53 protein-coding genes (1 of these 53 running past the window's edge) are annotated in these 57,671 nt (G+C 67.3%); 23 read left to right on the top strand and 30 right to left on the bottom strand.

Going from position 1 to position 57,671, the window contains the following annotated elements:
• From NV2_RS03655 to NV2_RS03670, 4 genes are all read left to right on the top strand, one after another.
• Positions 1-3,495: multifunctional oxoglutarate decarboxylase/oxoglutarate dehydrogenase thiamine pyrophosphate-binding subunit/dihydrolipoyllysine-residue succinyltransferase subunit (locus NV2_RS03655; protein WP_067869376.1), on the top strand; the 3,495-nt coding region annotated here is incomplete at its 5' end.
• Between the two features lie 245 nt (positions 3,496-3,740).
• Positions 3,741-4,451 carry a PadR family transcriptional regulator gene (locus NV2_RS03660; protein WP_067869378.1) on the top strand — a complete coding sequence of 237 codons (711 nt, stop codon included), beginning with the start codon at positions 3,741-3,743 and terminating at the stop codon, positions 4,449-4,451.
• A gap of 79 nt (positions 4,452-4,530) precedes the next feature.
• Entirely contained in the window at positions 4,531-6,012 is a 1,482-nt protein-coding gene (locus NV2_RS03665) for a DHA2 family efflux MFS transporter permease subunit (protein WP_067869381.1), read from the top strand.
• A 189-nt stretch (positions 6,013-6,201) separates the two neighbouring features.
• Positions 6,202-7,758, top strand: a complete 1,557-nt coding sequence (locus NV2_RS03670) for a S1C family serine protease (protein ID WP_245662427.1) — start codon at positions 6,202-6,204, stop codon at positions 7,756-7,758.
• Between the two features lie 18 nt (positions 7,759-7,776).
• On the opposite strand, the gene NV2_RS03675 is transcribed toward NV2_RS03670, so the two are convergent.
• From NV2_RS03675 to NV2_RS03695, 5 genes are all read right to left on the bottom strand, one after another.
• Positions 7,777-8,199 carry a VOC family protein gene (locus tag NV2_RS03675; protein WP_067869385.1) on the bottom strand — a complete coding sequence of 141 codons (423 nt, stop codon included), beginning with the start codon at positions 8,197-8,199 and terminating at the stop codon, positions 7,777-7,779.
• Between the two features lie 200 nt (positions 8,200-8,399).
• Entirely contained in the window at positions 8,400-10,190 is a 1,791-nt protein-coding gene (locus tag NV2_RS03680; RefSeq protein WP_067869388.1) for an AMP-dependent synthetase/ligase, read from the bottom strand.
• Between the two features lie 123 nt (positions 10,191-10,313).
• Positions 10,314-11,246 (bottom strand): alpha/beta hydrolase fold domain-containing protein, encoded by a 933-nt coding sequence (locus NV2_RS03685; protein WP_067870262.1) that lies wholly within the window; start codon positions 11,244-11,246, stop codon positions 10,314-10,316.
• Between the two features lie 22 nt (positions 11,247-11,268).
• Complete coding sequence (locus NV2_RS03690; protein WP_067869392.1) at positions 11,269-12,099, bottom strand: SDR family NAD(P)-dependent oxidoreductase; 831 nt, start codon at positions 12,097-12,099, stop codon at positions 11,269-11,271.
• Entirely contained in the window at positions 12,096-13,673 is a 1,578-nt protein-coding gene (locus tag NV2_RS03695) for a flavin-containing monooxygenase (protein WP_084473828.1), read from the bottom strand. Before NV2_RS03695 ends, NV2_RS03690 begins: the two co-directional genes overlap by 4 nt.
• 60 nt (positions 13,674-13,733) lie before the next feature.
• Here NV2_RS03695 and NV2_RS03700 point away from each other — a divergent pair, with 60 nt between their 5' ends.
• Positions 13,734-14,435, top strand: a complete 702-nt coding sequence (locus NV2_RS03700) for a TetR/AcrR family transcriptional regulator (RefSeq protein ID WP_067869398.1) — start codon at positions 13,734-13,736, stop codon at positions 14,433-14,435.
• Positions 14,436-14,485: 50 nt separating this feature from the next.
• Here the strand turns inward: NV2_RS03700 and NV2_RS03705 are convergent, their stop codons facing one another.
• The 6 genes from NV2_RS03705 to NV2_RS03730 form a co-directional block, all read right to left on the bottom strand.
• Complete coding sequence (locus NV2_RS03705) at positions 14,486-16,060, bottom strand: MFS transporter (protein WP_067869401.1); 1,575 nt, start codon at positions 16,058-16,060, stop codon at positions 14,486-14,488.
• A 12-nt stretch (positions 16,061-16,072) separates the two neighbouring features.
• Positions 16,073-16,741, bottom strand: a complete 669-nt coding sequence (locus NV2_RS03710) for an MTB12 C-terminal domain-containing protein (protein ID WP_067869404.1) — start codon at positions 16,739-16,741, stop codon at positions 16,073-16,075.
• 69 nt (positions 16,742-16,810) lie between these two features.
• Positions 16,811-18,817: a bifunctional phosphatase PAP2/O-acyltransferase family protein gene (locus NV2_RS03715; protein WP_168436060.1), complete on the bottom strand. Its 2,007-nt coding sequence runs from the start codon at positions 18,815-18,817 to the stop codon at positions 16,811-16,813.
• Between the two features lie 31 nt (positions 18,818-18,848).
• Positions 18,849-19,766 (bottom strand): DMT family transporter, encoded by a 918-nt coding sequence (locus NV2_RS03720; protein WP_157102731.1) that lies wholly within the window; start codon positions 19,764-19,766, stop codon positions 18,849-18,851.
• Between the two features lie 100 nt (positions 19,767-19,866).
• Positions 19,867-20,886 carry a glycine betaine ABC transporter substrate-binding protein gene (locus tag NV2_RS03725; protein WP_067869412.1) on the bottom strand — a complete coding sequence of 340 codons (1,020 nt, stop codon included), beginning with the start codon at positions 20,884-20,886 and terminating at the stop codon, positions 19,867-19,869.
• A gap of 204 nt (positions 20,887-21,090) precedes the next feature.
• A complete protein-coding gene (locus NV2_RS03730; protein ID WP_373863530.1) occupies positions 21,091-22,311 on the bottom strand; it encodes an NAD(P)-dependent malic enzyme in 1,221 nt (406 codons plus the stop codon).
• Positions 22,312-22,428: 117 nt separating this feature from the next.
• Here NV2_RS03730 and NV2_RS03735 point away from each other — a divergent pair, with 117 nt between their 5' ends.
• On the top strand, positions 22,429-22,707 hold the full coding sequence (locus NV2_RS03735) for a hypothetical protein (protein ID WP_067869415.1): 279 nt from the start codon (positions 22,429-22,431) through the stop codon (positions 22,705-22,707).
• 574 nt (positions 22,708-23,281) lie between these two features.
• On the opposite strand, the gene NV2_RS03740 is transcribed toward NV2_RS03735, so the two are convergent.
• Positions 23,282-24,136, bottom strand: coding sequence for a PHP domain-containing protein (locus NV2_RS03740; protein WP_067870266.1), 855 nt, complete (start codon positions 24,134-24,136; stop codon positions 23,282-23,284).
• A 144-nt stretch (positions 24,137-24,280) separates the two neighbouring features.
• Between NV2_RS03740 and corA the strand changes: the two genes are divergently transcribed.
• Positions 24,281-25,363: a magnesium/cobalt transporter CorA gene (corA, locus tag NV2_RS03745; protein ID WP_067870268.1), complete on the top strand. Its 1,083-nt coding sequence runs from the start codon at positions 24,281-24,283 to the stop codon at positions 25,361-25,363.
• An 8-nt stretch (positions 25,364-25,371) separates the two neighbouring features.
• Here corA and NV2_RS03750 read toward each other — a convergent pair whose 3' ends face one another.
• From NV2_RS03750 to NV2_RS03760, 3 genes are all read right to left on the bottom strand, one after another.
• Complete coding sequence (locus tag NV2_RS03750) at positions 25,372-25,971, bottom strand: suppressor of fused domain protein (RefSeq protein WP_084473838.1); 600 nt, start codon at positions 25,969-25,971, stop codon at positions 25,372-25,374.
• 71 nt (positions 25,972-26,042) lie between these two features.
• Positions 26,043-26,534, bottom strand: coding sequence for a YflT domain-containing protein (locus NV2_RS03755; protein ID WP_067869418.1), 492 nt, complete (start codon positions 26,532-26,534; stop codon positions 26,043-26,045).
• A 112-nt stretch (positions 26,535-26,646) separates the two neighbouring features.
• The gene (locus NV2_RS03760) at positions 26,647-27,594 is read right to left on the bottom strand and encodes an HpcH/HpaI aldolase/citrate lyase family protein (protein WP_067869421.1); all 948 of its coding nucleotides are present in this window, start codon (positions 27,592-27,594) and stop codon (positions 26,647-26,649) included.
• A gap of 58 nt (positions 27,595-27,652) precedes the next feature.
• Here NV2_RS03760 and NV2_RS03765 point away from each other — a divergent pair, with 58 nt between their 5' ends.
• From NV2_RS03765 to NV2_RS03785, 5 genes are all read left to right on the top strand, one after another.
• Positions 27,653-28,969: a magnesium transporter MgtE N-terminal domain-containing protein gene (locus NV2_RS03765; protein ID WP_067869424.1), complete on the top strand. Its 1,317-nt coding sequence runs from the start codon at positions 27,653-27,655 to the stop codon at positions 28,967-28,969.
• The gene (locus tag NV2_RS03770; RefSeq protein ID WP_067869427.1) at positions 28,966-29,571 is read left to right on the top strand and encodes a DUF1003 domain-containing protein; all 606 of its coding nucleotides are present in this window, start codon (positions 28,966-28,968) and stop codon (positions 29,569-29,571) included. The genes NV2_RS03765 and NV2_RS03770 overlap by 4 nt, the downstream gene beginning before the upstream one ends.
• A gap of 159 nt (positions 29,572-29,730) precedes the next feature.
• Positions 29,731-31,152, top strand: coding sequence for a lytic murein transglycosylase (locus tag NV2_RS03775; RefSeq protein WP_373863531.1), 1,422 nt, complete (start codon positions 29,731-29,733; stop codon positions 31,150-31,152).
• 159 nt (positions 31,153-31,311) lie between these two features.
• Positions 31,312-32,151 (top strand): lytic transglycosylase domain-containing protein, encoded by an 840-nt coding sequence (locus tag NV2_RS03780; RefSeq protein ID WP_067869432.1) that lies wholly within the window; start codon positions 31,312-31,314, stop codon positions 32,149-32,151.
• A 164-nt stretch (positions 32,152-32,315) separates the two neighbouring features.
• Positions 32,316-33,452 (top strand): Mrp/NBP35 family ATP-binding protein, encoded by a 1,137-nt coding sequence (locus tag NV2_RS03785; protein ID WP_067869434.1) that lies wholly within the window; start codon positions 32,316-32,318, stop codon positions 33,450-33,452.
• Positions 33,453-33,550: 98 nt separating this feature from the next.
• On the opposite strand, the gene NV2_RS32615 is transcribed toward NV2_RS03785, so the two are convergent.
• Positions 33,551-33,682 (bottom strand): hypothetical protein, encoded by a 132-nt coding sequence (locus NV2_RS32615; RefSeq protein ID WP_281198518.1) that lies wholly within the window; start codon positions 33,680-33,682, stop codon positions 33,551-33,553.
• A gap of 63 nt (positions 33,683-33,745) precedes the next feature.
• On the opposite strand from NV2_RS32615, the gene NV2_RS32935 reads away from it, so the two are divergent.
• The 4 genes from NV2_RS32935 (at position 33,746) to NV2_RS03805 (ending at position 36,940) form a co-directional block, all read left to right on the top strand.
• Positions 33,746-35,029 (top strand): DivIVA domain-containing protein, encoded by a 1,284-nt coding sequence (locus NV2_RS32935; protein ID WP_373863532.1) that lies wholly within the window; start codon positions 33,746-33,748, stop codon positions 35,027-35,029.
• Positions 35,026-35,601, top strand: coding sequence for a DNA-3-methyladenine glycosylase I (locus NV2_RS03795; protein WP_281198519.1), 576 nt, complete (start codon positions 35,026-35,028; stop codon positions 35,599-35,601). The genes NV2_RS32935 and NV2_RS03795 overlap by 4 nt, the downstream gene beginning before the upstream one ends.
• A gap of 179 nt (positions 35,602-35,780) precedes the next feature.
• Positions 35,781-35,948 (top strand): DUF3117 domain-containing protein, encoded by a 168-nt coding sequence (locus NV2_RS30630; RefSeq protein ID WP_084473937.1) that lies wholly within the window; start codon positions 35,781-35,783, stop codon positions 35,946-35,948.
• Positions 35,949-36,088: 140 nt separating this feature from the next.
• Positions 36,089-36,940 carry a putative RNA methyltransferase gene (locus NV2_RS03805; RefSeq protein ID WP_067869439.1) on the top strand — a complete coding sequence of 284 codons (852 nt, stop codon included), beginning with the start codon at positions 36,089-36,091 and terminating at the stop codon, positions 36,938-36,940.
• 10 nt (positions 36,941-36,950) lie between these two features.
• On the opposite strand, the gene glgA is transcribed toward NV2_RS03805, so the two are convergent.
• The gene (gene glgA / locus NV2_RS03810) at positions 36,951-38,108 is read right to left on the bottom strand and encodes a glycogen synthase (RefSeq protein WP_067869442.1); all 1,158 of its coding nucleotides are present in this window, start codon (positions 38,106-38,108) and stop codon (positions 36,951-36,953) included.
• A 176-nt stretch (positions 38,109-38,284) separates the two neighbouring features.
• Between glgA and glgC the strand changes: the two genes are divergently transcribed.
• The gene (gene glgC, locus NV2_RS03815; RefSeq protein ID WP_067869446.1) at positions 38,285-39,499 is read left to right on the top strand and encodes a glucose-1-phosphate adenylyltransferase; all 1,215 of its coding nucleotides are present in this window, start codon (positions 38,285-38,287) and stop codon (positions 39,497-39,499) included.
• Positions 39,500-39,519: 20 nt separating this feature from the next.
• Here glgC and NV2_RS03820 read toward each other — a convergent pair whose 3' ends face one another.
• From NV2_RS03820 to NV2_RS03840, 5 genes are all read right to left on the bottom strand, one after another.
• Entirely contained in the window at positions 39,520-39,768 is a 249-nt protein-coding gene (locus tag NV2_RS03820) for a hypothetical protein (protein WP_067869449.1), read from the bottom strand.
• 148 nt (positions 39,769-39,916) lie between these two features.
• Entirely contained in the window at positions 39,917-41,575 is a 1,659-nt protein-coding gene (locus NV2_RS03825) for an ABC transporter permease (RefSeq protein WP_067869452.1), read from the bottom strand.
• Positions 41,572-42,516 carry an ABC transporter ATP-binding protein gene (locus NV2_RS03830; protein WP_067869455.1) on the bottom strand — a complete coding sequence of 315 codons (945 nt, stop codon included), beginning with the start codon at positions 42,514-42,516 and terminating at the stop codon, positions 41,572-41,574. Before NV2_RS03830 ends, NV2_RS03825 begins: the two co-directional genes overlap by 4 nt.
• A gap of 25 nt (positions 42,517-42,541) precedes the next feature.
• Complete coding sequence (locus NV2_RS03835; protein ID WP_373863535.1) at positions 42,542-43,195, bottom strand: TetR/AcrR family transcriptional regulator; 654 nt, start codon at positions 43,193-43,195, stop codon at positions 42,542-42,544.
• Positions 43,196-43,304: 109 nt separating this feature from the next.
• Positions 43,305-43,943, bottom strand: a complete 639-nt coding sequence (locus NV2_RS03840; RefSeq protein WP_245662458.1) for an O-methyltransferase — start codon at positions 43,941-43,943, stop codon at positions 43,305-43,307.
• 383 nt (positions 43,944-44,326) lie between these two features.
• On the opposite strand from NV2_RS03840, the gene sigE reads away from it, so the two are divergent.
• From sigE to NV2_RS03865, 5 genes are all read left to right on the top strand, one after another.
• Entirely contained in the window at positions 44,327-44,950 is a 624-nt protein-coding gene (gene sigE, locus NV2_RS03845; RefSeq protein WP_067870276.1) for an RNA polymerase sigma factor SigE, read from the top strand.
• 66 nt (positions 44,951-45,016) lie between these two features.
• Positions 45,017-45,361, top strand: a complete 345-nt coding sequence (locus tag NV2_RS03850) for an anti-sigma factor (protein WP_067869461.1) — start codon at positions 45,017-45,019, stop codon at positions 45,359-45,361.
• A gap of 10 nt (positions 45,362-45,371) precedes the next feature.
• Positions 45,372-46,925 (top strand): S1C family serine protease, encoded by a 1,554-nt coding sequence (locus NV2_RS03855; protein WP_067869464.1) that lies wholly within the window; start codon positions 45,372-45,374, stop codon positions 46,923-46,925.
• Between the two features lie 9 nt (positions 46,926-46,934).
• Entirely contained in the window at positions 46,935-47,375 is a 441-nt protein-coding gene (gene tatB / locus NV2_RS03860) for a Sec-independent protein translocase protein TatB (RefSeq protein WP_067869467.1), read from the top strand.
• 139 nt (positions 47,376-47,514) lie between these two features.
• Positions 47,515-48,345, top strand: coding sequence for a hypothetical protein (locus tag NV2_RS03865; RefSeq protein ID WP_067869470.1), 831 nt, complete (start codon positions 47,515-47,517; stop codon positions 48,343-48,345).
• A 269-nt stretch (positions 48,346-48,614) separates the two neighbouring features.
• Here NV2_RS03865 and NV2_RS03870 read toward each other — a convergent pair whose 3' ends face one another.
• Genes NV2_RS03870 through dapE form a run of 6 tightly spaced genes read right to left on the bottom strand, consistent with a single transcriptional unit; the run spans position 48,615 to position 54,733 of the window.
• Positions 48,615-49,538, bottom strand: a complete 924-nt coding sequence (locus tag NV2_RS03870; RefSeq protein ID WP_067869473.1) for a glucosyl-3-phosphoglycerate synthase — start codon at positions 49,536-49,538, stop codon at positions 48,615-48,617.
• Entirely contained in the window at positions 49,535-50,410 is an 876-nt protein-coding gene (folP, locus tag NV2_RS32110; protein ID WP_067869476.1) for a dihydropteroate synthase, read from the bottom strand. Before folP ends, NV2_RS03870 begins: the two co-directional genes overlap by 4 nt.
• Positions 50,411-50,424: 14 nt before the next feature.
• Positions 50,425-52,194, bottom strand: a complete 1,770-nt coding sequence (locus NV2_RS03880; RefSeq protein ID WP_067869479.1) for a long-chain-acyl-CoA synthetase — start codon at positions 52,192-52,194, stop codon at positions 50,425-50,427.
• 59 nt (positions 52,195-52,253) lie between these two features.
• Positions 52,254-52,823 (bottom strand): LOG family protein, encoded by a 570-nt coding sequence (locus NV2_RS03885; RefSeq protein WP_067870277.1) that lies wholly within the window; start codon positions 52,821-52,823, stop codon positions 52,254-52,256.
• Positions 52,817-53,614, bottom strand: coding sequence for an LOG family protein (locus tag NV2_RS03890; protein WP_067869482.1), 798 nt, complete (start codon positions 53,612-53,614; stop codon positions 52,817-52,819). Before NV2_RS03890 ends, NV2_RS03885 begins: the two co-directional genes overlap by 7 nt.
• Positions 53,615-53,632: 18 nt before the next feature.
• The gene (gene dapE / locus NV2_RS03895; RefSeq protein WP_067869485.1) at positions 53,633-54,733 is read right to left on the bottom strand and encodes a succinyl-diaminopimelate desuccinylase; all 1,101 of its coding nucleotides are present in this window, start codon (positions 54,731-54,733) and stop codon (positions 53,633-53,635) included.
• A gap of 142 nt (positions 54,734-54,875) precedes the next feature.
• Between dapE and dapD the strand changes: the two genes are divergently transcribed.
• The gene (gene dapD / locus NV2_RS03900) at positions 54,876-55,829 is read left to right on the top strand and encodes a 2,3,4,5-tetrahydropyridine-2,6-dicarboxylate N-succinyltransferase (protein WP_067869488.1); all 954 of its coding nucleotides are present in this window, start codon (positions 54,876-54,878) and stop codon (positions 55,827-55,829) included.
• Positions 55,830-55,887: 58 nt separating this feature from the next.
• Here dapD and NV2_RS03905 read toward each other — a convergent pair whose 3' ends face one another.
• Both NV2_RS03905 and NV2_RS03910 read right to left on the bottom strand, forming a co-directional pair.
• The gene (locus tag NV2_RS03905; protein ID WP_067869491.1) at positions 55,888-56,259 is read right to left on the bottom strand and encodes a PPOX class F420-dependent oxidoreductase; all 372 of its coding nucleotides are present in this window, start codon (positions 56,257-56,259) and stop codon (positions 55,888-55,890) included.
• A 50-nt stretch (positions 56,260-56,309) separates the two neighbouring features.
• Positions 56,310-57,671, bottom strand: the 3' portion of a protein-coding gene (locus NV2_RS03910) for an acyl-CoA synthetase (protein ID WP_067869493.1). The gene runs 63 nt beyond the window's last position; only the last 1,362 of its 1,425 coding nucleotides appear in the window; its start codon lies beyond the right edge, outside the window; it ends in the stop codon at positions 56,310-56,312.

Here is a 57,671-nt window from a genome sequence, read left to right on the forward strand (position 1 = left end):
GCCGCGCCGCCGCAGGCGCGCACCGCCAAGCCTCAGGCCAGCACCACCCCCGCCCCCGCCTCCAACGCCGCACCCGCCAAGGGCGCGCCCGCCGAGCCGTCCGCCGACGAGAAGAAGGTGCTGCGCGGGCCCGCTGCCGCCATCGTCCGGAACATGTCGTCGTCGCTGACCATCCCGACCGCCACCAGCGTGCGGGCCATCCCGGCGAAACTGATGATCGACAACCGTCTGGTCATCAACAACCACCTCGCCCGCACCCGGGGCGGCAAGATCTCGTTCACCCATCTGCTGGGTTACGCGATCGTCCAGGCGATCGGGTCGTTCCCGAACATGAACCGCCACTTCGCCGAGATCGACGGCAAGCCGAACTCGGTCACCCCCGCGCACACCAACCTCGGCCTGGCCATCGACCTCAAGGGCAAGGACGGCAGCCGCACCCTGGTGGTCGCGGCGATCAAGAACACCGAGACCATGTCCTTCGCGCAGTTCCACAGCGCCTACGAGGACATCGTGCGCCGCGCCCGCGACGGCAAACTCGGTGCCGACGACTTCTCCGGCGTCACCATCTCGCTGACCAACCCCGGCACGATCGGTACCAACCACTCGGTGCCGCGCCTGATGCCGGGCCAGGGTGCGATCATCGGTGCGGGCGCCATGGAGTACCCGGCCGAATTCCAGGGCATGAGCGATCAGCAGCTCGCCGAGATCGGTGTCGGCAAGCTGATGACGCTGACCTCCACCTACGATCACCGCATCATCCAGGGCGCGGAATCGGGCGACTTCCTGCGCACCATCCACAACCTGCTGATCTCCGACGAGTTCTACGACGAGATCTTCCACGGCATGGGTGTCCCCTACGAGCCGGTGCGCTGGCGCAAGGACATCAAGGAACGCGGCGTCGACAAGAGCGTGCGCGTGCAGGAACTGATCGGCGCCTACCGTGCCCGCGGCCACCTGATGGCCGACACCGATCCGCTGCGCCTGGTCAAGGACAAGTTCCGCAGCCACCCCGACCTCGATGTCACTTCGCACGGGCTGACGCTGTGGGATCTGGACCGCGAGTTCAACGTCGCCGGCTTCCACGGCCAGGAGCGCATGAAGCTGCGCGATGTGCTGTCGGTGCTGCGTGATGCGTACTGCCGTCACGTCGGTGTGGAGTACACGCACATCCTCGACACCGAGCAGCTGCAGTGGATCCGGGACCGGGTCGAGCAGCAGCACGCGAAGCCGACCGTAGCCCAGCAGAAGTACATTCTGAGCAGGCTGAACGCCGCGGAGGCGTTCGAGACCTTCCTGCAGACCAAGTACGTCGGCCAGAAGCGGTTCTCGCTCGAGGGCGCCGAAACCGTCATCCCGATGATGGACGCGGTGATCGACCAGTGCGCCGAGCACGCACTCGACGAGGTCGTCATCGGTATGCCGCACCGCGGCCGGTTGAATGTGCTGGCCAATATCGTCGGCAAGCCGTACTCGCAGATCTTCACCGAGTTCGAGGGCAATATGAACCCGGCCGCCACCCACGGCTCGGGCGATGTGAAGTACCACCTCGGCGCGCAGGGCACCTACATCCAGATGTTCGGCGACAACGACATCGAGGTCTCGCTGACGGCCAACCCGTCCCACCTCGAGGCCGTCGACCCGGTGCTGGAGGGCCTGGTCCGCGCGAAGCAGGATCTGCTCACCAAGGAAGATCTGGTCACCAAGGGCGAGGAGGCGCGCACCTTCTCGGTCGTGCCGCTGATGCTGCACGGTGACGCGGCCTTCGCCGGCCAGGGTGTGGTCGCCGAGACGCTGAACATGTCCGACCTGCGCGGTTATCGGGTCGGCGGCACGGTGCACATCGTGGTCAACAACCAGATCGGGTTCACCACCGCCCCCGAGAACAGCCGCTCCACCGAGTACTCGACGGATATCGCGAAGTTCATCGGTGCGCCGATCTTCCACGTCAACGGCGACGATCCCGAGGCCTGCACCTGGGTTTCGCGACTGGCGACCGACTATCGCGAGCGGTTCCACAAGGACGTGGTCATCGACCTGATCTGCTACCGCCGCCGCGGCCACAACGAGGGTGACGACCCCTCGATGACCCAGCCGTACATGTACGACGTCATCGACACCAAGCGCAGCGTCCGCAAGTCCTACACCGAAGCCCTGATCGGCCGCGGTGACATCTCCATGAAGGAGGCCGAGGACGCCCTGCGCGATTACCAGGGCCAGCTGGAGCGGGTGTTCAACGAGGTCCGGGAGTTGGAGAAGTATCCGCCGGAGCCGAGCGAATCGGTCGAGCTGGAGCAGACCGTCGGCACGGTGGTCACCGCCGTCGACAAGTCGGTACTGCAGCGCATCGGCGACGCCTTCCTCGGCACGCCGGACGGTTTCAGCGTGCACCCGCGCGTGAAGCCGGTGCTGGAGCGGCGCCGGGAGATGGCCTACGAGGGCAAGATCGACTGGGCCTTCGCGGAACTGCTGGCGTTCGGCACGCTCATAGATCAGGGCCGGGCGGTCCGCCTGACCGGTCAGGACTCGCGTCGCGGCACCTTCACGCAGCGGCATTCGGTGATCATCGATCGCAAGTCCGGTGCGGAGTACACCCCGCTGCACAACATCGGCAGCGAGAACCCGGGGTGGTTCGCGGTCCACGACTCGGCGCTGAGCGAGTTCGCCGCGGTCGGATTCGAGTACGGCTATTCGCTGGGTAACCCGGATGCGCTGGTGCTCTGGGAGGCGCAGTTCGGCGACTTCGTCAACGGTGCGCAGTCGATCATCGACGAGTTCATCTCCTCCGGCGAGGCCAAGTGGGGTCAGCTGTCGGAGGTCGTACTGCTGCTGCCGCACGGCCACGAAGGCCAGGGCCCCGACCACACCTCGGGCCGCATCGAGCGGTTCCTGCAGTTGTGCGCCGAGGGCTCGATGACGGTGGCGGTTCCGTCGACTCCGTCGAACTACTTCCACCTGCTGCGCCGCCACGTGCTCGACGGCATTCGCCGGCCGCTGATCGTCTTCACCCCGAAGTCGATGCTGCGCAACAAGGCCGTGGTCTCCAATATCGAGGACTTCACCGACGCGAAGTTCCGCTCGGTGCTCGAGGAGCCGACCTACGAGAGCGGCGACGGCGATCGCAGCAAGGTCAAGCGGGTGCTGCTGACCAGCGGCAAGCTCTACTACGAGCTGGCCGCGGAGAAGGCCAAGAAGAACCGCGACGATATCGCGATCGTCCGGGTGGAGCAGCTGTACCCGATCCCGACCTACCGGCTCAACGAGAAGCTGGCCACCTACCCCAACGCCACCGATGTGGCCTGGGTGCAGGAGGAGCCGGCCAACCAGGGTGCCTGGCCGTTCTTCGGCCTGAACCTGCCGGATATCCTGCCGGATCGGTTCGGCAAGCTGCGCCGCATCTCCCGCCGCGTCATGTCGGCCCCGTCCTCGGGTTCGTCGAAGGTGCATGCGGTGGAACAGCAGGAGATCGTCGACGAGGCGTTCGCACCGACCGCCTAGTCGCCAGAGTTGTGCGGGTCGTCCGATCCGCACCGCCTGACCTCACGCCGGGCCGGGACCCACTCCACGAGAGTGAGTCCCGGCCCGGCGTTCGTCACATTCGGGCTCCTTCGCTCGTCGAAGTGGTGGTACACACTTGCCGCCATCTACTTCCACGCCGTATATTCGGCGTGGAATATTTGATGAGGACTATGTCGGCGCGCGCGAGTAGCGTCCCCGGCATTCGATGAAGGGAGCCGAAGTCGATGGGAAAGCAGCCGGGTGCCACGTTGACGCCGATGGCGATCGCGGTACTGGCGCTGCTGGAGGAAGCGCCGATGCATCCGTACGAGATGTATCAACTGACGCTCAAACGCCGGGAAGACGCGCTGATCAAGATCCGTCCCGGCTCGCTCTATCACACGGTGACGCGACTGGCCGAACAAGACCTGGTCCGTCCCGAGAGCACCGAGCGCGCGGGTAACCGGCCCGAGCGCACCACCTACCGCATCACCGAGGCGGGTACCGCAGCGTTGCGGCACCGCATCTCCGAGATCATCCGCCGGCCGATCCGCGAGTATCCGATCTTCCCCGTCGCCCTGGCAGAAGCGCACAATCTGCCCGCCGACGAGGTGGTCGCACTGCTCACCGAACGCATCGCCCTGCTGGACGAAGACATCGCCGAGTTCGACGCCATCCGTCAATGGACCAGTTCGCACGGTGTGCCGCGCCGCTACTGGATGGTCGTCGAATTCCTGCACGCCCAGACGACCGGTGAAGCCGACTGGCTGCGCGGTCTCGTCGACGAACTCCGCGACGGTTCGCTGCCGTGGGGGGAATTCGACGAGGAGGGATCCCGTTGCCCCACGAGGGACGGTGATCTCGGTCACGACTGGGGCGCGGCACTCCCCGACGAGGTCCTCGCCGACATACGCAACGGCGGTGTGCGGACCGCCGACCATCGGCCGAGCACGTGAACTCGGGCCGCTCGCAGCGTTTCACAGACATCACCCCTCGGTCGCACCCGTCGGCCGAGGCCCGGAACAGGAACGATTTATGACAACCCAAAGAAATCCGTGGCTGGCGCTCACCGCGCTGGTGGTCGGGTTCTTCATGATCCTGCTGGATATGACCATCGTCGCGGTGGCCAATCCGGCGATCCTGCAGGACTTGCACACCGATATGAACAAGGTCATCTGGGTCACCAGCGCCTATCTGCTCACCTATGCGGTGCCATTGCTGGTCACCGGCCGCCTCGGTGACCGGTTCGGCCCCAAGAACGTCTATCTCGCCGGTCTGGCCGTGTTCACCGCCGCCTCGCTGTGGTGCGCGATGTCGGGCACGGTCGAGATGCTGATCGCCGCCCGCGCCGTCCAGGGCCTGGGCGCGGCACTGATGACGCCGCAGACCATGGCCGTCATCACCCGCACCTTCCCGCCGGACAAGCGTGGCGCGGCCATGGGCCTGTGGGGCGGTGTGGCCGGTCTGGCCACACTGGTCGGCCCGATTCTCGGCGGTGTACTGGTCGACTGGCAGGGCTGGAACTGGATCTTCTACATCAACGTGCCCGTCGGCATCGTGGCCTTCGTACTCGCCGTATGGCTGGTGCCGAATCTGGAAACCCATCAGCACAAGTTCGACATCGTGGGCGTGATCCTCAGCGGCGCCGGCATGTTCCTGCTGGTGTTCGGCATTCAGGAAGGCAACACGCGTGATTGGGACGGCTGGATCTGGGCGATGATCATCGCCGGCATCGTGGTGCTCGGCCTGTTCGTGGTCAACCAGGCACGCAACACCGAAGAACCGCTGGTGCCGATGAGCCTGTTCCGCGACCGCAACTTCTCCATGTCGAGTGTCGCGATCGCCGCCATGGGCGCGGCAGTCACCGCCCTGATGGTGCCGATGTACTTCTACCTGGAGGCGGTGCGCGAATACTCGCCGACTCGTGCCGCGTTGGTGCTGGCCCCGATGGCAATCGTCACCGGCTTCACCGCACCGATCATCGGCAAGATCTCCGATCGGATGCCGCCGCGGGTGCTGCCGACACTGGGCTTCGCGGGCTTCGCGATCACCGTGTTCGGCTTCGGCGCGCTGATGAAACCGGACAGCCCGATCGTGGTGATCCTGATCATCGCCGGAGTCGCCGGCCTGTCCAACTCCTGCATCTGGGCGCCGCTGGCCACGACCGCGACACACAATCTGCCTGTGCATCAGGCCGGTGCGGGCGCGGGCGTGTACAACACCATGCGCCAGGTCGGCTCGGTCCTGGGTAGTGCGACGATCGCGGCCCTGGTGTCGTCCCGGATGTCGGCCCAGGGTTTGGCCGGTGGCCAGTTCGGTGAGGGCGGTGGCGCCGGGATGGGCCCCATTCCGGAACAGATCATCGACAAGTTCAGTACCGCGCTGGGCCAGTCGATGATTCTGCCCGGTGCGATCCTGCTGATCGGCGTGGTTGCCTCGGCGCTGTTCATCTCCCATGCGAAGCAGCCGGGCGCCGAGCCGGATGCGGAGAAGGCGAAAGCCGACGTCGCCGGCTGATCCGATCGTTATCTGCCGCATAGGCCCGCCCGAACTGCCTGTTCGGGCGGGCCTTTCGCCATTTCCCGGCGCCGTGATCCGGCGCACGTGGGCAGTTCCACGGCCGGCACCCAGGCGGTTCTCAGGAATCGCGCGCTTAATTGATACAGGATCCGAATCACCGCAGCCGGGTCCGTCGACACACAGGATGTGAACGAACAGGACGTGATGCTCGTGAATCCGAACCAGGACGATGCACAGGAGCGCGAACCGTACGAACCTCGGTCGGGGGCATACGGTCCACAATCCGGAGCGCAGGACTCCCAGGCCGGCACGGACGAGCCACGGCCGTACGGTGACGGATCCGCCGCCGAGGCATACGGGCGGCAGCAGGACGCGCAGGGGCCGGGGACCGGCGGGTACAGCCCGCAGCCCGGTGCATATGGCTCGGGTGCGGATGGGTACAGCCCGGGCCCGGGCGCGTACGGCTCGGGTCCGGGCGGCTACGGCTCAGGCCCTGGCGGCTACGGCCCGTACTCGGGCACCTACGGCGCATACGGACCACAGCCCGGTGGGTACGGCCCACACCCGGGCGGACACGAGTCACAGTTCGGCGGTTCACACCCGGGCACATACGGTGCGCGCCCCGGCGGTTCCGGCCGCGGCACCTCCCCTGCCCACCGCCTGACCTTCGGCTTGGTGGCTGCGGTGGTCGCGGTGATCGCGCTGACCATCGGGCTGGTCGGATCGCGCATCGACGGGCACGGCCCGAGTTCGCTCTCCCCACTGGGCCAAGGGCACGCGCCGGCTACCCAGCCGATCGACGCCCAGGCCTCCTCGACAGCCCTGGAGCAGGCGGCCAATGCGGTCGTTCCCGGCCTCGTCGTGGTGAATACCGAGATGGGTATGCAGGGCAGCTCGGGCGCCGGAACCGGCATCGTGATCGGCTCCGACGGCACGGTCCTCACCAACAATCACGTGGTCGAAGGTGCCACCGACATCTCGGTCACCGATCTCGGCAACGGGCGCACCTACAGCGGCGCGGTCGCCGGCTTCGACCGGCAGGACGATCTCGCCGTCGTGAAACTGCAGGGCGCCTCCGACCTGGAGACCGCACCGCTCGGCGATTCGGACACCGTGAAGGTCGGCGACGATATCGTCGGCGTCGGCAATGCGGGTGGCACCGGAACACCCACCGGCGCAGCCGGAAAGGTGACCGCCCTCGACCGGTCCATCACCGCCAGCGACGAGTCGGCCGGCGCCTCCGAACAGCTGACCGGCCTGATCCAGGTGGCAGCCAATATCCAGCCCGGCGATTCCGGCGGTCCACTGATCAACAGCTCGGGTGAGGTGATCGGCGTGAACACCGCGGCCTCCCAAGGCTTCCGGCTCGGTACCGGCGGCGGACAGGGCTTCGCCATCCCGATCAACAAGGCGATCTCGGTGGCCGAGCAGATCCAGTCCGGAACCGGCTCCGACCGCGTCCACATCGGCGATGCCGCATTCCTCGGCATCACCATGAGCGACGCCGACGGCACCGGGGCCCTGATCCGCGGTGTGGTCACCGGCGGCCCCGCCGAAGCGGCCGGCCTCACCCCCGGCGACGTGATCACCAAGCTCGACGACACCGCCATCGACTCCGCCACCACCCTCACCCACGCCATGGACCAACACCATCCAGGCGACACCATCACCCTCACCTGGACCACCCCCACCGGCCAGACCCAGTCAGCGCCGACCCCCCTGACCGAAGGCCCCGTCGGCTGACTCCTCGACCAGCCGTGTTTATTCGCCGCCGTACAGGTTGATCATCCACGGGATGGAGAATTTGTCGGTGACCATGCCGAATGCGGCGGCCCATTCGGTCTTGTCCAATGGCATCGTCACCTGGCCGCCGTCGGACAGGGCTGTGAACATGCGGTCGGCTTCGGCGCGGTCGTCGACATCCAGGCACACGCTGTAGGCGGGGTTGGTGTGGTCGACCGTCTGGTCGGGTGGGCAATCCGAGCCCATGATCATCTGGTCTTCTCGCCAGGTCAGGGCGGCATTGGCGACGCGCTGTGCGACGTCGGCGGGCAGGTCACCGCTGCCGCCGCCCATATCGCCGTAGCGGACCAGCTGCAGTTCGCCGCCGAGCGCGGACCGATAGAAGGTGAATGCCTCCTCGGCGTTGCCGTCGAAGGTCAGATACGCGGTTGCTGATTTCACGGTTGCCTCCTGCGGAATCGATGAGGCCCGCGGCCGGCGGCCACGGCACCCACATATGGGACGGGAACCGCGACGGAAAATCATCGGGCCCGGATCGGTAATGCCCGGCGCCGCCTCGCCTACACCCGCATCCGTCCACCACGGACACTGCGGGCCCGTCCTCCACTGGGGAAGACGGGCCCGCAGACCGTGTGCGTGGCTCAGCCGTAGATCGCTTCGACCTCGTCGGCGTAGTTCTTCATGACCACGTTGCGCTTGAGCGACATCTTGGGGGTCAGCTCCCCGGTCTCCTCGGTCCAGTCGACCGACAGGATGCGGATCTTCTTGATCGCCTCCGCATGCGAGACCAGCTTGTTGGTCTCCTTGACCGCCTTGTCGATATCGGCGACCAGTTCGGGCAGCTCGATGAGCTTCTCGATCGGGGTGTCCTCGGGCACGTTGTTGCGCGACTTCCAGCCCGGAACCGCCTCCGGATCCAGCGTCACCAGTGCGCCGACGAACGGGCGGCTGTCGCCGACCACCATGACCTGGCTGATCAGCGGGTGTGCGCGCAGTGAATCCTCGAGCATCCCGGGTGAGACGTTCTTACCACCGGCGGTGACGATGATTTCCTTCTTGCGGCCGGTGATGGTGATGAAGCCCTGCTCGTCGATGGAGCCCAGATCACCGGTCTTGAACCAGCCGTCGGCGAAGGCTTCCTCGGTGGCGGCCGGATTGTTCCAGTAGCCGCTGAACAGCACCGGGCCGCGCAGCAGCAATTCGCCGTCGTCGGCCACCTTGGCGGCATGGCCGCCGAGCGGACGGCCCACCGAGCCGACCTTCAGGTGCTCGGGAGTGTTCACCGACACCGCGGCGGTGGACTCGGTCAGGCCGTAGCCCTCGTAGATGGTGACGCCGATACCGCGGAAGAAGTGGCCGAGCCGCTCCCCCAGCGGACCACCGCCGGAGACCGCGGACTTACAGCGCCCGCCCATCGCCTCGCGCAGCTTGCTGTACACCAGCTTGTCGAAGACGGTGTGCTTGAGCTTCAGCACCAGATTCGGGCCGCCCGAGTCCAGCGCCCGGCTGTACTCCACCGCGGTGTCCGCGGCGAGATCGAAGATCTTGCCCTTGCCGCCGTCGTGCGCCTTCTGCTTGGCACCGTTGAACACCTTCTCGAATACCCGCGGCACCGAGAGGATGAAGTCGGGCTTGTACTCGCCGAACTGATCGACCAGCGTCGACCAGTCCGCGGTGTGAGCCACGGTGACCCCGGCGTCGAACGCGGCCAGCGCGACGGCGCGGGCGAAGACGTGCGCCAGTGGCAGGAACAGCAGCGAGCGATGCCCGGCCTTCAGGAACTGCGGCATGGCGGCGCGGTCGGCAGCCGACTCGGCGTAGAGATTGGCATGCGAGAGCATGACGCCCTTGGGCCGGCCGGTAGTGCCGGAGGTGTAGATCAACGATGCCGGGGAGGCGGCCTTGACCTGCTTGCGGCGCTCGTGCACCGCGGCATCCTCCAGGCCGGCGCCGCGCTCGACGAGGGTGGCGATGGCGCCGTCGTCGATCACCAGTGGCTCGCCCAGCTCCGGCAGGCCGTCCTCGATCTCGGCGATGGTGGCGCGGTGCTTGGCGTTCTCGACGATGATCAGCTTGGTGCCGGAGTCGGAGAGAATCCAGCGTGCCTGCTCGGCGGAGGAACTGTCGAAGATCGCGACCGTGCAACCGCCGGCAGCCCAGATGGCGAAGTCGAGCACGACCCACTCGTAGCGGGTGGCGGCCAGGATCGCGACCCGGTCCCCGAGTTCGATGCCGGACGCGATCAGCCCCTTGGCCACCGCGGTGACGTCGGTCGCGAACTCTGCCGCGGTGACGTCTGTCCAGCCGCCCTTGCCGTCCGGCTTGTTGAACACCACCAGGCCGGGCGTGCGCTCGGCATGCCGGAAGGCGCCGTCAGACATATTGGCGTCTTCGGGGATGGTGTAGGTAGCCGGGACTTCGAACTCTCGCATCGGTGCCCTTCCACGTGGTCTACTCGCCAGTAATTTACGCCAGCCGCAGCGGCGCGTTCCGTCCACCCGTCCGGTCGGCGCCCCGACCCGGGTACGGAGCGTCGAAACACGCCCGCCCGGCTTCTATCCTATGGACCCGGTTTGCGCTGGTTGCAGCGATTCGCCGAGGAACCGTCCGAGTTCGCGTGCGGCGGCCCCGGCCGGGCGCACCAGCGACGCCTGCGCCTGCGCAACATGCCACAGGCCATCGGTCACCGAGAAGTGGACCGGCACCTCGGCGGTGCGCAGCGCGGCGGCCAGACGCACGCACTGGGCGTGCAGCAGTTCACCGGAGTCCGCTTGAATATAGGTGGTGGGCAGCCCGCGCAGATCGCCGAGCAGCGGCGCGTAGCCGACGTCCAGCGGATCAGCGCCACCGAGGTAGGCGGCCGCGCACGACCGCGACCACGCCGCATTGATCACCAGATCGCGGTCGCGTTCCGCGAGTTCGTTCGGATCGGCCCACGGCGCGATCAGGCCGAGTGCCGCGGGCACGATGCCGTGGCGATCACGCAACCGCAACGCCAGCGCGAGCGCGAGCCCACCCCCGGCCGAATCTCCCGCCACCGCGATCTCCCGCGGCAACAGTCCGGTGGAAACCAGTTCCAGGAATGCCGCCTCGGCATCGTCGAGAGCAGCCGGATAAGGATGTTCGGGCGCCAGCCGGTAATCGGGCACATAGATCGGGCAGCCGGTCTCGCGCGCCAGCCATCCCGCGAGCGACCGATGGGTCGCCGGGGATCCGATGGTGTATCCGCCACCGTGCAGGTACAACACTGCTCCGGGGCCCGCTGCCGTCCCCGCGCTCACCCGCTCGGCGGGCCGCCCGGCCAACCGCATCCGGTGCACTCGGGTCCCGGCCGGCACCGCCTGCAGCACCGCACCGGAATCGAGCAACTTCCGCTGGAGCGCCCAGGGGAGCCGGCTGTTCATCGAATACCGGAACATCGGGTGCAGTACGGCCCGAGCCAGCGGCAGCGGTAGCGAGGGCAGCCACGAGGCTGGAAAATCAGGCATCACAGACAGATTCACGCGCGACTCACGGCAGGAAGCGACTGTTGACGATGTTCGCGATGCGCTGATAATAGGAACCGGTGGTGCGGACGAACAGATCCAGCGCCTTCGCCTCCCAGCCGATCAGCACCCGGGCGTGCCCCTTGCCCACCCCTTCGGTGATGGTCTGCGCCGCCATCTCCGGCGTGTGCAGGGCGAGCTGCTTGTCGAAGAACGACGACAACTTGTTCGCGTCGAGCCCCTCGGCGTAGGTGGCGTTGCGGGCTACGGCGGTCTTGATACCACCCGGATGGACACAGGTGACCTTGACCGGCTGCTTGCGGCCGAGCATTTCCTGGCGCAGCGATTCGGTGAAGCCGCGTACCGCGAACTTCGCCGCGTTGTACGCGCTCTGCCCCGGCACCGCGATCAGACCGAACAGACTCGACACGTTGATCACGTGGCCGTCGCCGGATTCGATGAGGAACGGAAGGAATGCCTTGGTGCCGTTGACGACTCCCCAGAAATCGACATCCATGATGCGCTCGAAGTCCTTGAACCGGGACTCGTTCACCTCACCGTGGAAGGCGATTCCGGCATTGTTGTAGATCTGGTGGACGACACCGAAATGCTTGTGCACCGCATCGGCATAGAGCAGCACCGTCTCCCGTTCGGCCACATTCAGCCGATCCGATTTGACCTGCGCGCCCAGCGCCTCGACCCGGCGGACGGTTTCGGCCAGGCCGTCGGTATCAATATCGGAGAGTGCGAGTTTGGCACCGCGGCGGGCCAGATTCTCGGCCAGCGCCCGGCCGATACCCGACCCGGCGCCCGTGATCACACAGACCTTGCCCGTGAAGTACGCGTCATTGCTCACTGTGCTGCCACCGCTTTCGATTCGGGCCGTGCGGCCCCGTCTGTCGTTCGAGTCGTCTCATACGCCGCCACGTCGAATTTCTCCAGCAACTTCCGGAAGCGGAAGGTGAAATCGGGCCACAGCGTGGTGTTGTTTCCGTGCTTGTCCAGATACCAGCTGGCGCAGCCGCCGTTGAGCCACACCGAATTCGCCATCTTGTCCTGGAGCTCGCGGTTGTATTTCTCCTGCACATCTTTTCGTACCTCGACGGTACGTAGTCCACGCCGCCCGACGGTGTCGATCGCGTCGGCGATGTAATTGATCTGCGATTCGATCATGTACACCATCGAAGTATGGCCCAGGCCTACATTGGGGCCGAGCAGGAAGAACATATTCGGGAAGTTGCGGATCGCCGCACCCTTGTACCCCTGCTGCCCGACCTCGTCGAAGAGTTCGGTGAGGGTGCGCCCGTCCCGGCCGGTGACGGTGTCGTACACCGGCGAATCGGTGACGTGGAATCCGGTCGCCACGACCAGCGCATCGATCTCGCGTTCGGTGCCGTCGGCGGTGACGATGGAATTCGGGCGGATTTCACGAATTCCGTCGGTGACCACATCGACATTGTCGCGACCGAGGGCAGGGTAGTACTCGTTGGAGATCAACATCCGCTTGCAGCCGATACGGAAATTCGGGGTGACCTTCGCGCGTAGTTCCGCGTCCGGCACCTCGCTGCGGAGCTTGAGCCGGGCCAGTCCCTCGAATGCGAGCATCGCCGGCGGGAACTTCGCCAGGCCGACGACCTGGGTCTCGCGCGCGGCGTAGATGGCCGCACGCGACAGCTTCTGTACGCCCGGAACGTATTTGAACGCCAGCCGCTCGGGCAGCGTGTATTCGCGGTCGAATCGGGGCAGCAACCAGGGCGCGGTGCGCTGGTAGACATCGAGGTGGGCGACCTTCGGCGCGATCGAGGGCACGATCTGAATTGCCGAGGCACCGGTACCGATCACCGCCACCCGCTTACCGGCCAGGTCCGACTCGTGATCCCAACGGGCGGAGTGGAACAGCTGCCCCTGAAAATCGTTGATGCCCTTGATATCCGGCAGATTCGGCTCACACAACGCACCGACGGCGGAAACCAGAATGTCGGCGGTGAACGCGCCGCGGCTGGTCTGCACCTGCCAGCGCGCCTGCGCGTCGTCCCACCGCGCGGAGGTCATCTCACAGTCGAAGACATGCTTGTCGCGCACACCGTAGCGATCTGCCACCCCCTGGATGTAGGACTGGATCTCGGGCTGCTTGGAGAACGACCGCGACCAGCCGGGATTCAGGGCGAACGAGTACGAGTAGAGCTGAGAGGGCACATCACAGGCCGCACCCGGATAGGTGTTGTCGCGCCAGGTGCCACCGACATCGCCGCCCCGCTCCAGCACCAGATAGTCGTCGCGACCCTGCTGACTCAGCCGGATCGCGAGCCCGAGCCCGGAGAAGCCACTGCCGACGATCAACGTGTGGACATGGCGAGCGGCCTCGTCGCCGCGAGCGCTGTCGCCACGGTTTCCACCACCGCGGCTAGTGTCTGTAACCCTACGACTCATGTAATAGAGCCTACGGTCCTATTGAGCGTGAGTCAACAGTATTGACTGACGTTCAGTAGTATGGGCTACGTGAGTGCGAACGGTTCCGGCACCAAAAGGGTGCGGCTGAGTCCGGCAGAACGCCGTGAACAGCTGATATCCCTCGGTGTGACGATGCTGCGCGATCGCACTCTCGAGGACGTCTCCATCGGCGACATCGCCCGGCAAGCCGGTATCTCACGGGGACTGCTGTTCCACTACTTCGCTTCCAAGCAGGACTTCCAGCGGGCGATCGTGCGCCGCGCGAACGAGGAACTACTGGCCCGCACCCTCCCCGATCGCAGCCTCGGGCTGCTCGAGATGCTGCGTGATTCGGTCGAGCGCTATGTCGACTACGTCAGCGAGAACCGCATCTCCTATCAGGGCCTGCTGCGCGGCCCCGCGAGCGGCAGCCCGGAACTACTCGGCCTCGCCGACGCGACCCGCGACGCCATCGTCGACCGGATCCTCACCGAAACCCCGCTGGCCGGCGACGATCCGGAATTGCCCCGGCTGCGCCTGGTCTTTCGCGGCTGGATCGCCTTCGTGGAGGAGACGACGCTGATCTGGTTGCGCGAGGAGGCGATCGGCCGCGAGGCGCTGATCGACACCCTTGTCGGCGCCCTCCCCGCGCTGGCGATGCACCCGGGCCTCACCCAGTGGTTGTCCGACGCGGTCGCCACCGGCGATGCCGGGGCCGCTGCAGCGGATGACGCCGGGGCGGAAACGGCACTGCCGACCTGAGCCGGTTCGACCGCACTGCCGGCCCGGACCGGTTCGGCAGGTCGGCCGGATCAGGCGGTTCGCTCCTCGTGCACATACCCCGCGCGATCCCCGCCCCGCGGCAACCACAGCACCGTCACCACGGCGGCGACCAGAATCAGAATCGCCGACACCAGCAGGGCGACCCCGAGCCCACGCTGGAAGGCCTCGTAGGTGGCGTGGATGACCCGATCGACGATGGGCCCGTAAGCGGCCGAGGCAGCAGCATCCCCACCGGTAGGCACGCTGCCGGTTTCGATCGCGTCGATCACGATCGCCTGGAAGTTGGCGGGAACCCCGATCTGCTGCAGGCGATCCCGCAGATCGGAGTTGAGGTAGGAATTGACCAGCGACCCCAGCGCCGCCACCCCGACCACCGCGCCGACCTGCCGCATGGTGTTGGTGGCCGCCGCCGCCATCCCGGAATGTTCGGCCGGAACACCGGACAGCACGGCCGAAGTCAACGGCACCACCGCGATGCCGAAGCCGAACCCCGCCACCATCAGGGCCAGCGCGAGTGGCGTGAATTCGACCGTGATACCGAGGAAGTGACGGGTCAGCAGAATTCCGGCCGCCCCGAGCACGCAACCCGCGATCATCGGTGTGCGGGAGCCCCGCAGGGCCACCCAGAAACCGGACAGCAACGAGCCGAGGATGATGGTCGCGGCCATCGGACCGAAGACCGCCGCGGTGCGCCAGCCCGAATAACCCACCACCACCTGCAGATACAGCGCGGTGAAGAAGAAGATCGAAAAGATGCCGAAGTACACGGCGAAGGCGACCACCAACGCACTGCGCACCAGCGGCCGCTCCAGATAACGGAAATCGAACATCGGGTTGGCCGCACGCATCTCGACCACCAGGAAAGCCACGAATGCGACCGCACCGATCACGAACAGCGTGATCACCGAGGCCGCCGAATACCCCACCTGCTCCCCCGAGATGGCCGCATAGATCACGCACCCGAGGAAAGTGGCCCCCAGCACGAACCCCGCCCAGTCGACCGGCCCCGGCTGGGGGTCGGCACTGTCGGGAACGAACACCAGCGCGGCCACCAGCACCACGACACCCACGATCAGGTTGAACCAGAAGATCGACCGCCAGCCGAAGGCACCCACCAGCACGCCGCCGATCACCGGCCCCAATGCGAGCGCCAACCCGGACACCGCCGCCCACGCGCCCAGCGCCTTCGCCCGTGCACCGCGGTCGGGGAAGATATGCCTGATCACCGACAGGGTGCCCGGTTCCGAGGCGGCGGCACCCACCCCCATCACCGCCCGCCCCGCGATCAGCATCGACACCCCGCCGGCGACAGCGGCCAGCACCGATCCGAGGCAGAACACCACCAGCCCGCCGACCATCACCCGCTTACGCCCCCACCGGTCACCGAGGGTTCCGGCGGTGAGCATGAGGCTCGCGAAGACCAGGGTGTAGGCGTTGACCACCCATTGCAACGACACCACGCCGGCGTGGACATCGGACTGGATATCTCCGAGGGCGACGCTGACGATCGTGGTGTCGAGGAAGGTGACGAACAGGACCGCTGTCACCACGGCCAGGGCCACATAGCGCCGCGTGGAACCCGGCCGTTCCCCGTTCCCGGGCATGGTGGCTCGGCGCTACGGCGCCGGGACGACTTCGGGTGTCTGCGGTGCCGGATTCACCTCCGGGGTGTCGGGCGCAGGACTCGCACCCGGCTCTCCGGGAGCAGGACTCGCGCTCGGTTGTCCCGGCGCAGGACTCGCGCTCGGCTCACCCTGGGCAGGCCTGGGGGTGCCGGGCGCGGGGGTCGCCGACGCGGTACCGCAGACCGGGGGCGCGGCCCCCTGCAAGGTGAGCAGCGCGCAGAACGTCTCCGAGGCCACCTTCCAGGTGCCGTCGATCAGGACCGCTGCCCCCTGCTGACCGGACAACGCGGGCTGGCCGTTGAACAGCACGTCGAAGGTCACGTTCGCGTGCTCGCGGCCGAGATCCGAGATATCGGTGACCTTCGCCGTCGCCGATTTCGCCATCGGCGAGTCGGCCTGGGCATTGATGGTCTCGGCGAAGGCGGGACCGTCTTCCAGCAGGTCGATCTTCTGATCCGCCGGGGTTGCGCCGTCGAAGAAGCGCTCGAAGTTCACGGTCACCTGCTGCGCTGCCGGATCGGCGGCGGTGCCGGAGGACGTGGCGGACGCGGTCTTCGACGAGGTATCGGAATCGTCACTGCCGCACGCCGCGCCGGTAGCCACCATGGCGGTGAGTACACATGCCGCGAACACTTTCGCCGCGATGCTGCGATCGAACATGTCCGGCCTCCCTCGGATGACGAGTCGGCTCCGTGATCAACTCATCGCAGAGTACTCGGCGGATCGGCCCTAGGGGTGTTTATCGGCGACGATCGGGGTATCGGCGAGTTCGGCCAGCACCCCCGGCAACTGCGCCGCCACGGCCGTCGCATCGAGCAGTGCCGGATCCACCGACAGTCCGATGCCCAGCTCGCCGTTCCAGCTCAGCACCCCGGCCACCAAGGGCACGCCCGGCGCCGCGGGCAGGATCGGAAACACCTGGGTGATAGGCATATTCGAGAAGGTCATCGAGATTTCCGGGCCCGCCATATTCGACACGATGGTGTGGAAGAACCGCCCGCCGTACACCGATCGGGCGAAGACACCCACGAGCGGCTCCGGGAACAGCCGCAACACCTGCGACATCACGAAATGTGAGGCGAGCGCCCGGGTTCCGGAATGCAACCGGTCACTGCGGGCACGGATATCGTCGAGCAGCCGGGCCGGGCTCGGCGCGTCCAGCGGTACATCCATCATCACCGCGGCAGTCGAATTCCCCTCGGCGCCCGAGGACGGATCACGCACCATCAGCGGCACCGCCACGCGCATCGTGCCGCGCAGTAGCTCGTTCAGGTCTCCCGGGCTGCGCTGCAGCACGGTGACGGTCACCGCCAGCAATACGTCGGTCACCCGTGCCTGATGCGAACGAGCCACCGCCCGAACGGTTTCCAGATCCAATCCACACACCGTGAACACACGGCGCACACAGTCGGCGGGCAACCGTCCGCTCGGCTGGGCATCCACCGCCAGCTGCGCCAGGCCGGTGGCGATCCCGGCGGCAGTGGTCAGGCGGCCCGGCGGTGTGTGGTCGGCCACCGGCAGTTCGATGGTGGGCCGCAACAGCCGCAGCGCCTGCACCACGGTGCCGATACCGTCCGCGACCACATGATGCAGCAGCAGCACCACACCGATCGCGCCGTCGGCCGGATCGCGAACGAGTACCAGGCGCCACAGCGGCCGGTCCTTCGGCAGGGGCTGGCCCGCCAGCTCGGTCACCACCCGGCTGATCCCGTCCACCCGCCCGGTCACCGCATCGATCGGATCCGGTCCACGACCGCCTTCCCCGTCCGGGAGTGTGCTCACCAGGTGCTCGGTCACGTGCCAGTCCCAGTCGACGTCGCTGTCCACCCACCGCGCTCGACGCCACCGTCCCGGCTGCTCCAGCCGCTGCCGAAAACGCGGCAGCTGCCGCAATTCGCCGCGCACCAGGTCGCGCACCTCCGCGAGGGTCGGTCCGCCGTCCTCGCGGGGGCGGAACACGACCATGCCGCCCACCTGCTGCGGAATCCCGGATTTCTCGATATGCAGGAAGAACGCGTCCGCCGGCGGCACCACGGGCGGCCGGGCATACCAGTAGTCCACCACCCGCACGCTGACCAGTACGAACACGGCCGCGATCACCGCGTCCAGGATGAAATGGTTGGCGGTCGCGACGATCACGTAGGCGGTCACACCGACATGGACCGCGCTGATCAGCTGCACGATCCAGCCGCCGGCGACCCGGGCCAGCACCACACTCACCCACAATGCCCAGCCGACGTGCAACGACGGCACCGCCGCCAGCTGATTGGCGCCCGACACCATCGACGAACCCCACGAACCCCAGGTATGCCCGGCGACGACCGTGTCGGTGAAGCCCAGTTCCGGCAACAGCCGCGGCGGGGTGACCGGGAAAACCGCGAAGCACGCGATCGCCGCGACATTGAGCAACAGGAACGAATCGCGAGCGCGGGCGTACTCGGCGCGGCGGCGGAAATACAGCCAGAACAGCAGCGCGAAGGCACTGATGATGTAGGTGAACGCGTACTCGTAGTTGGCCAGCGTGGCCAGCAGGTCGCGGGATTCCAGCCACCTGTTGAGCGACCGCTCGACATCGATACCGAGCCATTTCTCGATGTCGTAGAGCCAATGCGCATTGCGGTCGGCCCGTTCCCGGCGCGCTGGGGAATGCAGCGCATCCACCGCGAGGTACAACCCGAATACGGCCAGCCCGACCACACAGTCCCGCCACAGGACCGGTCGCGATGGATTGCCCACACAACCGTGATAACACATGCGTCGCAACCTTTTACGACATCAGGCTGGGCGATTCATCCGTTATCGCCTTGTTATGCGCGTAGAACGCCCGCGCCAGCGGTGAATGAGCGAGTCCGCCGATACCCGCGGCGATCAGCGCACCGGCACCGGCCACCGCCGCCAGCGAGCCCGCATCGTGTGGCACGGCCACCCGGAAGGCCAGCACACCGACCACGTAGCTGACGATGGGATTGGTGACACTCATCGCCGCGATCGCCCAGGGCAGCGGTCCGGCCGCGAACGCCGTCTGTTCCAGCACGAGCCCGCTCAGCGTGGACACCGCCAGCAGATACCCCGGCCAGTCCACCGCGGTCGCCGGAATGCCGCGATTCACCAGGTCCTCGGTGGTCAGTTTCATGAATACCGCACTCATCGCGAAGCAGACACCGGCGGCCACCGCGACCATGTTGGCGGCGATCCAGATGGGGCAGCGGATACTGGTCAGGGCGAGCACGAGCACCAGTCCGAGTGCGGAAAAGGTGGCGAGCAGGACCCGGCCACGATCCGGGCTGCCCTCCAGCGGCGCCACACCCCCGACACCGAACAGTACGGCCAGTCCGGCGCACACCAGCAGCGCGAAAACGATGTCCCGCCCGCGCGGCAGCCGTCGACGTCCGAATGCCTCGAGCGGAACCGCGAACAGCAACTGTGTCGACATCAGTGGCTGGACCGCGGCGACCGACCCCAGATGCAGGGCCACCGCCTGGGTGAGGAAACCCGTCAGATTCGTCAGCCAGCCGCGCAACCAGGTTCCGCTACGCAGCAAGCGCTGCATCAGCGTGGTCACGCCGAAGACCCGGGCCGCCCGGGGCTGCTCGGCGACCACGGTGCTTGCCGCGCGTTGCTGGAGATACCCGGCCGCCGCGAACAAGAATGCGGCCAACACTCCCAACGCAATGACCAAGACCATGCGGACCCCCACTCAGGGCACTCGGGTGATCTATTCGCACTGTACGCCCGATTCGATACCGAGCCTGATCATGAACGATATGCGACGACCGGACCGCCGGTCACAGGGAGTGCGCGTCCAGCCACCCACGCGCGAGGTCCGCGGCCGACGCGTGCTCGTCGCGCACCGACCGCACGATTTCGGTGAATTCGGCCGTGGTGAGCTCACCGGCCACATAGTTCAGCTTCTTCAGCTGCTGCTGATCGAGCTCACCCTGCCGCAGCAGCGGGATCACATTGCGGGCCCGGAAGGCGTACTCGGGATCACCGGCCACCACCAGATCCCCGGCACCGCCGGGCAACAGCCCCACCGCGGAAGTGAACACGCCGGCGTCGACCCGGCCGTCGAGCAGTGCCTGCCGCAACTGGACGTCACTGTCGAATTCGGTGTGCCGGGTGATGTCGCAGCCGTAGACCTCACGCAGCGGTGTGAGCACATCGCGGCGCGGATCCGGTGGAGTGCGCAGCGGGTCCAATTCGTGACCGGTGGCGATGCCCACCGATAGTTGCGCGCATTCGGGCCCCAGATGCGCGAGATCGGCCGGATAACGCGTCGCGGCGGCCGGCGACAGTGCGAACTGCGGGCGCAGATCGATGCCGTCGGCGATATCGGATACCGCCAGACCGGCCGGAACCGACCGGCTCAGGTCGTCGGCGACCGATACCACATCGGGCCCTGCGGCTGCCCCCGCCGGCGAGGCAGCCGCAGGGCCCGATGCCGTGGTCCGCTGTTGGGCGACCGCCGTGGCGGTGTCCTGATCCGGTGCCGTCGCGGCCGAGGACGAATCGAAAGTCGTCAGCAGATCACCACTGGTGTCGGCGACGACGGTGATCGTGCCCGCATCGAGCGCCGCCAGGTAATCGGCGCGCTTCCCGAGATGTTTGCGGGTGACCGCGGACGTCCCGGAGCGGGCCAGTGCCTGAGCATAGATTTCGGCGAGTACCTCCGATTGCACCGAATCACCGGCGCCGACGGTGATCGTCGGCGCGCCCGGACCGCTCGCACACGCCGCCACCACCGCCACGACGGACACCACGAGCACGGCGCGGGCCGTCGCGCGCACCGATCCGGCCAGTCTCATCCCGCGACTCCCACTCCCGTTGGTCGGCAAAACACCGCCGGCGGCCGATGGGCCAGTTCCGGCACCCGAATCGTAGGCGCGAGACCGGTGCTCGAATGCACCGCATCCGGATACCGTGCACCGCATCCGGACTCGATGCGCCGGTGCTACGGCGAGGGCGCCCGGTGCTGTCCACCGGGCGCCCTCACGTGCAAATCTTCGCCGTCAGACAACGCCTTCGGCACGGGCGACGGCTGCGACCGCCTCGGCGACCGCCGGAGCCACCCGCGGGTCCAGCGGGCTCGGGATGATCTTGTCCGGCGCGAGTTCGTCGGCAACCACACCGAAGATCGCCTCGGCCGCAGCAACCTTCATGCCCTCGGTGATCCGCCGCGCCCCCGCATCCAGTGCGCCCTTGAACACGCCCGGGAAGGCGAGCACGTTGTTGATCTGGTTCGGGAAGTCACTGCGCCCGGTCGCCACGATCGACGCATAGCGATGCGCGACCTCGGGGTGGATCTCCGGATCCGGGTTCGACATCGCGAACACGATCGACTCCGGCGCCATCGACGCGATCAACTCCTCGGCGACCGTGCCCGCCGACAGACCCAGGAACACATCGGCTCCCGCCATCGCGTCCGCGGCACCGCCGCTCACCTGACGCGGGTTGGTGCGCTGGGCCAGATCGGCCTTCACCTCGTTGAGGTCGGTGCGGTCACGGCCGACGACGCCGCGCGAATCCAGCACCACCACATCGGACACACCGGCCGCCAGCAGAATGTTGGTGCACGCCACACCGGCGGCACCCGCGCCCGACACCACGACCTTCAGATCGCCGATCTCACGGCCCTGCACCTTCGCCGCACCATTGAGCGCCGCGAGCACCACGATCGCGGTGCCGTGCTGGTCGTCGTGCATCACGGGGCAGTCCAGCGCCTCCACCACGCGCTTCTCGATCTCGAAGCAGCGCGGCGCGGAGATGTCCTCGAGGTTCACCGCACCGAAACTCGGGCGCAGACGCACCAGGGTCTCCACGATCTCGTCGACATCCTTGGTGTCGAGCACGATCGGAATGGAGTCCAGACCGGCGAACTTCTTGAACAGCGCGGCCTTGCCCTCCATCACCGGCAGCGACGCGCGCGGGCCGATATCACCGAGGCCGAGCACGGCGGTGCCGTCACTGACCACGACCACCAGGCGGTCGGTCCAGGTGTAGCGCTTGGTCAACGCCTCGTCGGCGTGGATGGCGCGACTCACCTGCGCGACGCCCGGGGTGTAGGCGATGGACAGGTCACGCTGGGTATCCAGCGGCGCGGACAATTCCACCGAAAGTTTGCCACCGAGATGGCCGGCGAAAATTTCCTCGTGAGTGATAGCGGACAGGTCGGTCGTATCGGTTTCACGGCTCGCTGTAGTGGCATTCGGTGCGTCAGTCACAGATGACACGATTTCACTCCTGCTCGGTCAGGGCTGAACCGGCTCACGGTTACCGCCGGGTATTTGCATAAAAGGTATTTAGGAATTCGAACGACGTGCGTCGACCAGGCGTGCGCAGGCGACGCAATGCTGTTGAGCAATTTCATCGCGGCAAGCCATCCGGCCGGCACTGCCGACACGTCCGCCTCATTGCGGGCGCGGCCGCGCAATCCATCGAGCGAGAAAACCGGACGGGTGGTCCGGGTAAGGCTGTGGGGTGACCCGCAGCTCGGAGCAGTGCGTCACGAACCGAAGCTCACCAACCGTCCCGGGCCGGGCGGTGGCGTCGGCCGGGGATCCGCAACATTCTGCCAGTACGGACAGGCGGTTGCCAAATCCTCCGCGGTGGACGGTCCCGAGATCTGATACGTGTGGCCATCACCTGATGGTAGGGGCCACGAATTACCTGGACGTAAGGGGAAACTCGCGCTCACACGGCAGCCACGGTGAACAGTCACATCACCGTGCGGGTTCCGATGTGAGCCCCGCCCCAGCACCGGAGATCCACCCGGCAGCAGCCGACCGCGGCATCCGGAGTCCGTCGGACTGTTCGGCACCGGTCGACGGCTCCGGCACATCTCCTGGCTGCGAAGGACACTCCGCCGGGCCAGTGGGGCATCCCGCGGCGATTCGAGACAGGAACGCGGAGCGCACCGAAATTCATCCGGCCGAAACGGTTAATTCCACCATTGCGTAACCAATAGATAACCTGCCGCCACGAACACGATGAGTGATCCTAAAAATGCCGGAAATCCTCGTCTTCGATCGGAGAATATCTGGGCGCCTAACGCTAGCACCGCAATTCCGATATGCCAGCCCACGGAGCTACCCCCAGGACCGGGAAATCCACGGTCCGCACCCAGCATCGCGGCGCCGGACACCACCAGCGCCAGCACCACCAGTCCCGCCGCGACGGTGCCACTGACCGCGCGCACCACTCTCACGAGCCGATCACCGCGACACCACTCGCCTTGTCCAGCAGACGCTCGAATTGCGCCGGATCCGTGGTGCATTCACCCGGCCCGACCGGTTTGTCCGCGCCGTGATAGTCCGAGGACCCGGTGGTGATCAGATCCAGCTCGCGCGCCAGATCGCGCAGCACCGCGCGATCGGACTCGATGTGATCGGGATGGTCGACCTCCAGACCACCGAGGCCGTGCCCGGCCAGCTCACGAATCTCGTCCAGAGCCAGCAACCGGCCACGGGTTCGCGCCCGCGCGTGCGCCACCACCGTGACCCCGCCCGCAGCGGCCACCAGCTCGACCGCGCGCCGCAACGGTGTATCGGCCTTCTCCGTGTAGTAACGGCCGCGGGGCGCCAGCAACTCGGTGAACGCATCCCCGACCGTCGGGACCACCCCCGCATCGACCAGAGCGCGCGCCAGATGCGGCCGGCCCGCTGCCGGTCCCGCCGCAGCGAGCACCGCCTCCGGATCCACCGGCAAGCCGTCGGCGGCCATTCGCTCCGCCATCGCACGCACCCGCGCCACCCGCTCGGCGCGCAACCGCTCCCGCTCGGCCGCGAACGCGGCATCCGACGGGTCGAACAGATAGGCCAGTAGATGCACCGGCACCGGCCACCCGTCCTCACCCAGCCCGACACACGACATCTCCATACCGCGAACCAGCCGCAGCCCGGCCGGCAACGCGGCAACCGCCTCGTCCCAACCACCCGTCGTGTCGTGATCGGTGATCGCCACCACATCCAGCCCCGCCGCCGCGGCAGCCCGCATCAACCCGCCGGGAGTATCGGTGCCGTCGGACGCGGTCGAATGAGTGTGGAGGTCGATGCGCACACGATCCATCTTGCCGGAACCCGCGCGCTACCTCCTGCGGGCCCATCGCTCCGGCTCTGTCGAATGGCGGCCTACGCGGGTCCCTCCGTGGTGACGCGCGCTTCCTCCTGCGGGCCCGTCGCTCCGGCCGCTAACATCCCGCTGGTGCCTTCCGTACCGGCGTTTCCTCCGTTCCGCGGTTCCGGGCGGTCCGGGCGGAGGGCGCAGTTGCCCCGAGTCCCGGTTTCCACCACAGACGCACTGGTCGACTGCGGGGTGTACGTCGACGGGGAACGGCAGCCCGGGCGGCCGACACCGACGGAGGCGCTGAACCAGGTCCGCGAGCAACACCGCGGTTTCGTCTGGGTCGGCCTGCATGCACCCGACGAGGCGCAGATGGCAGAGATCGGGCGGATCTTCCAGCTGCACGAACTGGCCGTCGAGGATGCCGTCCACGCCCACCAGCGCCCCAAACTCGAGCGCTACGACGACATCCTGTTCCTGGTGTTGCGGACCGTGAAATACCTGGAACACGAGCAGAACACGGTCAGCGAGATCGTGCAGACCGGCGAAATCATGATCTTCATGGGCCCGGATTTCGTGGTCACCGTCCGGCACGGCGAGCACACCGCCCTCACCACGGTGCGCGAGCTGATGGAACATCGTCCCCAGCGGCTGGCGCTGGGCCCCGCCGCCGTGCTGCATGCCGTCGCCGACCACGTGGTCGACACCTACCTGCTGGTCACCGAATCGATCGAAGACGATGTGGCCGCCATGGAGGAAGAGGTTTTCACCCCCAAGAGCAGAGTCACGATCGAAGCCATCTATCAGCTCAAACGAGAGGTCGTCGAATTGCGGCGCGCGGTGAACCCACTGGCGATGCCGCTGCAACTGCTCAGCCGCAGCTCGGAATTACCGGTCCCCAAGGAGGTTCGGCGATATCTGCGCGATGTCGCCGACCATCACACCGCCGTCGCCGAGCGGATCAGCGATTTCGACGAGGCGCTCAGTGCCCTGATCAACGCGGCGCTGGCGAAGGTGAGCGTGCAACAGAACACCGATATGCGCAAGATCTCCGCCTGGGCCGCGATGGCGGCGGTCCCCACCATGATCGCCGGCATCTACGGCATGAACTTCGAGCACATGCCCGAACTGTCGTGGACCTACGGTTACGGAGTGGTGTGGATCATCATCCTGGTGATCTGCAGTGCGCTGTTCATCGCGCTGCGCCGCAACAAATGGTTGTGACGGTTCGCCTACAGGTTCGCCGCCGACCGATGCGGATCGCGCACATCGATCCCCGCCTCCGACCACGCCTCACGCAGCGCGGAGGCACCGCGAACGCGTACCCATGCGGCCTCGGTCGCGGTAATCGGCGCGACCGCGAAGAACTGCACCGGATCGGCCGGATCGGGCAACGGCACCTCGGCGATATCCGCGGGTCCCAGCAGCACAGCGGTGAAAGGAGCGTTGCGCCACAGTGGCTCACCGAGGTCCAGTAGCGCATCCTCTTGCAGCACAACGCCTTCCACAGCGGGAGCCGCGATCAGCACGCCCAGTCCCCGGGGAATTCCGGCTTGCACCCCGGCGCCGCCACGCAACGTCAGCACCAGCTCCGCGCGCGGACCCCGCACCGGATCGGCGAGGGCGGCAGCGGAATCGGTCATCGGATGACGAGAACCGCCGAAGGTGACGTAATGCACGAAATCGGTGTCCGGAATACGCAGGATCTCGATCGGTTCCAGCCCCAGAAAGGTCACCGACGCCGAATCGAAGCGCGTCGTATCGAACCCCGAACCGGTGCGCGGGATGCCGAAGTGCGACAGCACCGCGGTACGTACCTGATCGATCTCCATGGTCCTACCGTGCCACACCCGGTCCGGACGACCACGTCACAGCCGCAGTCGCCACGCTGGGGTACGAGCGGCTACAACGCCAACCGCGAGAGCATGTCCCGCGCCTGCTCCGCCGCCTTCGGATCGCACAGCACGTCGTAACGGCCCGCGACCAATTGCATGGTGGAGGCGAAATCGCGGGTTCCGCGCGTCGCCGCGTACGGGATCACCGCCGAGATGAGCCCGAAGATGATGCCGCCCACCAGGCCGACCACCAGCGGGCCGATCACCCCGCCGGTGGTGAACAGGCTCAGCAGCAACCCCAGGAACAAGCCCAGCCAGGCGCCCGACACCATGCCGCCGCCGACGACCTTGCCCCAGGTGAGCCGGCCCAGCACCCGCTCGACCTGCATCAGATCCACACCCACGATGGTCATGTTCTCCACCGGGAACTGGTTGTCGGCCAGATAGTCGACCGCTCGCTGTGCCTCGGCGTAGGTCGGATACGAGGCGACCGGCCACCCCGACGGCGGCGTCGGCAAGCCGGGCCGATTGCGATTCGGACTACCCAACGGATTGGTCATAACTCCACGATCCTAGGTCGATATCGCCGGCGCGGTGGGAGATACTGCGGCCCGCCGGGTGCCCGCGTGTCCGATTTTACCGGCGCGCGGCCCGGACCGGGTACATCCCCCGCTACTGTTCCGGAGGCACGAAGCTGGTCGTGCGCGACATTCCGGCCGCACGCCCCTTCTCCGCGACGACCTGTGCCATTTTCGCGCTCGCCTCGTCGATCATCTCGTCGCCCAGCATCACCGCGCCGCGGGCGCCGCCCTCGGTGGAGGTGTGGAAGGCGTAGGCGTCCAGGATCTCCTCGGCGCGATCGTAGTCCGCCTGGCGCGGACTGAAGATCTCGTTGGCGCTGTCGATCTGGGTGGGATGCAGCACCCATTTGCCGTCGAATCCCAGGGCAGCAGTGCGCGATGCGGCGCGGCGGAAGCCGTCCAGATCGCGAACCTGCAGGTAGGGGCCATCGATGGCCTGCAGCCCGTGGGCGCGGGCGGTGAGCAGAATGGTCATCAGAATGTGGTGGTAGGCGTCGCCGGGTGCGTAGCCTTCGGGCTGTTCGCCCACTACCAGGGTGCGCATATTGATACTGGCCATGAAATCGGCCGGGCCGAATACCAGTGTCTGCACCCGCGGGCTCGCGGTGGCGATCGCATCGATATTACGCAGGCCCAGGGCATTCTCGAGCTGCGGTTCGATCCCGATGCGGCCGATCTCGAGGCCGTTGGCCTTCTCCAACTGGGTCAGCAGCAGATCCAGTGCCTGCACCTGACCGGCATCGGTGACCTTCGGCAGCAGGATTGCGTCCAGATCCCGGCCGGCGCCCTCGACCACCGAGATCACGTCCGCGTAGGTCCATTCGGTGGTCCAGTCGTTGACCCGCACCACCTTGATCTGATTCCCCCAACCGGGCGAGTTCAGCGCGGCGACGATATTGGCGCGGGCGGCCGATTTGGCCGGCGGCGCGACCGCATCCTCGAGGTCCAGGAAGATCTCGTCGGCCGGCAAACCCTTGGCCTTATCGATCATCCGGAGATTACTGCCGGGTACGGCGAGCACCGAACGACGCGTTGACATGGGCGGCTCCTGAGGTTTGACACGAGGCTGCACCGCATGGCCTTATAGCCTTGCAGTCATGGCAGCAACGAAAGTTTTCGCCGCCAGGCTGGCGGGCCTGGTGGTACTGGGTCCGGACGGCGAGTCTATCGGTCGCCTGCGCGATGTGGTGATCTCCATCCGATACGACCGACAGCAACCCCGAGTCCTCGGCCTGCTGGTCGAATTGCCCACCCGTAAACGCATTTTCGTACCGATGCTGCGGGTCAACGCGATCAAGCCGAACTCGGTGAACCTCAACACCGGCACGGTGAGCCTGCGCCGCTTCGAACAGCGGCACGGCGAAATGCTGGGTTTGGCGCAGGTGCTGGACTCGAAGGTGCGGGTCACCGATCCCGAGCTTCCCGACCTCGAAGGGGTGGACGTCTTCGTGGTCGATCTGGGCATCGAGCAGAGCCGCACCCGCGACTGGGTGGTGTCGCGGGTCGCGGTGCGCGGACATCGGCGGCTGGGCCGGCGCCGCGAGGTGCACGTGGTCGAGTGGTCGGATGTGCGCGGATTGACGCAGCAGGAACTGAACCTGCCCGGGCAGGACGTCACCCAGCTGCTCGGACAGTTCGAGGGGCTGCGCCCGGCCGATGTGGCTCATCTGCTGCGCGAGCTACCGGAGAAACGGCGCATCGAACTGGCCCGTGCGCTCGACGACGACCGGCTCGCCGACGTGGTGCAGGAATTGCCGGAGAACGACCAGGTCGACATGCTGCAACAGCTGGGAGTCGAGCGCTCGGCGGATCTGCTCGAGGCGATGGACCCCGACGATGCCGCCGATCTGCTCGGCGGACTGCCGACCGGCGAAGCGGAGGCACTGCTGTCGCTGATGGACCCCGAGGAGTCCGAACCGGTTCGGCGGTTGCTCGAATATTCGCCGTATACCGCGGGCGGTCTGATGACGCCGCAACCGGTGATTCTCACCCCGGCGGCCACCGTCGCCGAGGCATTGGCCCGGATCCGCGACCCCGATCTGACCCCGGCACTGTCGTCGATGGTTTTCGTGGTGCGCCCACCGACCGCGACGCCGACCGGCCGGTACCTCGGCTGTGTGCACACCCAGCAGCTGCTGCGGGAACCGCCGGCGACGCTGGTGGGCGGTCTGGTCGACAGCGATCTGGCGCGGCTGCACCCCGATGCCGCACTCACCGCCGTCACCCGGTACTTCGCCACCTACAACCTGGTCTGCGGACCGGTGGTCGACGAGGAGAACCACCTGCTCGGAGCGGTCAGCGTCGACGACGTCCTCGACCACCTGTTGCCCGAGGACTGGCGCGAGCAGGACGAGGATCCCTCCGGCATGGCGGTCGTACACACGGGCACCCAGGTGGGAGAGTCGCCGCGATGAGTGAACGCAGCGAACGCACGCGCTCCGACAAGCCGCTGGCCCGCCCGCGGCTGGAAACCCCGGTCGCTTCGCGCTTCCGCTTCGAGATCGACGCCGAGGCGGTCGCCCGCGGCAGCGAGACGGTGGCGCGGTTCCTGGGCACCGGCCGCTATCTGCTGATACAGACGGTCATCGTGGTCGTGTGGATCGGGCTGAATGTCTTCGCAGTCAGCCTGCGGTGGGACCCCTACCCGTTCATCCTGCTCAACCTGGCCTTCTCCACCCAGGCCGCCTATGCCGCACCGCTCATCCTGCTGGCCCAGAATCGGCAGGACAACCGCGACAAGGTCGCGCTCGAGGAGGACCGGAGCCGGGCGGCGCAGACCAAGGCCGATACCGAGTTCCTGGCACGCGAACTCGCCGCCCTGCGGATCGCCGTCGGCGAGGTCGCCACCCGTGACTACCTGCGCCGCGAACTCGAAGACATCAAAGACGCGCTGGCGCGGCTCCAACTACAGACGCCCCTGGACGACGAAGATGCTGTCGAGACGCCAAAGTCCAAGAAAAGTACCGATCGAAAGAGGGGTCGGGTATCAATTTCGCCTCAAATAGATGGCGGCTGACCGCAATTATCGATAACAACTAGCTGACCGACAGGTAATCTGGATCACGTTGTCCGTGGCGGCCCGCGCGAAACGGGTCACCCAATGACTACGAGGGGATTGGTTGTGCCGATGCGAATATCTGGACCGATTACCGTATCGGCGCTGGTGGTTGCAGGTTTGGTTGCTACAGGTTCGGCGGCGCACACGACCGTCGACACGGGGGAATCCAAGGCGCCCGAGGCGCGCTTGGCCGCGGCGACCTCACCCACCGAGGCCGGCAACTCCGAAGCGCAGTCGGCGGGGCTGGTCCCGGCGGCTCCCGAGCCACCCCGCAAACTCCGAGCCATGACGGCGCCCCAACCGGGGGCGCCGTTGTTCAGCGGGACGGTCCCGTTGCAGGACATCTCGTTGCCGGGAGGTAACGGCGCCTTCGGTATCCCGGAGCTGGTGCTCGCCGCCTACCGCAACGCGGAGCTGACACTGCAAGCCACGGATCCGCATTGCGGGCTGAGCTGGAGTCTGCTGGCCGGTATCGGTCATATCGAGTCCAACCACGCCCGCCACGGGCATACCGACGCGGCCGGCACCACCATCGGCACCATCTACGGTCCTTCTCTGGACGGCACGCTGGCGGGTAACGAGGTCATCAAGGCCGCCGACGGCAACTACGTGCGCGCGGTCGGCCCCATGCAGTTCCTGCCGAGTACCTGGGCGCACTATTCCTCCGACGGTAACGGCGACGGCGTGGCGGACCCGAACAACGTCTTCGACGCCGCGCTGGGTGCCGGCAAGTATCTGTGCTCGGGCGGTATGGATCTACGCGATCCGCAGCAGGAGCTGCGTTCGGTCCTGCGGTACAACAACTCGATGTCCTATGCGGCCAATGTGCTCAGCTGGTCGCGCGCCTACAAGACCGGCGGCGCACCGACCCAGGTGGACATCGCCCCCGAGCTGATTCCGCCCGGCACCATGCAGGCACCGTCCGGCGCGCCCGACATCCTCGCGGCGAACAACAATATGGCGCCGCCCGCCGCACCGCCGTCGCAGGCGACCACCCCGACACCGCAGCAACAGCAGCAGACCCAGGTGATGATCAATATCCCCGGGCTGCCGCCGATTCCGTGCGGGATCTTCTGCCCGCCGCCTCCGCAGCGCAACCCCTGCGATCCAGCGGCCGTGCCGGCGCCGATGCCGCAGCCGGGACAGCCGGCCGCGCCGGCCGAGACGCAGCGTTGGGCCGCGGGTGATCCGGCGCAGCCGGCCGGCGCCAACCCGCCCGATCCGAACGCACCGGCCGATCGGGCCGCTGATCCCAACGCACCGCAACAGCCGGGGGCTCCGGTTTGTACACAGCCGCAAGGACAACCGGATCCCGGACAGCAGCCCGGCGCACCGGCGCACCCGAAGGACGCGCCGGAATCGGCACCTGCGCCCGCCCCCACACCGGAACAGCAGATGCCCTCCAAGACACCGGAACCCGGCCCGGCGGGTGCCGCACCCGCACCGGCCGCACCCCCGGCGCCGACCCCGCAGCCGGGCATCACGCTGCCGTTCGGCATCGTGATCCCGCTGCCCGCACCGCCGGCGCCTCCGCAGTAACTGCAGGTCGGCGGGTCGGCAGAAGCCGGACGGCACAGGGATTTTCGGGTCAAACAGGATGAGCGGTCACGAAGCAGTAACGAAAAGGTCTCGGATGCGGTAATCTGATCTCGTTGTGTCACGAAAGGCTCACAGCGAGCATTGGAGGGTCACCACATCGTGGGACGTCACCGTAAGCAGTCGGCTACACCTGTCCGACGTGGATCTGTCATCGCCCTCACCGGGCTGGTACCCGCGGGACTGGTCGCCGTCGGCGCCTCCGCCGCCGAGGTCAACACCGGCGAATTCGCCGCGGTGGCGTTGCCGCAGCACCCTTCCGAAGACCAGCAGGAAATCGTCGAAGCGACGCCCGGCGCGGACGAAATGCTCCTGGCCGCAAAACATCCCGGGCCGCCGATCGTGAAAACCGTTGCACAGCCCGACGGCCGCGTCGCCGCGGATCTACCCGACGGCCCCAACGGCATTCCGGGCATCGCCTACGAGGCCTACCAGAACGCGGAACGGATCCTCGCGCAGGAACAGCCGGACTGCCACATGCCGTGGTCGGTCCTGGCCGGCATCGGACAGGTCGAATCACACCACGCGTACGGCAAAGCCGACGCCAAAGGCGTGACACTCGACCCCATCTACGGGCCGGTGCTCGACGGCAGCCTCGCGGGCAACAACGTCGTCGCCGCCAGCGGCGACGAACTCGACGGCGGTATGCAGGGGTACACCCGCGCCGTCGGACCCATGCAGTTCCTGCCCGAAACCTGGCGCCACTACGCCGGTGACGGCGACGGCGACGGCATCGCCGACCCGCAGAACCTGTTCGACGCCGCCCTCACCACGGGGAACTACCTGTGCTCGGGCGGCCTGGACATGTCGGATCTGTCACAGCAGTCCAAGGCGATCATGCGCTACAACAACTCGATGGCCTACGTCGCCAACGTGATGGCCTGGGAGGTCGCCTACCGCACCGGCGTCGCCCCCAACGCCGGCGACCTGCCACGCATCTGAGACAGCACGGGCGGGCGCCTTCGCAGCGCCTTCCGTGGTGACGCAAGCTACCGCCTCCAGGCGCGTCACTGCGGACGGTAACCACGGCGACCTCCGTGGCGCCCTCCGTGGTGACGCAAGCTACCGCCTCCAGGCGCGTCACTGCGGTCGCTAGACTCGGCGGTATGCCAGTGGTTACGGAAACGGATGTGCGGGGTGCACTCGCAAAGGTGGACGACCCGGAGATCCGCAAGCCGATCACAGAACTCGGCATGGTGAAGAGCGTGACCGTCCGGGACGACAGCAGCGTCCATGTCGAGATCTACCTGACGACCGCAGCCTGCCCGCTGCGTACCAAACTCACCGACATGGTCACCAAGGCGGTGGCCGATGTGGCCGGTGTCGGCGCCGTGAGCGTCGAGCTGGACGTGATGAACGACGAGCAGCGCACCGAACTACGCAAACAGTTGCGTGGTGATTCCGCCGAGCCGGTCATTCCGTTCGCCCAGCCCGGCTCGCTGACCAGGGTCTACGCCGTTGCCTCGGGTAAGGGTGGGGTCGGAAAGTCCAGTGTCACAGTGAATCTGGCAGCCTCACTCGCCGAGCGGGGACTGTCGGTAGGCGTTCTGGACGCCGATATCTACGGCCATTCGGTCCCCCGGATGCTCGGTACCGATCAGCGGCCGACCCAGGTCGAGCGAATGATCATGCCGCCGGTCGCGCACGACGTGAAGGTCATCTCGATCGCGATGTTCACCCAGGGCAATACGCCCGTGGTGTGGCGCGGTCCGATGCTGCACCGCGCGCTGCAACAGTTCCTCGCGGACGTGTTCTGGGGCGATCTGGACGTGCTGCTCCTGGACCTGCCGCCCGGGACCGGCGACGTCGCCATCTCCATCGCCCAACTGATCCCCAACGCGGAAATCCTGGTCGTCACCACGCCGCAGCCGGCGGCCGCGGAGGTCGCCGAACGCGCCGGAGCGATCGCCCTGCAGACCCGCCAGCGCATCGCCGGTGTGGTGGAGAACATGTCGTGGCTGGACCTGCCCGACGGCTCCCGGATGGCGCTCTACGGCGAGGGCGGCGGACAGTCGGTGGCCGATCGGCTCACCCGTGCGGTCGGCGCCGAGGTGCCGCTGCTCGGCCAGATCCCCATCACGCAGGAATTGCGCGAATCCGGCGACGAGGGCACCCCGATCGTGCTGCGTGAACCGGAGAATCCCGCCGCTCAGGCCTTGCGGGACATCGCCGACAAGCTGGCGGTACGCCGCCGCGGCCTGGCCGGAATGTCGCTGAGTATCGACACCACCCGCCACATGTAGTAGCGCGACTTCGAACGGCGAGAGCCCCGGCACCTGCGCGGTACCGGGGCTCTCGCCATATCCGTGCCGACTCGCCGAGGCGAGCAACAATAAGCGGCCTACCGCTCCGCCGATTCGCCACGTGGCAGGACGACGAGGGCCAAGACCACCGGCACCATCGACGAGATCATCACCATCGACAGGGGCAGGGCGGTGTCCTCACCCCACAACCCGACCACCGGCGAAACCACGGCTGCCGTCCTTCGGTGTCGGCTGCGGGTCGGGGTGTCGGCGGCGCCACCTATCCTCGACCTATGCTCACGCTGCTGCTGTACGTGCTCATCGTCGGCCTGGTTGCCGCCTTGCTGTTCCTGGTGGCCAGTGCGGTATTCGGGCGCGGGGAGGAACTCGGCCCGCTGCCGGAGGGGACTACCGTGACGGTGCTGCCGGCCGGCGGGATTCGCGGTGCCGATGTGCGCGCACTGCGATTTCAGCAGGTCTTCCGCGGGTACAAAGCAGGTGAGGTCGACTGGGCACTGAGCCGGTTGGCCGCCCGCATCGATGAGCTGGAAGCGCAACTGGCGCAAGGCCTGCCCCCCACGTCGGCTGCCACTCCGGCCGGCCCACCGGCTCCGGGCACGCTGTCCACGCCGACCGATCCGGCGCCGGGCGCGTCCACCGCTCACCCGCACCCGCACCCGCACCCGCACCCGCACCCGACGACGGACACACCGGATACCGGCCCGCAGGGGCCGACCGGTGGCACCGCGATGAATTTCGGCACCGGTTACGCGAGCCCCGCACCAGGATTCGCGCCCGCACCAGGCTTTGCCGCCGGACCGGCATTCCCAGCCGCCCCCGGATTCGCCGCCACGCCCGGATTCCCAGCCACACCGGGATTCCCAGCCACACCCGGACCGGCCACCCCGACGTCGGCAGCCCTCACTCCCGGGCCGGGGCTCGCCGGTCTCCCGCAGCGTGTACCCGGACCACCGGATGCCGGATTCGGCGGACCCCGCGCCGCATCCGATACCACCGCAACGACTTCGTCACCGGGGATCACCACGGCAGCACCCGGCACTGCAGTCACATCGCCACCCGAAATCGCCACAGGGGCGCCCAGCACAGCGGTCACGTCACCACCCGACACCACAGCAGCACCCGGCACTGCAGTCGCATCACCACCCGGCACCGCAGCGGCACCCGGCACTGCAGTCGAATCGTCGGCCGGCACCGCACCGGCACCCAGCTCGGCGGTCACAGCGGCACCCGACACCGCAGCACCACCCGGCACCGCGCTCACATCACCGCCCGACATCGCCACGGCCGCCCCTGACAGCACGGGATCCTCTCTCGGCGATGCCGTCCACCCCGGCGGCATCGGGCCCGCCGGCACCGCGCAGGTGGGTCAGGACGGCGCGGCACCCATGGCATCACCCCCGGGTGCGGCACCACACACCGCGGGCGGGGCGTTCCCGGCGGAACCGGCTCCGCAGCCCTATCCGAGCGCACCTGCCGACCCGAACGGCTGGGCTCCCCCGCCGCTGCCCGGGACGCAGCCCGGTGGCCCCTACGATGCCCCGGGAACGGCACGGTGACGGTGGCGGAAGCACTCGAGTCGGACGGCCGGGTCCGTTGTGGCTGGTCGGTCGGCTCACAGCTGTATCGCGACTATCACGACCAGGAATGGGGTCGTCCGCTGCACGGTGACGACGCGCTGTTCGAGCGGATGTGCCTCGAGGCGTTCCAGTCGGGCCTGTCCTGGATCACCATCCTGCGTAAACGGCCCGCGTTCCGGGCCGCGTTCGACGGCTTCGTCATCGATCGCGTCGCCGAATTCGGTGACGAGGAGGTCGCCCGGCTGCTGACCGATCCCGGCATCGTGCGCAATCGCGCCAAAATTCTGGCCTGTATCGCCAACGCAAAAATCGCCCGGGAGCTGGACGGCGGGCTGGACGAGTTGCTGTGGTCGTTCGCCCCGCCGGTGCGCAGACGGCCGCTCGCGCTCTCGGACGTGCCCGCCGTCACACCTGAATCCACCGCTCTCGCAAAGGAACTCAAGAGAAGGGGATTCCGGTTCGTCGGCCCGACCACCGCCTATGCGCTGATGCAGGCAACCGGAATGGTCGACGACCATATCGCCGATTGCTGGGTCGATCTGCGACGTTGATCCCGCGCCACGCCGGTCGGTTTTCGAACTCAGGTACCCGTGCGGATCCGTGATGAGGAACAATAGACGTGGTGCAGCCCGCCGGACGCGTTCCGCGCGTCCGGCGGCTGCCTGTTGGTGACAACACATCGATTCCGAGAAGTGCGCAGCAGACCGCGCGGATCTGGAGGGAGCAGAGGATGGCGGCCATGAAGCCCCGCACCGGGGACGGTCCCCTCGAGGCAACCAAGGAAGGGCGTGGAATCGTCATGCGGGTTCCACTCGAGGGTGGCGGGCGTTTGGTCGTCGAGCTCACGCCGGAGGAAGCGGAAGCTCTGGGTAAAGAGCTCACCGCGGTCACCAGCTAGTCGCTCGACCCAACCGAAACAACCGGTGACGAATTTGCCGGCGCGAACACCTGCGCGCGGATCCTGGCCTCGCGAGGGCCGGATCCGCGCGGTTCTCGCTTGTCCAGCCGAGCTACCGTCGGCCCGTACCCGTCGTTCGTATGGGTGATCCGGCCACCGCACCGCTGACCGCGGTCGCCCCGGCAGTGGCATGTCCACACTGTGCCGCAGGTGTCGCGGTGCACGGCGGACGCGTGGTGTGCACGAACGGTCACAGCTTCGATATCGCGCGACAGGGCTATGTCAGCTTGCTGTCCGGCGCGGCAACCAAGATGACCGGGGACAGCGCGCAGATGCTGGAGGCACGGTCCCGGTTCCAGCTCGCGGGTCATTTCACCCCCATCGCGGAGGCCGTGAACCGGGCGGCGACAGGTCCGGAGATACCTCCCGGCCCCACCCTCGAGGTGGGTGCCGGAACCGGCTATTACCTTGCCGCCCTCCTGTCTGCCGAGCCGGATGCTCACGGTATCGCCCTGGACGTGTCCAAGGCGGCCGCGCGTCGTGCGGCCCGGGTACATCCACGCGCCGCATCGATCCTGGCCGACGTGTGGCGTGGTCTCCCGTTCCGCGATGCCGCTCTGAGCCGTGTGTTGTCGGTTTTCGCGCCGCGCAACCCCGACGAGGTGGCGCGGATCCTGGTCCCCGGCGGACTCTTCGTCGTGGTCACTCCCACTCGGAACCATCTACGCGAACTGATCACGCCCCTGGAGATGGTGCGGGTGCAGCCGGATAAGGACCGGCGGCTGGCCGCGGCCATGTCCGACCGGTTCACGCAGGTCGACAGCGTGCCGGTCGAGTATCGGATGACACTCGACCACGACGCCGTCGAGCAGGTTGCCGGTATGGGCCCCTCCGCCCACCATCACAGCGACTCCCGCAGACAGGCGATCGCGACACTTCCGCAGAGCGTGACGGTCACGGCCTCGGTGACGGTGACCACCTACCGCCGTTGAGACCGCACGATCATCGGTTGCGGATGCGGCGGTAGAGCTCGGCGGTGCGTGCGGCGACCTGCGACCAGCCGAATTCCGCGGTGGCCCGTGCCCGGCCGGCCGCGCCGAACCGGGCCGCGATGGCGGGGTCGGCGGCCAGGGTATTGACGGTCGCGGCCAGATCCTGTTCGTACGCGCGCGGCGCGCGGGGGTCGTAATGCACCAGTCGGCCGGTCTGCCCGTCGGCCACCACCTCCGGAATACCTCCCACATCCGAGGCGACGACCGCGGTACCGCAGGCCATCGCCTCCAGATTCACGATGCCGAGTGGTTCGTACACCGAGGGGCAGATGAAGACCGTCGCGGCGGCCATGATCTGGCGAACCTGTTCGGTCGGCAGCATGGTGCGGACCCAGAACACCCCGCCGCGGGTCTCGGCGAGCTCGGCCACCGCACGCTGCACCTCGGCCTCGAGTTCCGGCGTGTCGGCGGCGCCGGCGCACACCACCAGCTGGATATCGGGGTCGATGTCGCGGGCCGCGGCCAGCAGGTGTGTGACCCCTTTCTGCCGGGTGATCCGGCCGACGAAGGCGGCGATGGGTGCATCGGGCCGGACACCGAGTTCGGTCAGCACATCGCGCTCCCCGTCGAGCGGGCCCCCGGGGAACCAGGCCGCGGTATCGATACCGTTGTGCACGACGTGGACGCGCGCCGGGTCGACTGCCGGATAGGCCTCCAGCACATCGCGGCGCATCCCCGCACTGACCGCGATGACGGCGTCGGCGTTCTCCATCGCCGTCCGTTCCGACCACGACGACAGCCGGTAACCGCCGCCGAGTTGCTCGGCCTTCCACGGTCGGCGCGGTTCCAGCGAATGCGCGGTCAGGACGTGCGGAATGTCGTACAGGGATGCCGCCAGATGGCCGGCCAGGCCGGTGTACCAGGTGTGCGAGTGGACGAGGTCCACCGGACCGACCGCATCGGCCATTCGTAGCTGTGCCGACATCATCTGCAGCGCGGAGTTCGCGGCATACAGCATCGGATCCGGCTGGTGTACCACCGCCTCGGCACGTTCGACGCCCATACAGTGCACCGTCACATCGCACAGCCGTCGCAACCGCCCGCACAGCTCGGTGACATGTACCCCCGCCCCGCCGTACACCTCGGGGGGATATTCACGTGTCAGCATCGCAACCCGGAGCCGGTTCGGGTCCACCGGTGGTGTCGGCTCGCGGCCGCCATCCGCGGAACTCACCGGTCCAACCTAATCGCTGCCGCGCGCGTCGGCGCACCGGGTCCCGGTCACCACGCCCGTCCCCACCGGGCCTGGGACACGCGCCGACCACGACCGGTAGGTTGAAGTTCGTGAGGAGCCAGCCGCACGTACTCGTGGTAGTGCTAGCCGGTGGTGAGGGTAAACGACTCTTTCCCCTCACCAAGGACCGCGCCAAGCCGGCGGTCCCGTTCGGGGGCGCCTACCGCCTGATCGATTTCGTGCTCTCCAATCTCGTCAACGCCGGATATCTGCGTATCTGTGTCCTCACCCAGTACAAGTCGCATTCGCTGGATCGCCATATCTCTCAGACCTGGCGGCTGTCGGGTTTCGGCGGGGAATACATCACCCCTGTTCCGGCGCAACAACGGCTGGGGCCGCGCTGGTATACCGGAAGCGCCGACGCGATCATGCAATCGCTGAATCTGATCTACGACGAGGACCCCGATTACATCGTGGTGTTCGGCGCCGATCACGTCTACCGCATGGATCCGGAGCAGATGGTGGCTCATCACATCGAATCCGGTGCTGGTGTCACCGTGGCCGGGATCCGGGTGCCGCGCAGCGAGGCCGGCGGATTCGGCTGTATCGACTCCGACGAATCGGGCCGCATCACCCAATTCCTGGAGAAACCGGTCCACCCACCGGGCACCCCCGACGATCCGAATACCACTTTCGCCTCGATGGGCAATTACGTCTTCACCACCAAGGTGCTGGTCGACGCTATTCGCGCCGATGCCGACGATGTCGATTCCGATCACGATATGGGCGGCGACATCATTCCGACGCTCGTCGGACAGGGCCAGGCCGGGGTGTACGACTTCGCCCGCAACGATGTTCCCGGTTCCACCGACCGTGATCGCGGCTACTGGCGGGACGTGGGAACCATCGACGCCTTCTACGCGGCGCATATGGATCTGGTTTCGGTCCATCCGATCTTCAATCTCTACAACCGCCACTGGCCGATTCGCGGTGCCGCGGAGAATCTGGCACCGGCGAAATTCGCCCAGGGCGGTCTGGCCCAGGAATCGATAGTCGGAGCCGGCAGTATTTTGTCCGCGGCGACGGTGCGTAATTCGGTGCTGAGTTCGAATGTGCTGATCGAGGACGGTGCGACCGTCGAGGGCAGTGTGCTGATGCCGGGGGTGCGGATCGGCCGGGGCGCGGTGGTGCGGCACGCGATCCTGGACAAGAACGTGATGGTCGGCGAGGGCGAGATCATCGGGGTCGATCTGAGTCGTGATCGCGAGCGGTTCGCGGTCAGCAACGGCGGTGTGGTCACCGTCGGCAAGGGCGTCTGGGTGTAGGTGCCCGGGCGGGACGGCCGTCAGCGTCCGGGCATCGGATACTGCGCGGGGGGCGGCGCAACGGTCACACCGGGGCTCCCGGTGTCGTAGCAGAAGGGCTCGCAGGTACCCCGCGGAACCTCACGCTGCTGCGACGAGTCGTCGAACCGGTCGCTGCCGACCAACAACATGACGAGCAGCGCCACACACACCGCCGCACCCAGCCCGAGCAGGCCCAGAATCAGCCAGCTGCGGGGGGCTACCTCGATCAGGACTCCGCGCGAATACATACCCGGCCTCCCCCGTCCACCGCATCTCCCGATACCACTGTGCCTCCCCCGGCCGCCGAATCACCCACCGTGACAATAATATCCGGTCGGAAGGCTGCGCGGCAGCCGGACGGCGGCCCGGGTTTCGGTCGATCATTGGACCACCAGGTCAGCGCAGATCACGGCGCCGCCAGCCGAGCGCACCGATACCGATCAGCGCCACCGCGACCAGGATCAGCACGATCACCGGTGTCACTCGGAACTCACCGCCCGGCAGTCTCGGCAGATGTCCGTACGGGTTCAGATCCAGAACCCATTGCGGCACACCCGATACGGCACCCAGCAGGTACACCGCGACCGCAGCGGTCAGGACCCCCCATGCCACCGGGGTCCAGCGCGGCACGAGGCCGAACAGCAGCACGGTCACCGCGGTGAACACCCAGACCGCGGGAAGCTGGATCATCGCCACCCCCAGTGTCTGCCCGAGCATGCCGCCGACATCACCGGCCGCGATCCCGTAGGCCAGCCCGCCGAGCAGCCCCGACACGAACAGCGCAATCGCGGGACCGCCGAGAGCGAACACCAGATGTGTTGCCAGCCAGCGCCATCGGCCGACCGCGCCGGTGAGGATCGTCTCGGCACCGTGACTGTTCTCTTCGGAGTACAGGCGCAGCGCCGCCGAAATCGAGTAGGCCGCCGCAGCCAACCCGACCATCGAATAGGCGATGTTCACGAATGCCTGCTCCACGCCGGCCGAACCGCCCAGGCGTGCCACGATGTCGCGCACCGCGGTGCCGGCTCCGATCGTGTCCCCGATACCGTGTACGACGCTGCCGATGATCACTCCGTATATCGCGAGCCCTGCCGTCCAGGCCAGGAAGGTGCCGCGCTGCAACCGCCACGCCAGCCCGCCGGGTCCGCTCAGCAACACCGAAGCCCGTGCCGGACCCGGACGTTCGGCGATCAGTCCGGCACCGGTATCGCGGCGACGCAGCAGGGTGAAGGCGATCCCGGTCAACACCACCACGGCCGCCAGGTGCAACAGCAGCACCCACCATCGGTCCCCGGCGAACGGGCGGACCTGCAGCGACCACCCCTGCGGTGAGAGCCAGGTCAGCAGGTCGGCCGGTCCGTCCGCGGCACGCGCATCGCCCACCGCGCGCAGCGTGAATGTCACCGCGAGCACCGCCAGCGCGATGCCACGCGCCACCCGCGCACTGGTGCTGAGCTGGGCGGTCACCGCGGCCACAGCGGCGAACACCATTCCGGCCCCGGCCAGCGCGGCCCCGAAGGCGAGAGCCCCGGAGGCGGGAACGCCCGCGGCGGTGATACTCAGCGCGGCGATCACTCCGGCAACCACGCAGGCGCCGCAGGTCATCACCAGCGCCGCAGTCAAGCCCGCGAAACGGCCCACCCTGGTCGAGGCCAGCAGTTCCCCCCGCCCGGTCTCCTCTTCGGCCCGGGTGTGGCGGACAACCGTCAGAATGGTTGCGATGCCGATCAGTGTGTAGAACATCCCGGCCTTCCACACTCCGGTGGCGCCGAGCGTGGCGTTGTAGATCGGGCCGTACATCGCCAGCTGAGCGGGGCTGGCGAGGATGCTGTCCGCGAAGGTGCGCAGCTCGTCGGGTGTCGAGTACAACTTGTCCACGCTGGAGACGTAGACGCTGCCCAGTGGTAGCGACAGCAGCAGTACCCACAGTGGGGCCACGATGCGGTCGCGGCGCAGGTACAGCCGCAGAAGCTGTGCGGTGCCGGTGAATTCCGAATGCCGGTCGGCGGACTCGGCGAAGACGCGTGGCGCGCCGGGAACCGTCGCGGTGGTCATTTCGTGACCTCGGTCAGTTCGGACGCCCGACGCCCCGCGTCTACGGCGCTACGGTCGCCGTTCGTCGAATAGTGGCGCAGGAACAGTTCTTCCAGCGTCGGCGGGGCACTGACCAGGCTGCGCACCCCGACATCGCCGAGTAGGCGGATCAGTTCGCCGAGATGCTCACTGTCGACCTGACACCGCAACGTCCGGTCCTCGAGGGCGATGTCCTCCACTCCCTCGATCGCGCCGAGATCCCCCGGATCGCCGATCAATTCGGCCGTGATCGAGGTCCGGCTCAGGTACCGCAGTTCGGCCAGGGTTCCGCTCTCCACGGTCTTACCCGCACGGATGATGGTGACCCGCGTACACAGCGCCTCCACCTCGGACAGGATGTGACTCGACAGCAATACCGTCACACCACGTTCGGCCGCCTCACGGGCGCAGTCTCGAAAAACCTGCTCCATCAACGGGTCCAGTCCCGAGGTCGGCTCGTCCAGCAGCAGCAAGCGCGCCTGGGAGGAAAAGGCCGAGACCAGCGCGACCTTCTGCCGGTTCCCCTTGGAATAGGTCCGCGTCTTCTTGCTCGGATCGAGTTCGAACCGCTCGATCAGCTCGGCCCGCCGGGTCGTGTCGATCCCGCCGCGCATCCGAGCCAGCAGATCGATGGTCTCACCGCCGGACAGCGACGGCCAGAGGGTGACATCACCCGGCACATAGGCGATATCGCGATGTAACGCGACCGCGTCCTGCCAGGGGTCGCGGCCGAGCACCCGTGCCTGTCCCGACGTGCGGGACAGAATGCCGAGGAGAATGCGGATAGTGGTCGACTTGCCGGCGCCGTTCGGGCCCAGAAAGCCGTGTACTTCCCCCTCGGCGACGGTCAGATCCAGACCGTCCAGGGCACACACCGACCCGAAATTCTTGCCCAACTTCTGGACATCGATTGCCGATGACATCGAATCTCCTTGCGAGACGAAGGTTTTATTGTTCGGCGAGTAGTGAGTCCAGCACCGCCGAGTCGGCGAACAGACCGTGTGTACCGACCTCCACGGCCGGCAGCATCATTTGATCGGCGTACTCGCGCAGTGCTTTTCGATAGTCCACAGCTCCGTCGTGGCCGGCGGCGTAGAGCTGCAGGAAAAGAAGTAAGCCACCACCGTTCTGGATCGCGAGATAGTTCGCGGTGGCGCCGATATCGGTGGGCCGCCGTAGCGCGCCGGACGCAATTCCCACCTCGAGATGCTGCCGCGCGTCCGCGCGCATCTGTTCGAACATCGCCACCATGAGCGCACCCCCGGCTTGGAAACTGCGCATCAGATAGGCGATGTAGGGCGCATACTCCTCGATCTCGGCGAGCGCAGCGAGCGTCGCGCTCGGTGTCGGGTGTTCGAGGTATTCGGTCTTCGCGGCGCGGATTATCGACCGAACGTGAGCATCACAGGCGTCACGCAACCCGTCCTTCGAGCCGAAGTGGTGATTGACCAGTCCGGGCGAGACACCGGCGGCCTTCGCGATCGCCCGCACACCCACCCCGAAGCCTTCGCTGCCGAAGACGACGATCGCGGCCTCCCGGATCCGGGCCGGGGTGCTGAGATCCGAGGTGGACGCTTCCGCTGGACTAAACACACGTTCAATGTACTAAACATCTGTTCAATCCGCACCCCGCACGGAGAAAGATGTCACATTCGACGTAGAACTACCTCGCGCCGCACGAACACTTCCCACTCCGCGCGCGGCGCGTTCCTCACCCCCGCGAGGCGCAGAGCAACCCGTCACCGACCGGTATCAGCACACTCGTCAGATCCGGATCCTCGGCCACCCAGCGGGTCGCCGCACGCACTGCCTGGGTCGTAGCGTCCCGCTGCTCCGGATCGGGGACGCGCCCGCCCAGCAGCGCGTTGTACATCAACACCGCCCCACCTTCGCGCAACAGCCGCACTCCCTGCTCCACATACTGCGGATGCTCGACCGGCGAGGCATCGATGAAGACCAGGTCGTAGGCGCCGTCGGCGAGCCGGGGCAACACGTCGAGGGCACTGCCGTTGATCAGCCGGGTACGCGCCGGCGCGATGTCGGCCGCCCGGAAGGCATCCTTCGCCGCGCGCTGATGTTCGGGTTCGAAGTCGATGGTGGTCAGCGTGCCGTCCTCGCGCATCCCGTCGAGCAACCACAACCCGCTGATCCCCGCGCCGGTGCCGACCTCGACCACCGCTCGCGCGCCCAGGAGCTGGGCATACATACTGAGCAACGCGCCGACCGACGGCGGCACGGGGGCGACGCCCAGCTCGGTGGCCCGCTCGCGCGCGGCGTTGAGGATCTCGTCTTCGACCACGGACTCTTCCACGTAGGCGAGGTTGCGCTGCAGGGCTGATGCCGCTGGGATGTGGCTCACGAGTACGAGGCTAACGGCGTCGCGGCCCGGGAGCGCTACGGCAGTCCCTGTTTTTCTCAGGTGTCCCTCAGCATCCCCATACCACCGACACATCGGGAACCGCCAGAGTAAGTACCGAGCAAGGGCCGACCGATCGCAGGACGGCGCCCGGGAACACCGTGACCTGGTCGCGGGTTGTACCCGGTAGGCAACGATCAACAGTCGTTGTGCGTCTTCCGCGGTCCCGAGTAGGAGGTCACCCCATCCACAAGGTCGATGCGGCGCGTGAGTACGCCACCCTGCCCGAGTCGAGGCTACCTACCGGTGTCTCGGCAGACTACGAGTTGCCCGGCGTGGCGACCGGGCCCGACACCGACGACGCCCACGGCGCACTGCTGGTCGTCAGCGATACCGCGGAAGAAATCGAACCCGACGACGACGCCCTGAGTGGAACCGCGGCGTTCGATGCCACCGGCGACCGCACCATGATGCCGTCGTGGGACGAGCTGGTGCGCGAACACGCCGACCGGGTCTACCGGCTGGCCTATCGCCTCACCGGCGATCCGCAGGACGCCGAGGACCTGACCCAGGACACGTTCATCCGCGTTTTCCGTTCCCTGCAGAACTACCAGCCCGGCACCTTCGAGGGCTGGCTACACCGGATCACCACGAATTTGTTCCTGGATATGGTGCGCCGACGAAATCGCATCCGTATGGAGGCGCTTCCGGAGGACTACGAGCGAGTTCCCTCCGACGGTCCGGGGCCCGAGCAGCTTTATCACGACGCCCGGCTGGATCCCGACCTGCAGCGCGCACTCGACGCCCTGGCACCGGAATTCCGTGCCGCCGTCGTGCTCTGCGATATCGAGGGTCTGTCATACGAGGAAATCGGCGCTACCCTCGGAGTGAAACTGGGCACCGTGCGCAGCCGTATCCATCGCGGCCGTCAGGCATTGCGGGAGTACCTTGCGCATAATGGTTCTCAGCAGCGGCTCGCCGCTGAGGAGAAGGTCGGGTAACAGCGGACACTGCGCCGCGACATGTTCCCGGCGAAGCTGTAGTCCGTCGGAAGGGTGTGCATCCGTATGACTGGCGAGGGTCGTTTCGCCCCCACCGAGCACCTGGCCAGTGAGGCCGTCGTCGCCTATGTGGACGGCGAGCTGAGAATGAACGCCTATCTGCGCGCTGCCGAACATCTGTCCCGCTGCCCGGAATGCGCGGCAGAAGTCGAGGCACAACAGCAGACCCGGGTGGCGCTGCGGCGCGCGGCGCAAATGCAGATTTCCGCCCCGATCGATCTCCACGACTCCCTGAGTCGAATTCCGCTGGCCAATCCGACCGGAAGTAGTCCCGAAAATATGTCTCGTGGCACGAGTTATCGAGAAATCGGTTTCGAGAGCAGGCGTTGGACCGGCTGGTGGCGCAAGTAGAGTTCACGACGTGACCACCGAATCGACGCCGTCCACACCATCGGATTCGGCGGCCAACAGGGGGAACCTGAGGCCGTCGGACGCGCCCGTTCTGGGGCCGCGCCCGGTGTATCGCCCGGACATCGATAAACACACCGCACGTGCCTTCCGCCGTCCCGAGGGACAGGCCGGATCGTTCGCACCCACCGCTGCCGCCGCCACGCCGGCCGCACGCCACGACTCCACCGAATTGGTGAACCGCCCGCCGGACGCCGTCCTGGCCGAAGCCTTCGGGCGGCCCGCGGGTTCCGAGGAGTTGCTGCAACGCGATCCCGATGCCGTCACCGGCGACACCGCACCCAGTACCCCGCCCGATCCCTGGCGCGACCCCGAGGCCGCCGCCCGGCTCGGCGCGCCCGCGGTCCACACCCCCACCACACAGCAATTGCCGCCCGCCGCGAAGCTCAGTACCCGCGAGGTGCTGTTCGGCAGCCGGGTGGCCCCCAAGGCCCTGGCAGTCCTGGGTGTGCTGGCGCTGGCGGTAGGGCTGGTCGGCGGCCTCGTGGGCCGGTTCACCGCGGAGAGCACCTCCGCACTGACCTCCAGCAAGGTCACCCTGCAGCAGGACGACAACTCCGATAAACCACACAGCCAGGTCGCCAAGGTCGCCGACGCGGTGCTGCCGTCCGTGGTGTCGATCCGGGAAACCCTCGGCGACAACGGCGCGCTGGGATCCGGGGTGGTCATCGGCGAAGACGGCTACATCGTCACGAACAATCACGTCATCTCGATGGCCGCCCAGGACAAGTCCGGCAAGGCCAAGATCCAGGTGACCTTCTCCGACGGCACCAGGTCCGACGCCCGGCTGGTCGGACGCGACCCCAAGACCGACCTCGCGGTACTCAAGGTCGACGTGCAGAACCTCACCGTCGCCCGGCTCGGCAAATCCGGGGACGTCCAGGTGGGTGACGACGTACTCGCCATCGGCTCCCCGCTGGGCCTGAACAAGACCGTGACCTCGGGTATCGTCAGCGCGCTCGATCGCGCCATCGTCGAGAGCCCGGAGGCCGGCGACGACACCTCCGGCGCATTCGACGCCGTGCAGACCGACGCCGCGATCAACCACGGCAACTCCGGCGGCGCGCTGGTCGACGGCGAAGGCCGGCTGATCGGCATCAATACCGCCATTCGCAGCGAAAGCGGCGGCTCGGTCGGCCTGGGTTTCGCCATCCCGGTGGACCTCGTCACTCGCATCTCGCAGACCCTCATCCGGGACGGCGTGGTGTACCACCCCTGGCTGGGGGTCAGCGCCAAGACCCAACCGGTGGAAAACGAGGCGATGAGCGGCGCCGCAGTGGCCGACGTGGTGCAGGGAAGCCCAGCCGCCAAGGCCGGAATCACAGAGGGTGACGTGATCGTCAAGGTCGGAGAACGGCAGGTCACCGAACCTGCCGAGCTGACCGTCGCGGTCCGCACCCGGCAGATCGGAGAGACCGTGAATGTGGAGCTGATCCGCGACGGCCGACAGGTGAATGTGCCGGTCACGCTGGAATCCGATAAGAACGCACCGCAGCCGCCCCAGTAGCCTGGTCTTATGTTCAATATCGGCTGGCCCGAGATGGTGATCCTGGTGGTCGCCGCGCTGGTGATTCTCGGCCCGGAACGGCTTCCGGGGGCGATTCGCTGGACCGCGCAAAGTTTGCGTCAGGTCCGCGACTACGCCTCCGGCGCCACCAGCCAGCTGCGCAACGATTTCGGACCGGAGATCGATGAGCTGCGCAAACCGCTCGAGGAACTCAACGAATTACGCAAACCCCTCGAAGGTCTGCGCGGTATGACACCGCGGTCGATGGTGACCAAACACCTCTTCGACGGTGACGAGTCGCTGTTCACCGGAAACTTCGATTCGCCGAATTCGGGGAACGGACAGTCCGGACCAGCGAATTCCGGCACCCCACCGAATTATTCGGTACCCGAAGCACCGAAACCACTCGACCGCAACGAGAAACCACCGATCGATTTCGACGCCACCTGATCGGCGGCGGACCACCCGCCTCGACCGGCGCCGCCGTCGGCACCGAAATGCCCGGTGCGCTCGATCGATTCATCCCTCTGGCGCGAATGCGTCAACCGGACTAGACACATTCCGGCGTCAAGCTATCTAAAATTCGCACATGTCAGCCGACGAGGTGGCACGGATATTCGCCATCGAAGACAAGGTCGAGCGACTCAAGGCTGCCACCGACGGGGTCGCGGCGGCCCAGCAGGCCATCAACGAGCTCACCAGGATCCGCCGAGCCGTCATCCGTGACCTCCACGACGACGGCTGGACCTTCGCCAAGATCGGTGCGGCGGCGGGCCTTTCACGCGCCCGAATCCACCAGGTCAGCAGCCAGGGGCCCGTCCCCGAAGGACTCTTCTTCGGCCACGGACCGCTCACCGTGATCACCCCCGACCAGCGCGCCGCCACTCGCACCGCACCACTGATCGGCGCCCCCGACCCGGCCGCACCCACCCGGCTCGCAGAACTACTGCGCGAACTCGGATTCACCGTCACCGTCGAAAGATTCCTGCCCGGCCGGCCACTCCATCTCGACCGCGACGGACTCATCGTCCTGGGCGGCCCCGAATTGTCGCCCAGCCTGCGCTATCTCGTCGCCGCCGACCCCCGCCTGCACCGCAGCGCCGCCCGGGCCGGCCGAGTCCGACGGGCCATCGAAGACCGCGCCGCCCGCCGCATCTACCGGCCCGGCGGCACCGACCCCTACGACATCGCCTACCTGGCCCGGCTGCCACGCCCCGACCGGCACGGCACCATCCTCGTCATCGACGGACTCCATCCCCCCGGATCACTCGGCGCGATACGCCTTCTCGCCACCCGGCTCGCAACCCTGCACGAACGAGCCGAAACCCGCGCCTTCTCCACCGTCGTCGGCATACGGTACGACCGCACCACCGGCGAACCACTGGAAGCCGACCTCCTGACCCCCATCTACCGGCACTGAAATATCTGCGACGGCTCCGCCGCCGCGGGGTTTCGGCCCCCTGGGCCTCGATTTGCTGTGTTTTTGGCCTCCGCTTCGCTGCGGCGGGGCTTCGGCCCTTCGGGCCTCGATTTTTCACTCCTCCGGTCAGTCGCTTCGCTCCCTCCCTCCGTCGCTCCAAAATCGAGGCGGGCCGAAACCCATGAGTAGGTGCAACGCTCGGGGAAGTGTTCCGGCAGTGGGGACGTCGCCGGTGTGGTGCAGGCTCCGGGCAGGGCCGTCGTCTGCGTTCAGGCGGCGGCGCGGGTGGGGCGGAGGGTGTTCATCGGGGGGCGGTCGGCCAGGTCGACTGCTGTGGTGGTGGGGGTGAATTCCTCGTCTACCAGGGGGAATTGGGTCAGTGCGGCGCCGGAGTCGCGAATGCCGCTGCGGCCCAGGACGGTTCCGAGGATCTGGCGGCTCATCACACCCAGGTCCAACAGCGGGCGGTTGCGGTGGGCGCGCACACCCAGATTCACCTGGCCGATCGCGGACAGGCCCAGCATGTCGAAAGTATCGAGCAGCAAACCGATCTCCACGCCGTAGCCGGGAGCGAAGGGCACGGCCGTGAGCAGCTCCCGGGTACCCGCGTACTCACCACCCAGCGGCTGCATCAGGGTTGCCAGCTCCGGACGCAACGCCGCCAGCAGCGGGCGCGCCACCAGCTCGGTGACCCGGCCGCCACCGTGGTGGTCCACCGTTTCCCCCTGGCGCAGCGGTCGGCGATAGTAGGCCTTCACCAGATGCATCCCGTCGACGGTCAGCAACGGGCCCAGCAGCCGCGGCACGAACATCGGGTCCGGATCGATCAGATCCGAGTCGACGAAGGCCACCAGATCACCGGAGGTCGCCGCCAGCGACCGCCACAGCACCTCCCCCTTCCCCGGCACCGGTTCCAGTTCCGGCACCGCCTGTTCACGACTGACCACGCGCGCACCCGCGGCACGAGCACGCTCCGCGGTCGCGTCCTCCGAACCGGAGTCGAGCACCACCAACTCGTCGACGAGCGTGCCCAACAGCGGCCGGATACTGGCCACCACCTCGGCGACGGTGCGCTCCTCGTTCAATGCGGGCAGCACCACCGATACGGTGCGCCCGTCCTTCGCGTCGATCAATTCGTCGATCGCCCACCGGGGCCGATCCCACGTATTCGTGGCAGTCCAATCGAACGTCATACCAGACCTCGCAAGGTTCGTGCGGGGGGCCGGATGCCCTGAATCGCCGCGATCATGTCCACGACGCGCCGGGTTGCGGCGACCTCGTGCACTCGGAAGACCCGGGCGCCGGATGCGGCCGACCATGCGGTGGCCGCCAGTGTCCCCTCCAATCTCTCGGCCAGACCGACACCAAGGGTCTCTCCGATGAAATCCTTATTGCTCAGCGCCATCAAGACCGGCCATCCGGTTTTTACAAGAATGTCCACGGCACGCAACAGTTCGAGCCCGTGATAGGTGTTCTTTCCGAAATCGTGGGTCGGATCTATCAGAATCGAGTCCGCGGCCACCCCTGCTGCCCGCGCCGACTCCGCGGCCCGCACCAGGGTATCGGTCACCTCCGACACCACATCGGCATAGCCCACCCGGTGCGGACGGGTACGCGGCTGCGCGCCGCCGGTATGGCTGCACACGATGCCCACGCCCAGCTCCGCCGCGACCCCGGCCAGGTCCGGATCCGCGCCCGCCCAGGTGTCGTTGATCAGATCCGCGCCTTCGGCCACCGCGGCCCGCGCCACCGCACTGCGCCAGGTGTCGACGCTGATCAGCAGATCCGGATATCGCTGCCGAATGGCGGCCACGAACGGCACCACCCGCCGCGTCTCCTCCGTCGCGTCGACCTCGTCGCCGGGGCCGGCCTTCACCCCGCCGATATCCACCAGATCGGCCCCCTCGGCGACCGCGCGGGCCACCGCCGCCATCGCCGCCTCGTCGGAGAACGTCGCGCCGCGATCGTAGAAGGAATCCGGCGTGCGATTGACGATCGCCATCACCAGCGCCCTGTCCGTCGCCACCGGCTTCCCACACAAAGTCGACGACGGTGCAGAACCCATGCGAAGGAGTGTAGTTAGTCGGCCGGAACGGTGCCGCTCGCCACCTGCTCCGGATACTCCGGGTAGAAGGGCACGTACCCCTGTGTGCTGCCGGTCAGAACGTATATCGCAGCCGTTGTGCCGGGGCTGTAGGCCTCTTTGCGGAGATCCACCTTGCGGCTCTTGAACGTCGAGGTGGTTTCCAGCTCCTCGACCACACGCACGAACAACGGGACGGCGTAGCCGGGCAGCCGGTCGTAGAGCCGTTCGGCCAGCGCCCGGCCGTCGAGTTCGGCTCCGGGGGCCAGCGTCACCGCGGCCATCCCCGCCTTACCGTCGGTGCCGGGGACATCCACGCCGTACACCACCGCTTCGGTGATGCCGGGCACACCGTCGAAGGCACCCTCCACCTCGGTGGTGGCGACGTTCTCGCCCTTCCAGCGGAAGGTGTCGCCCAGCCGGTCCACGAACGCGATATGCCGCCAATGCTGGTCACGCACCAGATCCCCGGTGTCGAACCAGCAGTCCCCGGCGCGGAATCCGTCGTGCAACAGCTTGGATTCGGTCGCGTCGCGGTCGGTGTAGCCGTCGAACGGGGAACGCGTGGTCACCTTCGCCAGCAGTAGCCCCACCCCGCCGGCCGGCACCCGGCGCAGCCGCCCGTCCGGATACCGTTTCGCCTTGCCGGTGGATTCGTCGAATTCCACCACCGCATACGGCAGTGGCCCGAATCCCGCGGTGCGATCCACGCCGAAGGCATTGATGAAGGCGACATTGCCCTCACTGGCGCCGTAGAACTCCACCACCCGGCCGATCCCGAAGCGGCGCCGGAACTCGTCCCACAGTTCGGGGCGCAGCCCGTTACCGACCGCCAGCCGGACCGAATGCCGATGCTCGGCCGCGGACTCCGGCTGATTGAGCAGGTAGCGGCACAGTTCGCCGATGTAGATGAAGGCCGTGGCCCGGTTCTCGGCGATCTCACTCCAGAATTTCGACGCCGAGAACTTGCGGCCCAGCGCCAAGGTCGACCTGGCACCCAGTACCGCGCCGAGCGCCACGGTCAGCGCATTGTTGTGGTACAGCGGCAGACAGCAGTACATGGTGTCGTCGCCGTGCAACCGGATGCCGAGCCCGCCCAGCCCGGCCATGCTCTTGGTCCAGCGCAGATGAGTCATCACGCTGGCCTTCGGCAGGCCGGTGGTGCCGGAGGTGAAGATCAGAAATGCCCGCTCCTGGGCGCGCACATCGGCACACACCGGTGGATTCGCCGGATCGGCGGCGCGGGCCAGTTCCCGCAACTCCTCCGCGAACAACAGGTGCTGCGGTGCCTCGGGCAGGGAACGCAGCGCCGGTTCACACTCCTCCCCGATCACATTCACCACGCTGTTCAGCAGGCCGAAACTGTGCGCCAGGACCCGGTCACGCTGATGGTGGTTGAGTAGTCCGACGGTCGCGCCCAGCTTCACCGTCGCCAGCACCACGAACAGTGTCTCCGGCCGGTTCGCCATCAGCACCCCGACCACATCGCCACGCCGGACTCCACGCTCGACCAGCACCTGCGCGTATCGGTTCACCTCGACGTTGGCCTCGAGATAGGTGTACTCGCGGCCCTCGAAACGCAGGAACGGGCGATTCGGGAAACGTTGCGCGGCCCGCTGGAAGTACAGCCCGACCGAGGATTTGTCGTTGCCGCGCACCAGCATTCCGGCCGCGCCACGCAGCATGCCGGGTGCGTCGGCGGCCATCGCGGGCAATCCGCGCACCAGATCCGCCAGGCCGACGGTCCTACTGTCCTCGGCTGTCACAGTGTCCTCCCACGAAGTTGCCGCCGCACGCCCGCGACCAGGGCGGGCCGGCGGTCCGGTCAATGCTTCGAACGATGCTCCGAACGACGCAGCGCGTCGAATGCCGTCGCGACATCAGAGGTCACCGTAATCCGGTCCAGGGCCGGACGCCCGATGAACCCGGCCGCACTCACCTCGTCCAGCCAGGCGAACAGACCGCGGTAGTGGCCGTGCGGGTCCAGCACCACCAGCGGCTTGGCGTGCAGTCCGAGGTAACCGCCGGTCCACGCCTCGAAGAACTCTTCGAGGGTGCCGATGCCGCCGGGCAGGGTCAGGAAGGCGTCGGCCCGGTCCTCCATGAGCTGTTTGCGTTCCCGCATGGTATCGGTGACGATCAGCTCGTCACTCTCCACATCGGCGACCTCCTGATGCACCAGCCGCTTCGGGATAATCCCCGTGGTGTACGCCCCGCCGGAGCGAGCGGCCACCGCGACCGCACCCATCATCGACACGTGCCCGCCGCCGGAGACCAGCTGCCAACCACGCCGGGCGATTTCGGCTCCCACCTCGGCCGCCAGCCGCAGTGCCGCCGGATCGGCGGCGCTGGCCGAGCAGTAGACACATACCGCGAACGGCTGCTCGCTCACGATCGCCCCTCCGCCGCATCCGCCGCCGCCTGAGCCGCACTGCGCGAGACGATGTCGACGACCTCGTCCACGCTGTCGGTCACGTGCAGCAGGTTCAGATCGTCGGGGGCGATCTTGCCCGAGCCGGCCAGGGAATCGCGCAGCCAATCCACCAGCCCCGCCCAGTACCGGCTGCCGAACAACACGATCGGGAATCGGGTGATCTTGTGGGTCTGAACCAGGGTCAGCGCCTCGAACAATTCGTCGAGGGTGCCGAAGCCGCCGGGCAGGCAGACGAACGCCTGGGAGTATTTGACGAACATGGTCTTGCGGGCGAAGAAGTACCGGAAGTTGATCCCCAGGTCGACCCACTCGTTGAGGCCCTGCTCCATCGGCAGTTCGATACCCAGCCCGATCGAGAACCCCTCGGCCTCACAGGCACCCCGGTTGGCCGCCTCCATCACGCCGGGACCGCCACCGGTGATCACCGCGAATCCGGCCTCGGCCAGCGCCGCGCCGATGGCACGTCCGGCCTCGTATTCGGGGGTATCGACCGGCGTCCGGGCCGAGCCGAAAACCGCCACCGCCCGGGGGATTTCGGCGAGTGCCCCGAATCCCTCCACGAATTCGCTCTGAATGCGCAGCACCCGCCAGGGGTCGGTGTGCACCCAGTCGGTGGGTCCGCGCCGGTCGAGCAGATGCTGATCGGTGGTGCCGGTGCCCTTCTTGAGGTCCCGGCGCAACATGATCGGCCCCCGGAATTTGGGGGCCGATTTCGACGATCCGGTGGGCGCGGGCTCGGAGGCGGTGGACATGGGGCCAAACCTACCGGCTCAGTCGGCGGCGCCGGTCAGGTAGCTGCGCAGGATCTCGGTCACAGTGGTGATCTGGTGGGTCGGCACTCGTTCGTCCACCTTGTGGGCCAGATTCGGGTCGCCGGGACCGAAGTTCACCGCCGGAATCCCGCGGGCGGCGAACCGCGACACATCGGTCCAGCCGTACTTGGCTCGAACTCCCCCACCGCCGTGTGCGTGGACCCGTCGCACCAGGTCGGCGGCGGCCGGTGCGGACAGCCCGGGCAGCGCGCCCGGGGCGCCGTCGGTCCGTTCGAAGCTCACGTCGAGCCCCGAGAACACCTCGCGCACATGTTCGGTCGCCTGCTCCAGGGTGCGGTCGGGGGCGAAGCGGAAGTTCACCAGCACCTCGGCCTCGTCGGGGACCACGTTTCCGGCCACCCCGCCACCGACCCGCACCGCCGACAGCCCTTCGCGATAGGTGCAGCCATCGATCTCCACCGAGCGGGGGGTGTAGTCGTTCAACCGTTGCAGCACCGGTCCGAGTTTGTGAATCGCATTGTCGCCCAGCCAGGAACGCGCACTGTGCGCCCGGGTACCGGTGAGTCCGAGCCGGACCCGCAGGGTGCCCTGGCAGCCCGCCTCGATCCAGGAAGCCGACGGCTCACCGAGGATCGCGAGGTCACCCTCCAGCCACTGCGGCAGCTCGCGTTCGATACGCCCGAGTCCGTTGTATTCCGCGGCGATCTCCTCGCAGTCGTAGAAGATCAGGGTCAGATCGCAGACCGGATCGGCGACCGTCGCGGCCAGGTGCAGGAACACTGCATCGCCGGATTTCATATCGACACTGCCGCAGCCGTACAGCACTTCTTCGCCGTCGACGACCTCGAACCGTCCCGGCACGTTGTCCGCGATCGGCACCGTATCGAGGTGCCCGGCCAGAATGACCCGATTGGGCAGGCCACGGTCGGTGCGCGCGAGCACGGTGTTGCCGTGGCGCAGCACCTCGAATCCCTCGGTCTGCTCGCGCAGCGCCCAGGCGACGGTATCGGTGATGGCCGCCTCGTCACGCGAGACACTCGGAATATCGACGAGGGCGGCGGTGATCGAAATCGGGTCGGCACGCAGATCGATGGTCACTGGTCCAGCCTAATTGTTCGTACGACTCACGACCCCGCTCCACCCGGAACCGCCACCCGCCCGGATCGGTCACCGGGTGCGTGGGTCCCACGGCCGGACGTGGGGCACTGCCGGTTCGTCCGCTTCAGTAGAATCACGCTCCGTGAGCACTCAGGGAGCAACCGCAGTCGGCCTAGCGACGGTGACCGTGAACGGGACGGTCCTCGACACCTGGTACCCGTACCCGGAGCTGGGCGAATTCACAACGTCCGAGACCACCCGGCTGACCCCGGCAGACCACGAATACGCCCGTTTCGCCGAGTTGGTCGGCCCGGACGAGGCCCGCCGGGTCGAGGTGGTCGCGGTGCGCACAACCATCGCGGATCTGGCCGCGGCACCGGTGGGCACCCACGACGTCTACCTGCGGCTGCATCTGCTCTCCCATCGCCTGGTGGCCCCGCACGGCCTCAGTTTGGAAGGGCAGTTCGGGCTGCTGGCGAACGTGGTGTGGACCAATCACGGCCCGTGTTCGGTGGAGGACTTCGAACTGGTGCGGGCCAAGCTGCGTACCCGCGGGCCGGTCACCGTCTACAGCGTGGACAAATTCCCCCGCCTGGTCGATTACGTCGTGCCCGCCGGCGTGCGCATCGCCGATGCCGACCGGGTGCGCCTGGGTGCGCATCTGGCGGAGGGCACCACGGTCATGCACGAGGGCTTCGTGAATTTCAACGCCGGCACGCTCGGCGCCTCCATGGTGGAGGGCCGGATCTCCGCCGGAGTGGTGGTCGGCGACGGCTCCGATGTCGGCGGCGGTGCGTCCATCATGGGGACACTGTCCGGTGGCGGTAAGCAGGTCATCTCGATCGGCGAGCGGTGCCTGCTCGGCGCGAACGCGGGTCTGGGCATCTCGCTGGGCGACGACTGCGTGGTCGAGGCCGGGCTGTACGTGACGGCCGGCACCAAGGTGACCCTGCCCGACGGCCGGACCGCGAAGGCATCCGGTCTGTCCGGTCAGTCGAATCTGCTGTTCCGTCGCAATTCCCTCAGCGGTGGTGTCGAGGTGGTCGCCCGCAAGGGCACCGGCATCGAGCTCAACGCGGCACTGCACGCCAACTGAGCCGACCGCAGGGAGCCCTCCACGCCGCACGGCGTGGAGGGCTCCCTCATGTGCGGACCTATTCGATCCCGAAGGCCAGCACCCGGTGCGGTGTGATCCGGATCAGCTCCCGCGAGCCGCCCGACATGTAGGTGTCCACGTCACGCAATGCCTGTGCCACGCCGCGGATCTCGAGGCAGCGGACCCGCCACGGATCGACCGAGGCGATATCGTCGACGACGAACGCGATCCGCTCCTCTCCGGCCAGATTGCGGAACTTCTGCGAGGCACCCATATTGTGCCCGGCGATATCGATCGTGCCCAGCGCCTCGTTGTACCGGAATCCGACCGGATTGTTCTGCGGCGAACCGTCCGGGCGGATGGTGGCCAGCCGGCCGAGTCGTTGACCCGCCAGATACTCGATCTGGGCGGGAGACAGCGTTGCGTTCATGTGCCGACCATAAAACCTCGAGCGAGCTACAGGTCAACCGGCGCGGGTGTTCAGACCAGTCGCTTCTTCTGCACCTTGCCCATCGCATTCCGCGGAAGTTCGGTCACCATCAGCACTTCACGTGGGCGCTTGTGCGCCGAAAGCTGTTGCGCGACGAAGTCGATCAGCTCCCGCTCGGACAGCGTCACGTCGGCGCGCGGGACCACATAGGCCCGGATACGCTGCCCCAGATCGGGATCCTCGATGCCGACCACCGCGACCTCGGCGACCGCGGGGTGACCCAGCAGACAGGTCTCCACTTCTCCCGCGCCGATGCGGTATCCACCGGATTTGATCAGGTCTACCGACTCCCGGCCGACGATGCGGTGGAAACCCTCGGCATCGATGGCGGCGACATCACCGGTGACGAACCAGCCGTCCGTGGTCCAGGATTCGGCGGTGGCGTCGGGGCGATTCAGGTATCCGTCGAACAGCATCGGCCCACGCACCTGCAGACCGCCGATGCTTTCGCCGTCGTGCGGCACCGGCGCACCCGCCTCGTCGCGCAGCCGGGTCTCCACGCCGGCGACCGGCACACCGACCCAGCCGGGCCGCCGTTCGCCGTCCGCGCGGGTGGATACCGTGATCATGGTTTCGCTCATTCCGTAGCGCTCCACCGGAGCATGCCCGGTCAGTTCCCGCAGCCGTTCGAACACCGGCACCGGCAGCGGCGCACTGCCCGAGATCAGCAGCCGCGCCTTCGTCAATTCCTTTGCCGCCTCGGGCTCTTCGGCGATACGCGACCATACCGTCGGGACTCCGAAGTACACGGTGCCGGGCGCGGCGGCATAGGCCTGCGGGGTCGGCTTTCCGGTATGGATCACGGGGCTGCCCTGGCGCAGCGGCCCGAGCACACCGAGGATCAGGCCGTGCACGTGGAACAGCGGAAGTCCGTGCACGAGAACGTCGTCCGGACGCCACGACCACGCCTCGAACAATGCGTCCAGCCCGGCCGCCACCGCGGCCCGGCTCAGTACGACCCCTTTGGGGGCGCCGGTCGTGCCTGAGGTGTAGAGGATGAATGCCGTGGTCTGCGGCGCGGGTTCGGGGTGGCGGTGCCACGAGCGCGCATGTCTGCGCACCGGAATCACCGGCAGCGTGGGGTTTTCCGGCGCGGTACCGAGCCAGCCCCGCACGCCGGAATCGGTGAGAATGTGGTCGAGTTCGGCCGCACCCGCGTCGGGCGGTACGGGTACCGCGGTGACGCCGGCGATCAGGCATCCGAGAATTCCCAGCACGGTGGTGGCGGTCGGCCGCGCCAGGATCGCGACCCGGTCGACGCCGGCGATCCGTTCGGCGACCGAGGTGGCCGCGCCGACCAGATCGCTGCGCGAGAGCGTGTCACCGTCGATGGTGAGCGCATCGGGTATGTC

Origin of the sequence: Nocardia vermiculata NBRC 100427 (assembly GCF_001613265.1) — a bacterium.
In the GTDB taxonomy this organism is placed as follows: domain Bacteria; phylum Actinomycetota; class Actinomycetes; order Mycobacteriales; family Mycobacteriaceae; genus Nocardia; species Nocardia vermiculata.

Excerpts from the sequence above, each read along its gene's own strand:
- NV2_RS03660 (WP_067869378.1), top strand. The coding sequence starts at position 3,741 with ATGGGAAAGCAGCCGGGTGCCACGTTGACGCCGATGGCGATCGCGGTA.
- NV2_RS03665 (WP_067869381.1), top strand. The coding sequence starts at position 4,531 with ATGACAACCCAAAGAAATCCGTGGCTGGCGCTCACCGCGCTGGTGGTC.
- NV2_RS03680 (WP_067869388.1), bottom strand. The coding sequence starts at position 10,190 with ATGCGAGAGTTCGAAGTCCCGGCTACCTACACCATCCCCGAAGACGCC.
- NV2_RS03685 (WP_067870262.1), bottom strand. The coding sequence starts at position 11,246 with ATGCCTGATTTTCCAGCCTCGTGGCTGCCCTCGCTACCGCTGCCGCTG.
- NV2_RS03695 (WP_084473828.1), bottom strand. The coding sequence starts at position 13,673 with ATGAGTCGTAGGGTTACAGACACTAGCCGCGGTGGTGGAAACCGTGGC.
- NV2_RS03700 (WP_067869398.1), top strand. The coding sequence starts at position 13,734 with ATGGGCTACGTGAGTGCGAACGGTTCCGGCACCAAAAGGGTGCGGCTG.
- NV2_RS03705 (WP_067869401.1), bottom strand. The coding sequence starts at position 16,060 with ATGCCCGGGAACGGGGAACGGCCGGGTTCCACGCGGCGCTATGTGGCC.
- NV2_RS03710 (WP_067869404.1), bottom strand. The coding sequence starts at position 16,741 with ATGTTCGATCGCAGCATCGCGGCGAAAGTGTTCGCGGCATGTGTACTC.
- NV2_RS03720 (WP_157102731.1), bottom strand. The coding sequence starts at position 19,766 with ATGGTCTTGGTCATTGCGTTGGGAGTGTTGGCCGCATTCTTGTTCGCG.
- NV2_RS03725 (WP_067869412.1), bottom strand. The coding sequence starts at position 20,886 with ATGAGACTGGCCGGATCGGTGCGCGCGACGGCCCGCGCCGTGCTCGTG.
- NV2_RS03735 (WP_067869415.1), top strand. The coding sequence starts at position 22,429 with ATGCTGTTGAGCAATTTCATCGCGGCAAGCCATCCGGCCGGCACTGCC.
- NV2_RS03750 (WP_084473838.1), bottom strand. The coding sequence starts at position 25,971 with ATGGAGATCGATCAGGTACGTACCGCGGTGCTGTCGCACTTCGGCATC.
- NV2_RS03755 (WP_067869418.1), bottom strand. The coding sequence starts at position 26,534 with ATGACCAATCCGTTGGGTAGTCCGAATCGCAATCGGCCCGGCTTGCCG.
- NV2_RS03760 (WP_067869421.1), bottom strand. The coding sequence starts at position 27,594 with ATGTCAACGCGTCGTTCGGTGCTCGCCGTACCCGGCAGTAATCTCCGG.
- NV2_RS03765 (WP_067869424.1), top strand. The coding sequence starts at position 27,653 with ATGGCAGCAACGAAAGTTTTCGCCGCCAGGCTGGCGGGCCTGGTGGTA.
- NV2_RS03770 (WP_067869427.1), top strand. The coding sequence starts at position 28,966 with ATGAGTGAACGCAGCGAACGCACGCGCTCCGACAAGCCGCTGGCCCGC.
- NV2_RS03785 (WP_067869434.1), top strand. The coding sequence starts at position 32,316 with ATGCCAGTGGTTACGGAAACGGATGTGCGGGGTGCACTCGCAAAGGTG.
- NV2_RS32935 (WP_373863532.1), top strand. The coding sequence starts at position 33,746 with ATGCTCACGCTGCTGCTGTACGTGCTCATCGTCGGCCTGGTTGCCGCC.
- NV2_RS30630 (WP_084473937.1), top strand. The coding sequence starts at position 35,781 with ATGGCGGCCATGAAGCCCCGCACCGGGGACGGTCCCCTCGAGGCAACC.
- NV2_RS03805 (WP_067869439.1), top strand. The coding sequence starts at position 36,089 with ATGGGTGATCCGGCCACCGCACCGCTGACCGCGGTCGCCCCGGCAGTG.
- glgA (WP_067869442.1), bottom strand. The coding sequence starts at position 38,108 with ATGCTGACACGTGAATATCCCCCCGAGGTGTACGGCGGGGCGGGGGTA.
- NV2_RS03820 (WP_067869449.1), bottom strand. The coding sequence starts at position 39,768 with ATGTATTCGCGCGGAGTCCTGATCGAGGTAGCCCCCCGCAGCTGGCTG.
- NV2_RS03825 (WP_067869452.1), bottom strand. The coding sequence starts at position 41,575 with ATGACCACCGCGACGGTTCCCGGCGCGCCACGCGTCTTCGCCGAGTCC.
- NV2_RS03830 (WP_067869455.1), bottom strand. The coding sequence starts at position 42,516 with ATGTCATCGGCAATCGATGTCCAGAAGTTGGGCAAGAATTTCGGGTCG.
- NV2_RS03850 (WP_067869461.1), top strand. The coding sequence starts at position 45,017 with ATGACTGGCGAGGGTCGTTTCGCCCCCACCGAGCACCTGGCCAGTGAG.
- tatB (WP_067869467.1), top strand. The coding sequence starts at position 46,935 with ATGTTCAATATCGGCTGGCCCGAGATGGTGATCCTGGTGGTCGCCGCG.
- NV2_RS03865 (WP_067869470.1), top strand. The coding sequence starts at position 47,515 with ATGTCAGCCGACGAGGTGGCACGGATATTCGCCATCGAAGACAAGGTC.
- NV2_RS03870 (WP_067869473.1), bottom strand. The coding sequence starts at position 49,538 with ATGACGTTCGATTGGACTGCCACGAATACGTGGGATCGGCCCCGGTGG.
- folP (WP_067869476.1), bottom strand. The coding sequence starts at position 50,410 with ATGGGTTCTGCACCGTCGTCGACTTTGTGTGGGAAGCCGGTGGCGACG.
- NV2_RS03890 (WP_067869482.1), bottom strand. The coding sequence starts at position 53,614 with ATGTCCACCGCCTCCGAGCCCGCGCCCACCGGATCGTCGAAATCGGCC.
- NV2_RS03905 (WP_067869491.1), bottom strand. The coding sequence starts at position 56,259 with ATGAACGCAACGCTGTCTCCCGCCCAGATCGAGTATCTGGCGGGTCAA.